Annotated in this window: 50 protein-coding genes and 2 pseudogenes (1 of these 52 running past the window's edge); 12 read left to right on the forward strand and 40 right to left on the reverse strand. The window is 63.7% G+C overall.

What is annotated here, in order from left to right; all coding sequences use genetic code 11:
- The 12 genes from BM075_RS21510 to BM075_RS21565 all read right to left on the reverse strand — a co-directional run.
- The coding region (locus tag BM075_RS21510) for a transposase (RefSeq protein ID WP_177208448.1) at positions 1-191 on the reverse strand (191 nt) is incomplete at its 3' end.
- Positions 192-486: 295 nt separating this feature from the next.
- Positions 487-969: a hypothetical protein gene (locus tag BM075_RS21515; RefSeq protein WP_093362768.1), complete on the reverse strand. Its 483-nt coding sequence runs from the start codon at positions 967-969 to the stop codon at positions 487-489.
- Positions 970-1,503: 534 nt separating this feature from the next.
- Positions 1,504-1,899, reverse strand: a complete 396-nt coding sequence (locus BM075_RS21520; RefSeq protein WP_093362769.1) for a VOC family protein — start codon at positions 1,897-1,899, stop codon at positions 1,504-1,506.
- 117 nt (positions 1,900-2,016) lie between these two features.
- Positions 2,017-3,060 (reverse strand): NAD(P)-dependent alcohol dehydrogenase, encoded by a 1,044-nt coding sequence (locus BM075_RS21525; RefSeq protein ID WP_093362770.1) that lies wholly within the window; start codon positions 3,058-3,060, stop codon positions 2,017-2,019.
- A gap of 59 nt (positions 3,061-3,119) precedes the next feature.
- Positions 3,120-4,751: a molecular chaperone GroEL gene (groEL, locus tag BM075_RS21530; protein ID WP_093362771.1), complete on the reverse strand. Its 1,632-nt coding sequence runs from the start codon at positions 4,749-4,751 to the stop codon at positions 3,120-3,122.
- A 66-nt stretch (positions 4,752-4,817) separates the two neighbouring features.
- On the reverse strand, positions 4,818-5,621 hold the full coding sequence (locus BM075_RS21535) for an iron-sulfur cluster assembly protein (RefSeq protein ID WP_093362772.1): 804 nt from the start codon (positions 5,619-5,621) through the stop codon (positions 4,818-4,820).
- A gap of 4 nt (positions 5,622-5,625) precedes the next feature.
- The gene (locus BM075_RS21540) at positions 5,626-6,648 is read right to left on the reverse strand and encodes an amidohydrolase family protein (RefSeq protein WP_093362773.1); all 1,023 of its coding nucleotides are present in this window, start codon (positions 6,646-6,648) and stop codon (positions 5,626-5,628) included.
- An 83-nt stretch (positions 6,649-6,731) separates the two neighbouring features.
- On the reverse strand, positions 6,732-7,103 hold the full coding sequence (locus BM075_RS21545) for an MmoB/DmpM family protein (protein WP_093362774.1): 372 nt from the start codon (positions 7,101-7,103) through the stop codon (positions 6,732-6,734).
- 16 nt (positions 7,104-7,119) lie between these two features.
- A complete protein-coding gene (locus BM075_RS21550; protein WP_093362775.1) occupies positions 7,120-8,184 on the reverse strand; it encodes an aromatic/alkene monooxygenase hydroxylase subunit beta in 1,065 nt (354 codons plus the stop codon).
- A 48-nt stretch (positions 8,185-8,232) separates the two neighbouring features.
- Complete coding sequence (locus tag BM075_RS21555; protein ID WP_093362776.1) at positions 8,233-9,291, reverse strand: NADH:ubiquinone reductase (Na(+)-transporting) subunit F; 1,059 nt, start codon at positions 9,289-9,291, stop codon at positions 8,233-8,235.
- An 80-nt stretch (positions 9,292-9,371) separates the two neighbouring features.
- The gene (locus BM075_RS21560; protein ID WP_093362777.1) at positions 9,372-11,036 is read right to left on the reverse strand and encodes an aromatic/alkene/methane monooxygenase hydroxylase/oxygenase subunit alpha; all 1,665 of its coding nucleotides are present in this window, start codon (positions 11,034-11,036) and stop codon (positions 9,372-9,374) included.
- 595 nt (positions 11,037-11,631) lie between these two features.
- Positions 11,632-12,933, reverse strand: coding sequence for an RNA polymerase factor sigma-54 (locus BM075_RS21565; protein WP_093362778.1), 1,302 nt, complete (start codon positions 12,931-12,933; stop codon positions 11,632-11,634).
- 95 nt (positions 12,934-13,028) lie between these two features.
- On the opposite strand from BM075_RS21565, the gene BM075_RS21570 reads away from it, so the two are divergent.
- Positions 13,029-13,997, forward strand: coding sequence for a hypothetical protein (locus tag BM075_RS21570; RefSeq protein ID WP_093362779.1), 969 nt, complete (start codon positions 13,029-13,031; stop codon positions 13,995-13,997).
- On the opposite strand, the gene BM075_RS21575 is transcribed toward BM075_RS21570, so the two are convergent.
- The 3 genes from BM075_RS21575 to BM075_RS21585 are packed head-to-tail and all read right to left on the reverse strand — an operon-like array spanning position 13,994 to position 15,622.
- Positions 13,994-14,173, reverse strand: coding sequence for a hypothetical protein (locus BM075_RS21575; protein WP_093362780.1), 180 nt, complete (start codon positions 14,171-14,173; stop codon positions 13,994-13,996). The two genes, BM075_RS21570 and BM075_RS21575, sit on opposite strands and share 4 nt — an antisense overlap.
- Positions 14,174-14,198: 25 nt before the next feature.
- Positions 14,199-15,332, reverse strand: coding sequence for a WD40 repeat domain-containing protein (locus BM075_RS21580; RefSeq protein WP_093362781.1), 1,134 nt, complete (start codon positions 15,330-15,332; stop codon positions 14,199-14,201).
- Positions 15,329-15,622 carry a hypothetical protein gene (locus BM075_RS21585; RefSeq protein ID WP_093362782.1) on the reverse strand — a complete coding sequence of 98 codons (294 nt, stop codon included), beginning with the start codon at positions 15,620-15,622 and terminating at the stop codon, positions 15,329-15,331. The genes BM075_RS21580 and BM075_RS21585 overlap by 4 nt, the downstream gene beginning before the upstream one ends.
- Positions 15,623-15,672: 50 nt before the next feature.
- Between BM075_RS21585 and BM075_RS21590 the strand changes: the two genes are divergently transcribed.
- The gene (locus tag BM075_RS21590; RefSeq protein ID WP_093362783.1) at positions 15,673-15,945 is read left to right on the forward strand and encodes a hypothetical protein; all 273 of its coding nucleotides are present in this window, start codon (positions 15,673-15,675) and stop codon (positions 15,943-15,945) included.
- A 349-nt stretch (positions 15,946-16,294) separates the two neighbouring features.
- Positions 16,295-17,131, forward strand: a complete 837-nt coding sequence (locus BM075_RS21595; RefSeq protein WP_093362784.1) for a GNAT family N-acetyltransferase — start codon at positions 16,295-16,297, stop codon at positions 17,129-17,131.
- A gap of 419 nt (positions 17,132-17,550) precedes the next feature.
- Here the strand turns inward: BM075_RS21595 and BM075_RS21600 are convergent, their stop codons facing one another.
- Both BM075_RS21600 and BM075_RS21605 read right to left on the reverse strand, forming a co-directional pair.
- Complete coding sequence (locus tag BM075_RS21600) at positions 17,551-18,492, reverse strand: YihY/virulence factor BrkB family protein (RefSeq protein WP_093362785.1); 942 nt, start codon at positions 18,490-18,492, stop codon at positions 17,551-17,553.
- A 97-nt stretch (positions 18,493-18,589) separates the two neighbouring features.
- Positions 18,590-18,850 (reverse strand): annotated as a pseudogene (locus tag BM075_RS21605) (ATP-binding cassette domain-containing protein); the annotation flags it as partial.
- Positions 18,851-18,922: 72 nt separating this feature from the next.
- Between BM075_RS21605 and BM075_RS21610 the strand changes: the two are divergent.
- The 7 genes and pseudogenes from BM075_RS21610 to BM075_RS21640 form a co-directional block, all read left to right on the forward strand.
- Positions 18,923-19,339 (forward strand): annotated as a pseudogene (locus tag BM075_RS21610) (IS5 family transposase); the annotation flags it as partial.
- Positions 19,340-19,583: 244 nt separating this feature from the next.
- Complete coding sequence (locus tag BM075_RS21615) at positions 19,584-20,471, forward strand: BrxR family helix-turn-helix transcriptional regulator (RefSeq protein ID WP_093362786.1); 888 nt, start codon at positions 19,584-19,586, stop codon at positions 20,469-20,471.
- A complete protein-coding gene (locus tag BM075_RS21620) occupies positions 20,468-25,648 on the forward strand; it encodes a DEAD/DEAH box helicase (protein ID WP_093362787.1) in 5,181 nt (1,726 codons plus the stop codon). Before BM075_RS21615 ends, BM075_RS21620 begins: the two co-directional genes overlap by 4 nt.
- 56 nt (positions 25,649-25,704) lie before the next feature.
- Positions 25,705-28,416, forward strand: a complete 2,712-nt coding sequence (locus BM075_RS21625; protein ID WP_245758945.1) for a DEAD/DEAH box helicase — start codon at positions 25,705-25,707, stop codon at positions 28,414-28,416.
- 26 nt (positions 28,417-28,442) lie between these two features.
- On the forward strand, positions 28,443-32,894 hold the full coding sequence (locus tag BM075_RS21630; RefSeq protein WP_245758947.1) for an Eco57I restriction-modification methylase domain-containing protein: 4,452 nt from the start codon (positions 28,443-28,445) through the stop codon (positions 32,892-32,894).
- On the forward strand, positions 32,878-34,854 hold the full coding sequence (locus tag BM075_RS21635; RefSeq protein WP_093362790.1) for a coiled-coil domain-containing protein: 1,977 nt from the start codon (positions 32,878-32,880) through the stop codon (positions 34,852-34,854). Before BM075_RS21630 ends, BM075_RS21635 begins: the two co-directional genes overlap by 17 nt.
- Positions 34,855-34,867: 13 nt before the next feature.
- Positions 34,868-35,632: an HNH endonuclease gene (locus BM075_RS21640; RefSeq protein ID WP_093362791.1), complete on the forward strand. Its 765-nt coding sequence runs from the start codon at positions 34,868-34,870 to the stop codon at positions 35,630-35,632.
- A 9-nt stretch (positions 35,633-35,641) separates the two neighbouring features.
- On the opposite strand, the gene darG is transcribed toward BM075_RS21640, so the two are convergent.
- The 16 genes from darG to BM075_RS21720 all read right to left on the reverse strand — a co-directional run bounded on the left by darG (position 35,642) and on the right by BM075_RS21720 (position 50,627).
- Positions 35,642-36,676, reverse strand: a complete 1,035-nt coding sequence (gene darG, locus BM075_RS21645) for a type II toxin-antitoxin system antitoxin DNA ADP-ribosyl glycohydrolase DarG (protein WP_093362817.1) — start codon at positions 36,674-36,676, stop codon at positions 35,642-35,644.
- A 13-nt stretch (positions 36,677-36,689) separates the two neighbouring features.
- Entirely contained in the window at positions 36,690-37,325 is a 636-nt protein-coding gene (gene darT / locus BM075_RS21650) for a type II toxin-antitoxin system toxin DNA ADP-ribosyl transferase DarT (protein WP_093362792.1), read from the reverse strand.
- A 21-nt stretch (positions 37,326-37,346) separates the two neighbouring features.
- A complete protein-coding gene (locus BM075_RS21655) occupies positions 37,347-37,565 on the reverse strand; it encodes a helix-turn-helix domain-containing protein (protein WP_093362793.1) in 219 nt (72 codons plus the stop codon).
- Positions 37,566-37,860: 295 nt separating this feature from the next.
- The gene (locus BM075_RS21665) at positions 37,861-38,118 is read right to left on the reverse strand and encodes a hypothetical protein (protein ID WP_093362795.1); all 258 of its coding nucleotides are present in this window, start codon (positions 38,116-38,118) and stop codon (positions 37,861-37,863) included.
- Positions 38,115-38,789 carry a YcbK family protein gene (locus BM075_RS21670; protein WP_093362796.1) on the reverse strand — a complete coding sequence of 225 codons (675 nt, stop codon included), beginning with the start codon at positions 38,787-38,789 and terminating at the stop codon, positions 38,115-38,117. The genes BM075_RS21665 and BM075_RS21670 overlap by 4 nt, the downstream gene beginning before the upstream one ends.
- A gap of 74 nt (positions 38,790-38,863) precedes the next feature.
- Positions 38,864-39,151, reverse strand: a complete 288-nt coding sequence (locus BM075_RS21675; protein ID WP_093362797.1) for a DUF6127 family protein — start codon at positions 39,149-39,151, stop codon at positions 38,864-38,866.
- 19 nt (positions 39,152-39,170) lie between these two features.
- A complete protein-coding gene (locus tag BM075_RS21680) occupies positions 39,171-40,247 on the reverse strand; it encodes a DUF2793 domain-containing protein (RefSeq protein ID WP_093362798.1) in 1,077 nt (358 codons plus the stop codon).
- A gap of 10 nt (positions 40,248-40,257) precedes the next feature.
- Positions 40,258-44,223 carry a baseplate multidomain protein megatron gene (locus tag BM075_RS21685; RefSeq protein WP_093362799.1) on the reverse strand — a complete coding sequence of 1,322 codons (3,966 nt, stop codon included), beginning with the start codon at positions 44,221-44,223 and terminating at the stop codon, positions 40,258-40,260.
- Between the two features lie 9 nt (positions 44,224-44,232).
- The gene (locus BM075_RS21690; RefSeq protein ID WP_093362800.1) at positions 44,233-44,667 is read right to left on the reverse strand and encodes an NlpC/P60 family protein; all 435 of its coding nucleotides are present in this window, start codon (positions 44,665-44,667) and stop codon (positions 44,233-44,235) included.
- On the reverse strand, positions 44,664-45,548 hold the full coding sequence (locus BM075_RS21695; RefSeq protein ID WP_093362801.1) for a DUF2163 domain-containing protein: 885 nt from the start codon (positions 45,546-45,548) through the stop codon (positions 44,664-44,666). The genes BM075_RS21690 and BM075_RS21695 overlap by 4 nt, the downstream gene beginning before the upstream one ends.
- Positions 45,545-46,171, reverse strand: coding sequence for a DUF2460 domain-containing protein (locus BM075_RS21700; RefSeq protein WP_093362802.1), 627 nt, complete (start codon positions 46,169-46,171; stop codon positions 45,545-45,547). Before BM075_RS21700 ends, BM075_RS21695 begins: the two co-directional genes overlap by 4 nt.
- Positions 46,171-48,588, reverse strand: coding sequence for a phage tail tape measure C-terminal domain-containing protein (locus tag BM075_RS21705; RefSeq protein ID WP_093362803.1), 2,418 nt, complete (start codon positions 48,586-48,588; stop codon positions 46,171-46,173). Before BM075_RS21705 ends, BM075_RS21700 begins: the two co-directional genes overlap by 1 nt.
- Complete coding sequence (locus tag BM075_RS24535; RefSeq protein ID WP_177208243.1) at positions 48,581-48,739, reverse strand: DUF7697 family protein; 159 nt, start codon at positions 48,737-48,739, stop codon at positions 48,581-48,583. The genes BM075_RS21705 and BM075_RS24535 overlap by 8 nt, the downstream gene beginning before the upstream one ends.
- A gap of 68 nt (positions 48,740-48,807) precedes the next feature.
- A complete protein-coding gene (locus BM075_RS21710) occupies positions 48,808-49,245 on the reverse strand; it encodes a hypothetical protein (protein WP_093362804.1) in 438 nt (145 codons plus the stop codon).
- Entirely contained in the window at positions 49,245-50,183 is a 939-nt protein-coding gene (locus BM075_RS21715) for a phage tail tube protein (protein ID WP_093362805.1), read from the reverse strand. Before BM075_RS21715 ends, BM075_RS21710 begins: the two co-directional genes overlap by 1 nt.
- 24 nt (positions 50,184-50,207) lie before the next feature.
- Positions 50,208-50,627, reverse strand: coding sequence for an acyl-CoA transferase (locus BM075_RS21720; protein WP_093362806.1), 420 nt, complete (start codon positions 50,625-50,627; stop codon positions 50,208-50,210).
- A 78-nt stretch (positions 50,628-50,705) separates the two neighbouring features.
- On the opposite strand from BM075_RS21720, the gene BM075_RS21725 reads away from it, so the two are divergent.
- A complete protein-coding gene (locus BM075_RS21725; RefSeq protein WP_093362807.1) occupies positions 50,706-50,945 on the forward strand; it encodes a hypothetical protein in 240 nt (79 codons plus the stop codon).
- A gap of 84 nt (positions 50,946-51,029) precedes the next feature.
- Complete coding sequence (locus BM075_RS21730; RefSeq protein WP_093362808.1) at positions 51,030-51,656, forward strand: hypothetical protein; 627 nt, start codon at positions 51,030-51,032, stop codon at positions 51,654-51,656.
- 6 nt (positions 51,657-51,662) lie between these two features.
- On the opposite strand, the gene BM075_RS21735 is transcribed toward BM075_RS21730, so the two are convergent.
- The 7 genes from BM075_RS21735 to BM075_RS21765 all read right to left on the reverse strand — a co-directional run.
- Positions 51,663-52,298, reverse strand: coding sequence for a DUF6441 family protein (locus BM075_RS21735; RefSeq protein ID WP_093362809.1), 636 nt, complete (start codon positions 52,296-52,298; stop codon positions 51,663-51,665).
- Positions 52,299-52,303: 5 nt separating this feature from the next.
- Complete coding sequence (locus BM075_RS21740) at positions 52,304-52,615, reverse strand: head-tail joining protein (RefSeq protein ID WP_093362810.1); 312 nt, start codon at positions 52,613-52,615, stop codon at positions 52,304-52,306.
- On the reverse strand, positions 52,615-52,950 hold the full coding sequence (locus BM075_RS21745) for a DUF2190 family protein (RefSeq protein WP_093362811.1): 336 nt from the start codon (positions 52,948-52,950) through the stop codon (positions 52,615-52,617). Before BM075_RS21745 ends, BM075_RS21740 begins: the two co-directional genes overlap by 1 nt.
- 77 nt (positions 52,951-53,027) lie before the next feature.
- A complete protein-coding gene (locus tag BM075_RS21750; RefSeq protein ID WP_093362812.1) occupies positions 53,028-55,091 on the reverse strand; it encodes a prohead protease/major capsid protein fusion protein in 2,064 nt (687 codons plus the stop codon).
- 13 nt (positions 55,092-55,104) lie between these two features.
- The gene (locus BM075_RS21755; protein WP_245758946.1) at positions 55,105-56,655 is read right to left on the reverse strand and encodes a phage portal protein; all 1,551 of its coding nucleotides are present in this window, start codon (positions 56,653-56,655) and stop codon (positions 55,105-55,107) included.
- On the reverse strand, positions 56,655-56,861 hold the full coding sequence (locus BM075_RS21760; protein WP_093362814.1) for a phage head-tail joining protein: 207 nt from the start codon (positions 56,859-56,861) through the stop codon (positions 56,655-56,657). The genes BM075_RS21755 and BM075_RS21760 overlap by 1 nt, the downstream gene beginning before the upstream one ends.
- On the reverse strand, positions 56,861-57,428 hold the end of the coding sequence (locus BM075_RS21765; RefSeq protein WP_093362815.1) for a phage terminase large subunit family protein. Its footprint extends 1,427 nt past the window's final position; 568 of the gene's 1,995 nt are visible here — the last part of the coding sequence; the start codon falls outside the window, past its right edge; the stop codon is at positions 56,861-56,863. Before BM075_RS21765 ends, BM075_RS21760 begins: the two co-directional genes overlap by 1 nt.

Raw genomic sequence — 57,428 nt, forward strand, 5'->3', positions numbered from 1 at the left:
CAGTCGCGGTCCCGGTAACCGTTTCGCTGAACCTCCCGCAGGGGAGAGCGAGCGCCCTTCGCGGCACCGGTTCGCGCCTCGACCTCCACTTCCATGATCCGCTCGGCCGCGAAGGCCAGCATCTCGCGCACGAGATCGCCATCGGCCTGCTTCTCAACCAGCTCAATCAGCGTCATTCTGTCATCGGTCATCGTCATCTCCGTTCTTGGTTCAAGGTCTTGCAACCCGAACCTTCTCGAAGATCGGCGGTGGCCGCCAGCGTCACACCCGGCCGCGCGCTGCGCTACGCCGGGGGCTCCGCGCGCGGCCTCCTACACCAAGCGTTGGGACACTACCCGCCTTGCGGGTAAGCGCTTCCGAATAGTTTCCGTCGCCCTTAAGCGATGACAGACTTACTTTGCCGGACGAATAGTAGCTGCGACGAGGCATAACCTGTAAGCACCCTTTCGATTCGATGCAGGCGCCAGATATGTGTCGTGGCAAATGTCATTTCAGACCGAGACAGGCCTCTAAAGCACTGGCCAGATCCTTCTCCGAAAACTCCGACGTGATCTCGACGTCCTCGAGATGCGCGATCGCCGCCTTGGTCTCTTCGTCGATCGGAGACAGGAACCCGTTTTCCTTCGTCGCGAGCGCGAAGGACCGTCTCATGAAGTTGCCACGAACTTCTCCAAGCATTTGGAGCTGGCGTCCGTTGTTGCCGTCAGTGAGCACGACACGATTGTTGACGCTCACTCTGACGTAGGGGGCTGGTGTATCGCTCGGGGCCTTGGATTTCATGTCGTGAAAAATGAGCCCCTTTGGGCTCGGTTCCTCACGTCGTCGCGCCTGCTCCTGGCGCATCTTTGTGAAACCGCCGTTGCTGATCTGATCGGCAAGTTTCCGAATTACGGGCGCATTCTGCGAAATCAATCGCTTTGCCTGCGTGTCCTCTTCCCGTGGTCCGTCGCGCTTAGAGAATATGTCCATATTCTCTTCCTCCCTGATGGGTGACCCTAGCAGTTCGAGAATCGCATTGCTACGGCAAGTTGGCACAAGCGACGCGGTTTTCTTACCTAACGGCAACTCGTGCGGTTCAGTGGTGCCGAAGGCCGCTTGACTGGCTCGGTAAACGGAGACCTCGGCGAGCGATTCGGTCCTTCGCGCAGCCAAATCATCCTCAGACGGCACCGGATCGAGCGTTTTGGGCGACTCTTCGTCGTCGAATCAATAATGCACGGGCTCCGTTACCGGCAAAGACAGGTGCAACGTCCGTCGACTCGACAGGCGGGGCCACAAGTCGTGGCTCCCTCGGTTCGCCAGATTTATGGCGTGCAGCATCACCGAGCGGATCTCCGCTACCTGAATGCTACTTTCGTCCATGTCTGTCCTCCTTCATCAATCTGCCCTCCTTCTTCAAGACGTCTGCATCGGCGTGCCTTCCCGCGCCCGGCAGGAATGCGCATGTGCCATCGTCACAGCTTTGCGCCGTTCCGCCACACGCATGGACGAAAGCCCGCACGACTACACGAAGCGGCCCGCCCGTTGCAGGACCTCGATCTGGTATCCGTCCGGATCCTTCACGAAAAAGAACCGTGCAAAGGTAGAACCGTCTCGCTCGAATTCGACGATATCGCGTGGCGAGAAGCCCGCTGCGCCGAGGCGCGCGTGCTCGGCGTCCAGATCCTCTACCGAGAAAGCCAGATGCCCGTAGCCGTCCCCAAGGTCATACGGTTCGGTTCGGTCCTTGTTGATCGTGAGCTCCAGTTCGAACGGCGTCTCGTCGCCCCGCAGGTAAACCAGCGTGAAGCTCTTGAAGTCGAACCGTTCGATGTGGGTCAAGCCGAACGCCTCCCGATAGAAGGCGACCGAACGATCCTCGTCCAGTACGCGGATCATGGAGTGAATTGCTTTGGCCATGGCGTTGCTCGCTGCTAGTCGGAAGGCAAGATCCTGCGGTCGGCGCCACTGTCGCCGACCGCAGGGGACGGACCGGTCAGGTGGGGAGAGGCACCGACCGGCTGGGGAGACTTGGATCTAGGGCACGATGACGCCCCGCCCGGTGAACTTGCGGTTTTTGAAGTCGTCGATCGCCTGGTTGATGTTCGCGAGCTTGTATTCGGTCTGGTGCATCTTCACCTTGCCGTCCGCATTCATCTCCATCAGTTCGACCAGTTCCACGTAGTCGCCGACAAGGCTGCCACCGATCTTGATTTCCCTTGCGACGAGGTCGAGCGTCGGGACTTCGACGGTGCCGCCGTAGCCAACCATGATGAGCTCTCCCCCCTGACGCAGCAGCTGCCAGCACGTATTCTCCGTGCCGTGCTCGCCAACGAAGTCGATTGCCACATGGGCGCCGCCGCCGGTGATATCCTGAACTTCCGCGATGAGGTTCGGGCCTCCGTCCAGAACGAAATCGGCGCCCAGTTCTTTTGCCAGAACCTGTGCCGCCGGCTCACGGTCGACCGCGATCACCCTGGCCCCGCTCGTGTGCTTGAGCACCTGCAGCGCGATATGACCCAGCCCGCCGATCCCGAGTAGCAATACGTAGCCACCGGGATTGAGACGCTTGGCTGCCTTCTTCGCGGCTCGGTAGGCCGTGATCCCGGCGTCCGCCATCGGCGCCACTTCCAGCGGGGTGATGCCCGTGTTCAACTTGATCACCGAACTCTCGTTGGTCTTGAAGTACTCGGCAAACCCGCCGTCGAGCCCAAGTCCGGGAAAGAGGCCGTGGTCGCAGTACATGTCGTGGCCGTACCGGCAATTGAGGCACACGCCGCAACTCCGATGCGGGTGGCAGATCACGGCGTCCCCGGGCTTGACGGATGTGACGGCGCTTCCAACGTCCTCGACCCAGCCGGCGTTCTCATGACCCATGATGTAGGGAAGGAGCGTCCCTTCGGTATCCATGATGTTCTTCCAGACACCCTCGATGATGTGCAAGTCGGTGCGGCACAAGCCGGCCGCACCGACCTTGACGATCACCTCATGGGGGGCAGTGATCGTGGGAGGACGGACGTCCTCAATCTTCAAATCCACGTTCATTGCGGGATCGTATTCGTACAATCTGGCAGCCTTCATCGGCGTATCTCCTGTGTGCAGACGTCGGCCGCGGCGCCGGGGCGCGCGACCGAATTGGATTACGGGCGGCCGAGAAGCTCGGCACCACCTCCGAGCGCGGGGCCCTCGGTGGGATCGGCTTCGCCTTCCTCAAGATCGCCGACGAGGGTTTCGGTGGTCAGGATCAGCGTTGCGACCGACGCCGCATTCACCAACGCGCTCGCGGGCACGCGGGCGGGATCGATGATCCCTGCGTCGAACATGTCGCCGAAGCTGCCGGTCGCAGCGTCGTAGCCTTGGCCAGCGGCGGCACCGGCCACTTTTTCGACGACTGTCTCTGCGTCAGCGCCAGCGTTTGCGGCGATCCGCCAGACCGGCTGGGTCAGAACGGACCGCACTAGCGCGATGCCTTTGCCGACGTCGCCGATCGCGGTCAGGTTATCGAGCACCGGCGCGACCTGTGCCAACGCCGTACCTCCGCCAGCGACGACGCCGTCTTCGGCGGCGGCCCGAACCGCGCAGAGCGCGTCTTCGATCAACTGGATCTTCCGTTTCTGCTCGACCGGAGTGAACCCTCCGGCATAGATGATCGCGCTGCCGCCGGACAACTTGGACAGGCGCTCGCGCAACTTGTCCTGTTCGATGTTGGGCGGAGCGACATCGTGCATGCGCTGCACCTGGTTGCGGCGGGCGACGACAGCCTCCTTGTCGCCCTCTCCACGCAACACGCTAGTGATCGAGGAGGTCGCGCGCACCATCTCGGCCCCGCCCAACTGGGCGCGGGTCACGTTCTCGATCTTTTTGCCAAGGTCCCGCGCGAGGACTTCGCCGCCGGTGATGATCGCCAGATCGTCCATCATGGCGGCCCGCCAATGACCGTACTCCGGCGGGTGCACGATCAGAAACTTGCCGGCACCACCATCGTTCAGCAGGCGGACGACGACCTCCGGCGCGATCTCCTCCGCGATGATCAGAAGCGGCCGCCGCTCCCCTTCGGCAATCGAAATGGCCTGATCGAGGATCGCCGGCTGCAGGATTTTCTGATCGGTCATCAGGATAAGGGGATTGCGAAGCACCGCCTCCATGTGCTCCCGGTCCGTCACCATGTGGTGCGAGATATATCCCCGCTCGAAGGACATGCCTTCCATCACTTCCATGGTGGTGTCGATCGTCACGCCGAAATCGGCCGAGATCACACCGTCGCGGCCCACGCGACGGAATGCTTCCGCCACCAGGTCGCCCAGCTCCGGATCGGTCGCCGAGACGCGCGCGACAGCGCTGAGGTATTCCGGATTCGCCTCGCACTCGCGCGAGCTCGCGTCAATCTCCGCGACGACCCGCGCGACGGCCATATCGATGCCCTTGCACAGATCGACCGGGCGCACGCCACTGTCGGTCAACGCGACGCCCTTCTGGATCATCGCATTGGCCAGCACGATCGCCGTCGTCGTGCCGTCTCCGGCAACCTCGTTGGTCTGCATGGAGACCTCACGCACGACTTGTGCGCCCATATTCTCGAAGCGGTCGGTGAGCTCTATCTCGGATGCGATGGACACGCCGTCCCGCGTGACCAGCGGCGTTCCGACTGGACGGTCGACCATCGCGTTCAGCCCCTTCGGCCCCAGTGTCGGCTCGACGGCCGCCGCCAATCGCGCGACGCCACGCGCCAATGCCTTGCGAGCGAATTTCCCGTGTACCAGTAGTTTGGCCATGTCTTCCTCCTCCACCGCGCGGCAAGCCGCGGGTGCCAATTTTCAGGCTTTCTTTGCGTTTTCGGGCTATCCCGCGCTGGCACCCCTGCCCTTTGTCGGCACGCGTCCCGCGATGAAGTCCACCAGTGTCGGCCCCTCCGGCCCGATCTCGACCTCCTTGTAGCGGGACGATGCCAGCCCTTTGCAAAGCGCGCCGTTGAATTCCATGTTGATCCGGATACCCCGGAGTCGTGCCAGATGCGCCTTCAGGTCCATCGGACCGATCGATTGCCCCTCCCAAGTCGGGAAGGCCGGATCGTCCGGGCCTTGGGCGAGCCCGCGGGACATGAGCAACGCACGATATCGCGGTTTCTGCCGTTCCTCCTCCCCACCCGCGAATGCGATGCGGTCGAAGGTGCCGAGCGTCATCGTGACGATGTCCTCAGCGGGCAAGCCGCGCTCCTGCAGTGCGAGGAGCATGACTTCCTGACGGCGATCGAACGCCTTCGCGTCGAACTTGGCCGTGACTTCGCCGAGGTCAGCGCCGTCGCAGTACAGTGCGAAGACCTCGCTGAAGGCCCGTCCGCTGTTGACCCCTTCGTTCACTTCGTCGCCAAAGCAGTGGTCGCGCAGCGAAACGGTGACCCCGCGCACCCACGGGAGGGAAGCGACCTCCCTGCGAATGCCGAAGGCCATCAGGAACGCGAAGTTCGGCGAGCACCAGTAGGTAGGAAGCCGAAACTCGACCTCCACCTTGTTCGAGCTGCTGACCTTTACGGTCTCGACGAAGCCCATGTCGGTAATGGGCTCGTCGAGCTCCGGATCGGTCACCAGTTCAAGGCGTTCCCAGACCTCGGTCTCCAGATCCGCCATGATGATGTCCAGAAACATCCTCTTACTCCGCCGCAATCTGGACCGGCGCACCCGCGAGCGTCTTTTTCTTCGCGTCGACGTCGATGTCATAGATGCGGGCCGCATTGAGACCGAGGATCTTCTCCTTGATTTCGTCGGTCAGCTGCACGCCGCGTTCCTGGGCGATGTCGTCGGGAATCTGGAAATTCCAGAACTTCTCGACCAGCCATTGCGGCGTCCAGATCGCATAGTCCGAGCCGAAAAGCAGCTTGTCTTCGCCAACCCAGAACAGAAGCTCTGCAATCACCTCGGCGAAGTACCGGGGACGTGCGTGAATGAAGGGCAACGCGACGGCCAGCCCACCGTAGACATTCGTCTCCTGCACCGCGATCCAGCAGAAATCATCCAGCCGCGGAAGTCCGCAGTGTTCGATGATCCAGTTCAGGTTCTGGAAATCGGTGGCGGCGTAATCCACGTCGTGGACATCAAAGGCATCTTTGTTCAGCGGGATGATCGTCGGCCCCTTGTGAACGTGGATGTTCTTGATCCCCAGCTTTTCGCAAAGTTCGAAGCAGCGATAGGCGTCGGGGTCGTTCAGGGCCCAACCCTTGGACTCCCCGTTCCACTCGGCCGTGTACATCTTCACGCCTTTGATATCGAACTCTTCCTTCATGTAGTGGATGTACTCGAGCGCCTTTTCACCATCGCGCGGGTCAAAGGCGCCGTTCACGATGAAGCGTTCAGGGTGCCGTGACGCCATGGAGGTGCTGCGCTCGATGGACGAGAAACCGTCCTTGTAGAAGTCGCGAAGGTAGGTCGACTGAATGATCGCCATGTCGTCGGGACCGTCCACGAAAAGGTCGCGATAGATATCGTCCTCGGTGTACTTCTCGAACCTCGCCTTCTCCCAGAGTTGCTCGGGCGGGCTGAGGTTGGTGTGATAGGCGTAGAAGCAATCGATGAACTGCTTGCCGTGGATGTTTTTCTGGTTCTCGGGGCTGCCGTCCCAGAAGTGGGTGTGGCCATCGAGCACGAAGATCTCTTTTCCGTTGGGTGCCTTGTACATTGCTGTCCTCCCTGGCATGTGCTGTCTGCAGGTCTCCGGGGCCGGGCGATGCCGCCCCCGGATCCGGGTCGGGTCGCTTCCGCTCAGATGTATTCCATCACGTCGTCCATGTTCCCGAAGAGGATCACGGTGTTGTCGTCGACGCGGACCATCCGTCCGTAGTGCGTGGAGGTGTTGACCTCGAAGATCTCGGCGGTCATTTCGCGGCCCAGAAATTCGCTGATTTCATCCATCTTGAAGACGAGTTTGCCATGGCCGTCGATCCGGATGGTGGCCGGATTGTGGGTGACCACGACGTTCGGGTCCTGCTCTTCCATGAACTCGGCGATGGCGCGCGCCTCGACGGAATCGTTCATGGTGACACCGCATTCGTCAGAGATCGTCTGATCGAACTTGATGTCCTTCATCGATTTGAAGATGTTCTTGTTGCCAGCGCTGCGTGATACCACAGACATTGCGTGTTCTCCTTGTTTAGCGGCTGAGCCCGAGCTCTCCCAGAATCTGGGAGAAGCGCTCGTGCGAGACGGTCTTGACGTGTTCGAAGGAAACCGGCTTCGAATGCGGTTGCGACCAGACTGGCTGCAGCGCCGCGGCGGCAGCGTCGGCCAATGCGGAATGCTTCTTCGTCCAGCTTTCGAAGATCGCCTTGTTTTCCTTGGCGTGGGTCTCGTCGTTGATGAGCAGGTAGATGAGGTCGATCGTGTTCGCGAGATTGCGCTCGTAATCGGCCTCGGCCGCGGAGATGACGGGCGGCGTAACGAAGTCGTTGTTCGCTGCGGCGGCCTGCATCAGGAAGCCGGACCGGAACAACTCGCCAACCAACGGCTCGAAGATGATGTTGATGGCGAAGTACTGCTCCAGATAATCCTCGGCGCCCATGATCGTCTCGATCGCTTCGCGGGTCGGCTGCCAGATCGGATCCTCGAGCCAGGCCTTCTTGCCGAGCTCGTCATCCCACCCGTCGATGTCCATGCCTATTTCGGCCAGGTAAAGGGTGATGTCCTGGGCCAGCCGCATCTTGTAGGAGGAATTGGTCAGCGTCGCGTTGTTGATCATCTGCGTGTAGCCGTAGCGCTGCGCCTGCATCAGCGAGGTGCCAAGGCCGAATTCCGCGTGCTTCCAAGCGCCAAGGTGCTTTTGCAGGATCGTCGTCCAGACCTTGTCGAAGGCCGCAGGCGCACCGGCCTTGCGGGCATTGGTAATGACGCTCTGCACCATCGTTTCTATCTTCGACTGGCGCTGATAGTGCGTCCGCTCCCATTCCTGGTCGGGGGCACGGAACGCATGCCAGTTGCTCGACTTGATCGCGGTGTTGTCCTTCTGGTACGCGCCACCGCCCTTGCCGCCTTCGAACTCGATGATCCAGTTCTGGATCAGGTAGCGCTCGGGATCTGGTTGCACGTCGACGGTGACGTCCTCGTAGTGGGTCGCCCGCTTGCCGCGCGGTTCGAAGTAGTTGTATTTGCGGCTTTTCGAGCCGACGAATTGCGCGGCACCGGCTGCGCCGGATCCGACTGAGCTTGATGTTGCTACCATGGTAGCCTCCCTGGAGTTTTGTTCACGTCACTAGCGTTCGGGCCGGTCTCAGTGACCCGAAGAACCGGAAGTCGGCGTGAACTTGTCGTAGAAAATGCGGTCGGTATCGAAGTCGTGCATGAAGAGAACTGGCGTCAGCGCGTCGATCATCGGTGGCGGACCGCAGGCATAGACATCGCCGTCGCCGTCGATCCCGAGTTCCTTCAGCCGCGTGTCGACATATTCGTGAACGAAGCCACGGGCGCCGTCCCAGTCATTTCCCTCTTCCTCGTGGCTGAGGACGGGGATGAACTCCACGTTGGGATGCGCTTCGGTAATCGCACCGATTTCGTCGAGCTTGAAAAGGTCGTCCCGGGTGCGCGCACCATAGAAAAAGTAGATGGGGCGATCCTCTCCACTCACCACCTGGTCATTGAGGATCGACCAGACAGGCGACATGCCGGACCCCGCACCGACCAGGATCACGGGTCCGTCTCGGTTTTCCCGTCGGAAGCACATTCCGTAGGGTCCTTCGATCCGGACGTCGGCCCCGGCTTTGATACCTCCGTCGTCAAGTTCGTTGGAAAAGCGGCCGTCGGGATATTTCTTGATGATGAACCCGAGTTTTTGGGTTTCGCTCGGCGGATTTGCCATGGAGAACGAGCGTGTAATCTCCTCCCCCGTTTCCGTTTTGACCGTGATGTCGACATATTGACCCGCCCAGAATTTCAAAGGCGCGTCCAGTTCGATTTGGACACCGCGAATATCGTGGGTCAGTTTCTGAAAATCGACGATCTTGCCGGAAAACTGTTTCACCGGGATAGATTTCGACAACACTTCTTCGTCGTAGTTGAGAAGCTCGATCTCCACGTCGCTGTAGGCAACAGCCCGGCACATCAAGATGTGGCCGCTGTCCCTTTCCATGTCGTTCAGCGCGAAAGTGGAGTAGTTCAATAATTCCGTTTCACCGTCGAGCCGGACGCATTTGCAGGCCGAACACTGTCCCTCCTTGCATCCGTGGGGCAAGGCGATCCCCTGTCGGAATGCGGCGTTCAAAATGGTTTCGTCTTCCTCGACTTCGAACTCCACGCCTACCGGTTCCAGTCGGACGTTGTATGTGTCCGTCATCGTGTCCTCCCTTTTCACGCGGCGCGAGACTCGCGCGCCTGAGTGCAAGGGCGGCCTGGGCCGCCCTTGCAGGCCTGCGGTCAGTTGCAGGGATTGATGGTGAAGCCCGCGCGGTACTCCGCGATGTGAGCTTCGCGTTCGCTCTCGGACATGGCGCGGAGCGCGTTGAGCGGCGACGCGAGGGTATTGCCGCGCACGTGCTCGAGCTTCCACATGTCCTTGTCGTCGAAGCGCAGGTGCGGTTGCGGCACCAGGGTCTCGCCGTCATCGCGAACGAAGTTGAGATCCTTGATGGCGTCCGCCAGATCCCAGCCGTCGTAGACGGATTCCCACTCACGCTTGCCGGAGAACTTGCCCATCGCCGGGGTCGGGCGTCCCTGGTACTCGTCAGAGAAGGCCTCCACTGCCGTCCAGCGATCGAGTTCGTGAGCAAACGTGTGAAGTTGCCCGTCGATCTCGTCGACCACCATGTCTTCCCGGATAAGGCAGGGCACGAGGCACGACCAGCAGCGGTGCGGATAGACGTAACCGACGTCCTCGTTGAAAGTGATCACCTTTTCGCCGGGCTTCGAGAGCTTGCCATACCATTTCCAGAAATCGCCGAACTCGGCGTACCATCCAGGGTACTTGTGCTCGAACCACTCGAAGTCCTTCTCGGTCTGGGCTTCGATGCGCCAGAAGTTGACGGGCCAGCCGACGGAGAAGAACTGGGCGACCTTGTGGACGTAGTTCTTTTCGGTGATCCGCTTCCAGGCTTCCTGCACGTCGTCGTGGTGGATCTTCACCCCGTACTTCTCGAGCGGCAGCATGTAGGTCCGATAGTAGTCTTCGAAGATCCAGCGGTGCCACATCTCCGCGTAGGATTCCTTTTCCTTGTCGCGGTTGGTGGTGCCGTATTCGATGAACGTCCCGATGGCCGCGTCCACAATGGCGTGGTTCTGCCAGAAGGCGTACCGCAGGTCGCGCTCGAGCAGAAGGTGATTGTCCGGCTCTTTCAGGGCGGCCATCAACAGCGAGTGACCGTTGCCGATGTGCCGGCTCTCGTCCGACTGCACCGACAGGAACACCGTGGGCAGCGCGTAGTCGCCGTTGCGGGCGGCTTCGGACGGCATGGCCACGAAGAGCGTGTTGGTGAACGCGGTTTCCGCAACCACCGTCAGGTACATGCAGGCGGCGGTCATAGTGTCGCCAGTGATGAACCCTTCACCGAACTGGCGGCCGATGGTGGTGGCATAGCACTTGCCAAAGGCTTCTTCGGTGATGTCGAAGCCCGCCGGGTCGATGTAGTTCTCCATGTACCACTTCTTCAGGTTCATCTGAATCGTGGAGTGGCGGAATTCGTCCACCATCTGCATGGTGAAGCCGGTGCGCAGATCTTCGCCCGGGGACAGGCGGGCAACCATCGCCATGGAACGTGCCGCCGAGATTTCCGGGAATGGGATGATCGCTAGGAACAGCTTCATCCACTCGATCCAGCGCGGCTCCACGTTGCGGAACATGTCGCCCCGCAGCGCAGCGTCCAGCGCCCCGTAAACGCGGTTGTCCTTCTCCTCCTCCATTGGGAAATAGGACCGCAGAACCTGTTTCATCGGGTCGCGCGGCGCCTTGGTGATCTTGTAGTCGGTCGGGAAGGTCGATGCTTCCTGCACGTAGGTGGGGTTCCAGCCAAGATCAGAGATCTTCTTGGTTGCCTCCCCTACCGAAATGCCACGCTGCGACGTGATCTTGTTTAGCGTCAAAGTCATGCCATGAGCCTCCTTGGAGCTCCGCGACCGATGACCCGGTCGCTTTTTGGCGGCTTTCGCCGTTTGGTTCTGGCGCCCTGCGTCCTCGGACATCAGGGCGACGGTTCGGGCAAAGGTTGAAAAGATCGGCGTCTCCGCATCGACCGTCGCTTCAGCTTGAAGTCACACGGTCGCTGTTCTCGTCTCCCTGTCCTTCGTTCTTGGGGCAGACTCCTGGTGGAGCCGCTTGCGTCTTGTGCCTTTCTTTCTGCAAGGGCCGTTCCAGAACCGCCGGAGATGGGAAAATTTGGTGCCGAGGCGCCTAACTACTTGCAACCAAAAGAGATATTATTGATGCATTTTTAGTCGGTTCTAAAACACCGAGTGCGCGGGGTCCGGTAAGAAAAGACCGGTGTTACAAAACCTTACAGTTGGCTTTACGCTTTCCGCAGGCTGGCATTTACAGTGTAAAGCCCTGTGAACATGCGACGTGCTCAAATTTGGTCCGTCGCGATTGATCAGGGTGTTTGGTGCCCATTATTCACCAGCCGCCAAGACGCGCGGCATGTTGCTCGCAGGCCGGAAAGAGCGAGGCACTGCACGCTCAGTTGGTGAATTATCTCTTCGCGGTTACGGGGTGTGTGTGCCGCATCACGCCCGCATCATCGAGGCGCTGGCGTCTCTTCGAGACAGCCGGAATGCCGATCTCCTGACGGTACTTGGCGACCACACGCCGCGAAACGAAAATCCCTTCCGCAATCAGGAGGGTGACCAGGCGCCCGTCGCACACGGGCCTGTCATGTGTCTCGGCGGAGACCAGCGCCTTGATCCGGGCCTGCACCTTGGGTTTGGAGTGCTCGCTGCCGGCAGACGCTGAACTTGAACAGAGCGACCGCGCCGGGACGATTCCGCCGGGCCCCTCGATCAGCAACCCATTGAGAACGCGGCTCACCGTGCTGAGGTGGAACCCGGTCTCCTCGGCAATCTCCGACAGGCTCAGCACGCATTGCGCCTCGGCGCCCTTGAGGAAAAAGTCCTTTTGGCGCTCGACCAGACAGCCCACCACTTGCTCCAATGCCGATCGACGCAGGTCCAGCATGCGCTTTAGCGACCGCGCTCGCGATAGCGCCTCCCGCGTCTCCGGTCCGCTCTGCGTCCGGGGCACGTCTGCTATGGCAATGTCCGGCACAGCCGCGGACCGGAACCCGATCTCGACGCCGGTTTGGGATACGCGGACGGTAACGTCCGGCTCCCGCTCCAACGCGGGATCGTTGCAGAACTGGCATCCCGGCTTAGGATCGAGCCGACGGATCTGGGACAGGTATCTGCCGATGTCCTGTTTGCTCAGACCTGTCGCGGCCGACATGGCGTCGACTCCACCGGACTCCAGCACATTCAGATGACCCAGCACGCGGACCATCGGTTCCGTGAGGAGATCGCGATCCTCCAGTTGCAAGCGAAGGCAATCCGTCAGATCCCGCGCGAACAACCCCGCGGGCGTCACCCGCCCCTGAACCAGCTTCAAGGCGGCCTCTATCACCTCTTCGGTGACGCCGAGGGACTCGGCGATCTCGGCCACGGACCGATCCAGCCAGCCGGACGGCTCGAGATGGTCGATCAAGCCAAGAACGAGCCGTTCCACCGGACCGCCCCGAGATAGGAGTCCCGCAAGTTCGCGCAGCACGTGGTCGTAGAGGCCGGTGCAGGGTTGCGCGGCCGTTGCCTCGATCACCTCCGCCGGCGCCGCCATGTTCGCGCTGGTCCACATGTGCCGGTCCACGGTGACAAAGGGGTTTGTCGCGGCGATGCCCTTCAGGTGGTTTTCCAGATCATCGACAGACATCTGCAGGATTTCCACGACCTGCCCCAGCCCAAAGATCTGAGCCTGACTGTTCCGAACCTGAAGTCCGAGGCTCATGAAACCATGTATCCAGCCTCAGGTGCACAATCCGACTGCACCGGCCTGTCCGGACGGCCTATCCAGCGTGTTTCCACCACGCTACCATCCACGCCATGAGTGATCGCGATCCCCTCCACCGCAGCATCCCGCCCAATGCCGCGCCCGAGTTCTACTACCCGGGCCTGTCGCCGCAATTGCTCGCGCGTGTGAAGCAATTGTGGTCGGCGCAGGCGCTCGACTTCGACCGCCACTGGCACCACGCCATTCGCGAGCTGTCGAGTTTTTGCGCGGTGCCACGCGTGGACATCGCGGCGACCAGCGCGGAGGTTGATCTCGTCTTCCTGTTCGATCAGTGCCTGATCTGGACGCGCGCGCTGCATTCCGCTGCGCGCCTTGGGCTCGATCATACCGTGGAGGGGCTGACCGCTGACCAATGGCACGGCCTGGCCGCGCTTTCGGCGCGGCTGACCGAACAGCTCAGTGCGCTGCGGCTGCTGGCGCTCAACGATCTGCCGATGCCGGCGATGCAGATCGCCCGGTCCATCTCCGAGGACGTCGACATGGCGCTGGTTCTGCTGATGCGGCCCAAGCTGGCCCGGCGGTTCGCGGAGTGCCGCGACGTCGAGGAGGCCAGTGATTTCTGGCGGCGTCACATTGCCGGCGGGCGCGCTTACCGAACCATCTCGGAAACGCTCTATTCCGTGGGGGTCGATCATTCGGCGGACACCGACTACGCCAAATGGCGCAAGCAGGTGCTGACGATCCTCGGCGCCGCGGTCCATAGCAATGCGCTGAGTGTTGATGTGCCCGAGCGCCGCGTCGGGGCGGTTCTGCTGAATGACGACAGCCTGCATTTCGCAACCTTTCGACTGCATGAGCTTTGCGCCTATTCCTTGCTGGTGAAACCGGATCTGCCAGAGGTTCTGCAAGGTGCGGTCGCCTCGGCGGCGGGCAAGCCCGGGACCAGCGGCCAGCTTGCCGAGTTGGCCGGTCCCCTAAGTTCGATCCTGATCAGTCAAATCGCGAGCCTCGCCACTCCGGCCTCACCGGTCGAGCCGCATCGGACGGCGGCACACGTCTAGTGCATCGGGTCCTTTTCGCCGCCGATCCGGTTCTCGGCGACCCATTGCGCGGCCAGAATAAGGGCGCCGGTCGCAAAGTCCTTGCCGTGTTCCTCCACCATCGACTCGGCGATCTTGGCGAGCGATGCGAAGAAACGGTCTTTGCTCTGGTCTTCGGCGGTCAAGGCTTGGGTCATGGGTGTTCCCTCCCGTGAATTGGTATCACTTGAACATGTTCTTCGGAAAAGTGGCGATCGAGACGGTGCCATCGGCCTGACCGATGGCGAGATGGGCTCCGTCATCGGACCAGGCCATCGAGGTGACCGGCTTGCCGCCCCCTTCGCGGAGCATCAATTCGTCGCGTCGTCCGATCTGACAGATTGTCACCAGTCCATTCGCATAGGCAACGGCACAGAGATCGCGTTTGGGGTGAGCCGCCACATGATCCACGATGGTCAGCCCTGGCTTGCCGCTTTCCACCGGGGTGCCCTCGTGGTCGCCGAACGGCAGGTCCGGCAAGCGCCAGCCGACAACCCGAAACGCCCCGGACGAAATCAGCGCCTGAGCCGACGCACTGATAGCGACGTCAGAGACTGGCGCCGGATAGTCGACGATCCGGTCGCTTTGGCCTGCGGGAACGTCGACCAGAAGGACGCATTTGTTGCCGCACCCGGCTGCCAGCCAGCGATTGTCCTGGGACCAGCTCAACGTGTTGACCTCGCCGTCGCATTCGATCTGCGCGAGGCGTTCGAGGCTATCGGCCGCGAGAATGCTGAGATGCCCCGGCCCCCAGCACGCCAGCATCTGGCCGTCAGCGGAGACGGCCATCCTGCGCACCTCATGACCCAGACCTGCGGTATGGCTTGCGTCTGACGCATCCGCCGGAACAAGCGTCACGCGCTCGCCCAACGCAAAAACGATCTGGTTCTGAGTGGGCAGTGTCGTGAACGCCGTGACGGGACCTTCCGCAGCTGTCTGGCGCAGTGTCAGGCCGCGCGCTGTCGCCTTCCAGATCTCCGAACCTGTGCGGTGCAGAAACGCGAACCCTTGGTCTCCCAGCCGGCACATCGGTGCGTCCTGATCGGCGATTGTCCCCTCCGCGAGGATCGGTGTGGGCAGTGCCTTTTCGCGAGCCCGGATCATCGTGCGCCCGGTCTCCAGCTCCATCCGCATCCGTTTATCGGGCGGTTCAGAATCCTCGGTCGGCACAAAGGCCAGCGTCCGATCCGCCAACAGAGCGGCCACGGCCGATCCATTGGCGTTGAAGAGGACCTGCCGCACCTCGGCGCCGAGTGTCCAGGACCGTGCAATCAGGTCAAAGAGAGAAACGGCCTGGGGTGGTTTGTGTTGGGTCATGCGTCGTCTCCTCTGGTCACGGAGGTCAATTCTGCGTCCAGCGACGAAAGGCGCGCTTCGAGGCGCTGGACCTCCTCCATGCACCTCTCGAGTGCTTGGTAGGTCTCGCGACGTTTTGCGTCGCTTTCTTCATCCGACGTCCCGTCCTCTTCCGCCTTCATGTCGAGCACCATGAGTCCGCTCGCGATCTGGCTCAGGCGAAGATGCTCCACATTCGCGGCTGCGATGTCCTGGGTCGTCCTAAGCCGTTCCATCAGGATGTCTTCCACCCCGCGCGATTGACCTGTCATGCGCCGCCCCTGTAGATCGGAGCCGTTCCAAGAACTGAAAGGACAGGACGATGATCGACCCCGCCGACATCCGTTTCTTCCAGGCGCTCCAACAGGCCTGCGCTTCGTCTGACGAGGTCGACCCGGACTGCAAGGATGCGATCGCGCGTGCGGTCGAATCCGGGAACCCCGAGAGCATGCGTGACGCGCGTCAGAGCTTCGACGCTCTTGACCCGGCCGTGAAGGACAAGATCCTTCAGAAGGCCCACCGGGCGATGGCCACGGACCTCTCCGCGATTTGGGATATGCTCCCAAACGCACCGGGACGCCAGCGCCCGAATTGACGTCGCACCGCAGGCGCGAGGCGACCACTTTTTCATCGTATTGAACAACGGCCCTCCCCCGTGTGATCGCCCGGTGCTTCGGGTGGCAAGCAGGGTATCGAAGGCGCCCCATGTCGCAACGAATTCCGACGTTTTAAGCCGGATTCCCGGTTTCCGTCCCGGCGCGTGGATCGAACCGTAAAGTTGCATTACAGTGCTATGTTTTAGACTGTAACGTTCTGCATCGGTCGCCGTTTCGCTGCAATGCAGCGTCGGGTAAAAGCACCTTGGACGCCGAATCAGCAGGGTTGATTCCGTCTGGCGATCTGGCCCACCCTTGCCGCGATCCGACGCAAGGTGAGCTGCGCCAATGGACACGTTCCCATCCATCCTGAACGCTGGATCTGTCATCCTGCGCCCTGTCGAACGGCGCGATCTGGAACAGGTTGTCCGCCACCTCGCGGACCCTAGGGTGTACCCGTGGCTCGCAGCCGTGCCCCACCCTTTCACCCCCGAAGATGCCGACGCGTTCTATGGATACAGCCAAAACCCGACCGAGCGCGTGCGCGTCCTGGAACGAGACGGAGACGTACTGGGGTGCCTCTGCCTGGGAACCGCCGTCTGGTACTGGCTCGACCCCGCCCATTGGGGGCAGGGCCTGATGAAGACGGCCATGGACTGCGCCCTTGCCGCCTACTTTACGTCCCTTGTGCCGCCGCTCGTCGCCACCTCCAGGGAGGACAACCCGGCCTCACTTTCCCTCCTCGCCCGCCTTGGCTTTTCCCGGGCCCCCACCGGCCGCCGCATGTTCTTTCATGGAACCGAGAGCGCCCACCCGTGCCGCGACTACGTGATGACACCGGAGCAGTGGCACTTCCTCCACCCACCACGCCTCGCTTCCAACGGCGTTACCCTCCATCCGGCCCGCCAAAAAGACGCGGAACTCCTGTCGCGAATGTTACCCCGGTCCGGCGGTCCGTCTTCGGAAATCTGGCCAGGTTCCGATCCATTCGACCTGTCGCGATTCATCGAGACGCACCGCCACCGCGGCAATCACACAGGACTTTTTGTAATTCAGGACGACGATCGCCGCCCAGTCGGCGTGGTGCTGCGCCGGGCTGGTGAGGGGCCGAACACGCTATTCTTGACTCCGGAGGATGCGCGCCGTCATGGAGATTCAGTCGGAAAACTGACTTGGTCAGGTTGATATGGCCACTGGCACCCATCTAGCCTGGTTCCAGATGCTATCGCGAGGTAGCCAGACGCCCTAAGGGACATGGTGGTCTTGGTCTTTGGCGGCTCCCTCGGTGACGAGTTAAAGTCGGCAAACTCCACCCTGACCGTACATTCCGATGACCACCCCGCTTAAACCGACAAGCGGCGCCAAATGTCCACCATCACCGCGGACACTAACCTTCCGCATCTCCGACACAGGACCAAACCTAAGCCATCAACAGCGAACCGTTTTATGGCTTACTTCAATCCCGCGCTAGTGATGCCAGTCCTCGACGTTCCGAAGCGGAAGCGGGAACCGGACATCCTGAATTCCGCCAGTCGGATAATTTCGGGCATGGAAAAAACGTATTTTGTGGGCCGGTGCTGATCGTTCGTCATTGTGAGTAGCACCTACGCGGCGCTTCGCAGGGCGCGCGAAAGACGACGAATGCGGATCGCGCGGTTTAGCTCACCGCCGAAGATCAAAACCAGCGCGGCCAGATACAGGAAGTAGAGCGCTGCAATTATGCCCGCGAGGCCCCCATAATAACTTGAGTACGTGGCAAAATTCGCGAGGTAGAAGGAGAAGGCCGCAGTCAGCGTGATCCATGCACCGACCGTGAACAGCACGCCAGGATAGATCGACGAGAATCGCGTACGCCGAGCTGGCAGGAAAACGTGCGCCAAGAACAGCGAAGAGACGAGAATGAGGGCAGCCGTCGGGTAACGGACGAAGCGCACTGTCACTGAGGCCGGATCGAAGCCGGGAAACAGCACGTGCAACCACGACCCGGCGCGCGGAGCCAGTACGAGAAGATATCCGACCAGTACCAGCACCAGACTGGCGATCACGACCATCAGGGCCATCAATGGATAGAGGACATACCACGCGCGGGTCTCGCGGACCCCGTAGGCCCGGTTGAGACCCACCCGCACGCCATCCACACCGCCGAGCGCGAACCAAATGGTCAACAGGATACCAGCGGACAGCACTCCGCCGCGCTGGACCGTCATCACTTGCTCCACCTCCGATACGATCGGCTCGATGAGCGCTGACGGGACGATGGCGATAAGAAACGAGTTCAGATCATCGGCCATGCTCTGACTTCCAACGAAGGCAGTTAGAGACGACGTAAAGATGAGGAATGGGAAGACCGCCAAAACCACCCGGAAGGCAACGTTTCCGGCAAGCCCAAAGGCATCGTCGCTCCAGAGCCGCAGCCCAGCCTCCCGGAGAATTGCCCACACTGCGCGCCAACCTGTGCCGCGCAGCAGCCCTTCCGGGTTGTCGGTGACGATGCCGTGGGTAATGACGGCGTCGCGCCCCGCTTCGGTCGGCGTACGTTCAGCCATTCGGCATCCCTCGCTTCAAGCCAGACATTTAGCCCTCTTGGTATCAGCGGGCCAAGGCACCTTCCGCCAAAGCACGTCTGGATGCCAGCCTTGGATCAACGTGGCCCGCCAGCGTCATCCCCTCCGTTTGGTCGTGGGTCACGTCGATAGTCCTAGTGCCAAGCATCGCGTGAAGGCGCTTGATCTGGCTCCGCATCTCGACACGAAGCTTGGCATCCGAATTCGACAGCTGTTCGTCGAACAGGAAAACCGAGGGTCCACGCACGATTGCCCGCCCCATGGCTGCCCGCTGCCTCTGTCCACCGGAGAGTTGCGCCGGCCGACGGCCCAACAGCGGCTCGATCTGCAGGACGCGGGCGCGCCCTTGGGTCAGGACCCAATTATTTCCGCTTGGTCGCGTCATTCACCGACTGAAAACCGAGCGGTGAACATGTCTGATCTCTTCTGGCTGTCGGACGCGCAGATGGCGTGTCTGGAGCGTTACTTCCCGAAGTCCCGCGGCAAGCCGCGCGTCGATGACTGATGTGTGCTCAGCGGAATTATCTTTAGAAATTGCGATGGGTTGCGTTAGCGTGACGCGCCTTCGGAATATGGCCCGAACAAGACACTCTGCAACCGTTGGAGACGGTGGGGCGACAAGGGTATCTTCGCGCGGATCATGGCTGGTCTGGCCGCCGAGCACGGCGAGGAAAAGACGGTCATGATCGATGCGACCTATCTGAAGGCACACCGGACCGCGACCAGCTTGGCCGGGAAAAAAGTGGGGCGTGGCCGCCTGATTGGCAGGACCAAGGGCGGCATGAATACCAAGCTGCACGCTATCTGCGACAGCCTGGGTCGGCCGCTGAACATAGTAAGTGCTCAGGCCACCCCGCATGTATAATACAATAAGAAAATCCGGCCGCAGCCGGATCGGGAGAACGCTTTCGCGAGGGCAAGTGGCGGAGGGAGTGTAACGAATACCGAACTCTCTCCGTTCTTGGCGGGTACAATTTTTATTGCTGGCACCTTTCCGCTTCGATAGCGTGTGAGCAGCCCAGAAATTGGGCGCGCACAGTTCGCGTGCGCGCAGGACTGGGCGGAGGCGAAACGTGGACAGGGACAAGGCTGAACTTCGCTGGGGCATCGAGCAGCGGCTCGAGTTCATCGAGTTCCGCCTGTTCTGGGAGGGGCACGTCAATCGCATCGACGTGATGCAGCAGTTCGGCGTCTCGGTGAACCAGGCATCCTCGGACCTGAACCGCTACATCGCGCTGGCGCCGGACAACATGGTCTACGACAAGAGCGCGCGCACCTATGTCCGCGGGCCGGACTTCGATTGCAAGTTCCGCCCGCCAGACGCCGCGCACTACCTCGCCCAGCTTCGACTGGTTGCCGACGATGTGCTAGAGCGCGAAGAGTGCTGGATCCCTGACCTACCGTCCTACGCCTCCGCACCAACGCCTGTGCGCGGCGTCGATCCGGTGACGCTCCGCTCGGTTGTCGGCGCCATACGTCGGTCCGAGGCGATCGAGGTGAAGTACCAGTCCCTGTCGACCCCGGAGCCGCGCTGGCGCTGGATCGCTCCGCACGCCATCGGGTTCGACGGGTTCCGCTGGCATACGCGGGCGTTCTGTCTGACAGACGATTGCTTCAAGGACTTCCTGCTCTCACGGATCCTCGACATCCGCGGATCGCGGGAGAGCGCCACATCGGCCGACGACGACAGCGATTGGCATTCCGAGCTCACCCTGGAGGTCGGCCCGCACCCTGATCTCTCGGAGACGCAGGCCAAGGTCATCGCGCTCGACTATGGGATGCGAGGCGGCAAGGCGAAGATCAAGGTGAGGCGCGCGCTCCTCTACTACGCGCTCAGGCGGCTTGGGCTCGACACCGACCCGGCCGCGCGGCGCCCACAGGATCAGCAGATTGTTCTTCTGAACCGTCAAGCAGTCCTTGGGATGAACGGTGCCGCCAGCAGTGCTCAGGAGCCTTCATGAGAGCATTTGAGTTCGATCACCACGTGATCAGTTCATACGAGCGTTTTTCCCGCTCTTTCAGCAGTATTCGCTCCGAAGATCTTCGGGCAGCGATTGATGCACAGTATGATGCCGGTCGGTTCTGGCCCGATGCTCTCCTTTCCTTGAACCCCAGGTATCTTTCGGGTCCCAGCGTGGATGACCTGGTCGCTTCAGGTGATCTGGACGAGGGAACTGGAAAGGTCTTCCGGTTCGGCGAGAAACCTCTCCGACTCCATCGACACCAGGCGGAGTCGATCGCCAAGGCGAAATCCGGAAAGAGCTTTGTCGTCACGACAGGAACCGGCTCCGGCAAATCGTTGTGCTTCTTCGTGCCAGTTGTCGACGCCATCATTCGGTCCCTGCGTGCCGGCAAGCCTCGAACAACGCGCGCTATCATCGTCTATCCGATGAATGCTCTGGCAAACAGCCAGATGAAGGAAATCGACAAATTCATCGGACAGTCAGGGCTTCCTGACGCCCTGAAGCCTGTTGTCAAACGCTACACGGGGCAAGAAAGCCAAGAGGAACGTCAACGGATCGCGGCCAATCCGCCAGATATCCTGCTCACGAACTACATGATGGCGGAGCTCCTGCTGACCCGCCAAGACGACCTGGACGCCCAGGTGGTCAAGAACGCGACCGGTCTTGAATTCGTCATCCTCGACGAGCTGCACACCTATAGAGGGCGCCAAGGCGCGGATGTGGCGGTGCTCGTTCGGCGACTGCGCGACCGTTGCTCCCCTGACAAGGCTCCGATCTGCATAGGCACATCGGCGACGATGGCTTCAGAAGGCAACGAGGAAAGCCGAGCGGTCGCCGTGGCCAAAGTCGCGACAAGGCTCTTCGGCTCCGAGATCGGCCCGGATGCCGTAATAGATGAGTCCCTGCAACGGGCTACTGACGACACTATCACTCTTGCGCAAGCGACCGCCGCACTGGCTGATGTGGTGCGAAAGCCTCTCCCGGCAGGCTTGGACGACGAGCAGCTCAGGAAGCATCCGCTCGCGGTATGGGCGGAGCTTGCGCTCGGACTCGATGACGGGCTGGAGCTGAAACGAAAGAAGCCCATCCCCTTCGAGGACGCCGTCAAACGGTTGGCCGAAGACACTGGTGTCGACGCAGAGCATTGTCGGAAACAGCTCGAAGGTTTTCTGACGCTGGTAAGCCTCCCCGAATATCAGCGCGGTGGGACCGGGGACGGAGCGTTCCTCGCATTCAAATTGCACAGGTTCATTTCCGGCGCGGGTGAGGTCTTCACCACGCTTACGGACAAGCCACGCACCGTCCTGTTCGAGGGTCAGCTCGAGGATCCCGATGCTCCGGGCAACCGGCTTTACCCAACACGCTTCTGCAGAAACTGCGGACACGAATACCACGTCGTCACCAAGAACGAGGATGACGGCCACATCAGGTTTCTCCCCCGCAATATCGACGATACGCCGCTGGAAGCCGAAGACGACGATGATGTGGCGGGATATCTCTGCCCGGCGCCAGACAACGATCCTGATTTCGCCTTCGATGGCGACTTGAACGGCTACCCGGAGAGCTGGCTCGAAGAGCGCAATGGCATCGAACGGCTGCGGTCCTATCGCAAGAAGCGCGCGCCCATCTCCTATGTCGTGACGCCAGACGGCCGGCATGGCGCTGGTGGGAGAGAGTTCTGGTTCATCCCCGGAAAGTTTGCATTCTGCCTCTGCTGCAAGGACGAGCCCAACCAGGGGATGCGTGAGCGCAGTAAGCTCGCGGGCCTCTCTGGCGAAGGGAGGAGCTCCGCGACGACCCTTCTCGTGTCCAGCGCTCTCGAGTGGATGAACAAGCCGACGAGCGGCGTTCCAAAGACCAAGCGGAAACTGCTTGGGTTCACGGACAATCGGCAAGACGCGGCGCTTCAATCCGGCCACTTCAACGACTTTCTGTTCGTGAGCCTTCTGCGTGGGGCCATTCTGCGGGCCATAATTGCAGCAGGGCCCGAGGGCCTGACCGAGGATGAGTTTGGTCTAAGCGTCGTCAAGGCGCTCGGCTTCACGTCTGCAAACAAAGAGGCACGTGCCCACTGGATGCTCGATCCATCGGCTGGCGCCGTCATTCGGGAAGACGCTCAACGTGCGCTTGCAAAGGTCCTGGCTCACCGAGTTTGGACTGACCTCCGCAGGGGTTGGCGCTACACGAACCCCAGCCTCTCCGTTCTGAAGCTTCTAGATGTTGAGTTCGTCGGCGTCGCCGACATGGCATCAGACCGGGAAAGGCTGATGACAGTCCTGCCCGAACTCGGCGATCAATCCGAAGAGCAGAGAGCCATCCTGCTAGAGACCGTGCTGGGCGCAATGCTCGAAGGCCTTGCTGTCAACACGGAAGCCTTGGACCTGACTGTCCTGGACGGCGTCGCGCAGAAATCACGGTCGCTGTTGCGCGCTCCGTGGGCGATAGATGCCAAGGAGAACCCGCGCGGGCGGTCGTCGCTGCTTCTGCGCGCACCAGGCAAGAACGCCGTGGGCCTTCGTGAGGAACAGACACTCCTTCGCGCCGGTCACAACTCCCGCATTGCGCGGCTCATCAACAAAAAGAGCGTGCTGGGCACGAAGCTCGGGCGGGACGATTACCTCGCGTTCTTCTCGCGCCTGCTTGAGCTATTCGCCGATGAGGGCTTGATTGTCCCGGTCGAGCTCGACGCTGATCTCGTAGGCTGGCGGCTGACGCCCTCTGCCGTCCGCCTTGTCCCCGGGCCCGCGCTCTCCGACGAGAGCGAACGGGGAAACCGATACTTCCACGATCTGTACGCATCGATTGCGGACGATCTGGCATCGGGTCACAGCGCCTATTGGGGGCTGGAGGGGCGCGAGCACACCGCGCAGGTTTCCCAAAGACAGCGTGAATGGCGCGAATGGCGGTTCAGGTATGAAGACGACGACCTCGAAAACCTCAATACCTCGGAGTATCGGACCGAAATCAAGACCACCGGGGAATCCGACCAGTTCCTTCCAGCGCTGTTCTGCTCGCCGACCATGGAGCTTGGGGTCGACATCTCGGCGCTCAATGCCGTCTATCTAAGGAACGTCCCGCCGACGCCCGCCAACTACGCGCAGCGTGCTGGCCGCTCGGGCCGGTCTGGCCAGGCTGCGGTTGTGGTGACGTACTGCGCATCGGGCTCTCCACACGACCAGTACTTCTTCGAGCGTCGCAATGACATGGTGGCGGGTGTCGTGCGCCCGCCTGCGCTGGACATCACGAACGAAGAACTGGTGCGTTCGCACCTGCATGCGGTCTGGCTTGCTGAGAGCCGACTGGCACTCAAACCCGACATCCCGGATATCCTCGACCTCGGTGGCGATCGCTATCCGCTGAAGCAAGAGATCCTGACCACCATTTCCAAGGCCGATCTCGTCTCTCGTGCGCGCGGACCAATGCAGCGGGTGCTCGATCAGATTTTGGCCGCTGATCAAGGAACGCTGCCTGTCTGGATGGGGGATCCGGAAGAGTTCGTTCTTCATGTGGCAATGAACGCTCCCAAGGAGTTCGATCGAGCGTTTGACCGTTGGCGCGAGCTCTACAATTCTGCTCGCACTCAGTTGGCCGAAGCCAACGCCCGATCAGAGATAACAGGGCTCTCGGCTGTCGACCGCCGCAAGATCAAGGCCGCACAGATGCAGGCCAGCGACCAGATTGCGATCCTCGAACAAGGAAAGGCATCGAACGGATCAGACTTCTATTCGTACCGCTACCTCGCGACGGAGGGCTTCCTACCCGGCTACAATTTCCCGCGCCTGCCGCTCTATGCATTCGTGCCTGGCGAGGGAAAAACCGGCTCGTTCCTCTCTCGCGCGCGCTTTCTTGCGATATCGGAATTTGGACCGCGCAGTCTGATCTACCACGAAGGTCGCGCCTACCGGGTGATGAAGGCAAAGCTCCCTCCAGAGGTTCGCGAAGGCGACGGATCGGAACTCGCGACCAAGGACATCTACATTTGCGCAAACTGCGGAGCCTGCCACGAAGGAGAGGTAGAGCGCTGCCATGGCTGCGACGCACACATGGCCGGAGAGGTGCCCATCAAGCGCACGCTCCGCATCGACAATGTGGAAGCCGCCCCCACTGAACGCATCACCGCGAACGATGAAGAGCGCGTGCGACAGGGCTTCGACATCCAGACCGTATTTTCGTGGCCGAAGAAGGACGATCAGTTGCAGGTCACGAACGCGGAATTCAAATGCGGCGAGACTTCTCTGCTCGCACTGCAATACGCCAACAGCGCCGAGATTAGTCGTCTGAACAAGGGTCTGAAGCGCCGAAAGGACCAGACGGTTTTCGGCTTCAATATCGATCCCCGTACAGGCTACTGGGCAAAATCTGAGGACGAGGATGCGGAGACCGACGCTCCGCCCGATGTAGTCAAGCCAGTCCGGATCGTGCCGATCGTAAGGGACCGCAAGAACGCGCTTCTGTTCCGCTTCAAGAAGCCGGAAAACTTTGACCCAAGCACGATCACCACCGTTCAACATGCGCTCTTGCGGGGGATCGAGGTCGTCTACCAGCTTGAAGAAGGCGAGATCCTGAGTGAGCCGCTTCCTGCTCGCGATAACCGCCGCGCCATTCTTGCCTACGAAGCCACGGAGGGAGGGGCCGGTGTTCTTACGCGCCTGATGGATAATCCAGAAGCGATCAGCGAGGTCGCTCGGACAGCACTTGGGCTCATGCACTTCGAAAACATCGACGCGGCGGTCGCAAGCGGAGACGCAAGCCTGCTGACCGAGAAGGCAGACGATGCCTGCGTCAGAGGGTGCTACCGCTGCCTGTTGTCGTACTTCAACCAGCCGGACCATGAGCAGATTGACCGCGGCAGCGAGGAGGTTACCCAGCTATTGGTTGACCTTGCGCGCGGTCGCACGGTCCTTGAGCGGCGGGCCGCGCCAGACGGCGCGTCGTCACCGTGGCTGAAGGCGTTTGAGGCTGCTGGTCTCCCGCAGGTCGACACCATTGGCCTCAGCTTTGCCGGTGCGGAAGCGGAATTCGTATGGCGCGGGCACTTTGTCGCCGCAACGAGCCAGGCGGTTTCCGCAGACATGGCCAATGAAGCAGCCAACAAAGGCTGGGAATTGATCGCTCTTCCAGCATCGGCCGAGGCTGGCGTCCCCAAACAGTTGCTTGATCTATTGAAAGGGTAATCCTTGTGCTGAGTTTCTCACCTGGCGATTTGGTTCGGGCCCGAGGTCGCGAATGGGTGGCGCTCCCAGCGCCACGCGCAGGGATTCTTGCGCTTCGACCGCTGTCGGGAAACGAGAACGACATCGTTGTCCTGGACCCCACACTGGAAATCGCATCGGTCGAAGCAGCACGGTTCGATCTCCCAGAAGATGCGCGCACTACCGTGCAAGCCAAGGCTGCGCTCTTGGCGGACGCACTGCGGCTCACACTTCGTCGCGGCGCCGGGCCTTTCCGATCTGCCGCGCAACTCGCCTTTGAACCACGGACGTATCAGCTTGTGCCGCTTCTCATGGCGCTCAGGCTCCAAGTGCCACGTCTGCTGATCGCGGACGATGTCGGTATTGGCAAGACCATCGAAGCGGGCTTGATACTGCGGGAGTTCATGGACCGTGGCGAAGTCGATGCATTCTCGGTTCTTTGCCCACCCCACCTCGTGGATCAGTGGATCATCGAGCTCAAGGATCGGTTCGGAATCGACGCAGTCGCCGTGACTTCCGGCACAGCGGCACGCCTCGAGCGAAATCTGCCGCTCGCTCAGACCCTTTTCGACGCTTACCCCCACACAGTTGTCAGCCTCGATTACATCAAGGCCGAGAAGCGACGGGAGGGGTTCGCGCGGGCCTGTCCCGACTTCGTGATCGTTGATGAAGCCCACGCTTGTGTGGGCACCCACAAAGGCAAACAGCAGCGTTTCGAGTTGCTACAGGGACTCGCGAAGGACGCGGAGCGCCGGTTCATCATGCTCACGGCCACACCGCATTCGGGCGACGAGGAAGCATTTGCTAGACTGCTCTCACTGATCGACCAGGACTTCGCCACGCTGGACTTCGACAGCGCGAGATACCGAGAGCGCCTCGCGAGGCACTTTGTCCAGCGTCGTCGCGTGGACCTCGTCGAGGGCGATTGGCACGAGGACCGATCATTCCCGAAACACGAAACCACAGAGCACGCCTATCGGCTCTCGCCCGAGCACCTGGCGTTCCAGGAAGCCGTTCTGGACTATTGCCTCGAGGTGGTCTCGAAAGCGGGAGAGCAAAAGAGGGATCAGCGCCTGGCGTTCTGGGGCACCCTCGCTCTCATGCGCTGCGTCGGTTCCTCGCCCGCGGCGGCGTTGAGTGCGCTGAGAAATCGTGCCGCCAACGAAGCAGAGCGTCTCGAACCGCAGATCTATGACGAAGACGGCGACGACGAAGATGCCGTGGACATCGAACCGAGCACGGCATTCTCAGATGATCCCGCACTCCGTGCGCTCATCGATCAGGCCGGCGATCTTGTTGAAGCGAAAGATCCAAAACTCGATGCCCTCGTCGGTGCGCTCCAACCGCTGATCAAGAGTGGCGCCAACCCGGTCGTCTTCTGCCGGTACTTGGCCACCGCCGAACACGTGAAGTCAGGCCTGCGGAGAGCGTTCCCAAAGCTAATCATCGAGTCGGTAACTGGAGAGCTGACCCCGGACGAACGCCGCGATCGTGTTGCCGAGATGGCGCCGGAAGATGCGGAAGAAGGTGCGCAGAGAATCCTGGTGGCGACCGATTGCCTCTCGGAAGGCATCAACCTGCAGCAGCTTTTTGACACGGTCGTACACTACGATCTCTCTTGGAATCCGACCCGACATCAGCAGCGTGAAGGACGGGTGGACCGCTTCGGCCAGCCGGCCGAGCTGGTTCGCTCGATCATGATGTTCTCGCCGGACAGCGCCATCGATGGTGCCGTCCTCGATGTGATCCTGCGAAAAGCGGAGGAAATCAGGAAGGCAACAGGGGTGACGGTTCCTCTGCCTGACGAGCGCGGGCCGGTCACAGACGCCCTGATGTCCGCAATGATGCTCCGCCGTGGTGGGCACAAGCAGCTCACGCTCGACCTTCGCCTCGAGGATGGCACGAAGGTCATGGAAGCGCGTTGGCGCGATGCCAGCGAGAACGAGAAGAAATCGCGTGCCAGGTTCGCCCAGAACGCGATGAAACCCGCTGAGGTCGCGCCGGAGTGGGACAAGGTCAGAAGCCTGCTCGGCTCGCCCGAGGACACGAAGCTTTTCGTCGAGCGCGCGATGTCACGGTTCGGTGTGCCGCTTGAGAGAAAGCGGAACGTCTATGTCGCTCACGTTCACGCGCTCCAGCAGACCCTGAAGGAGAAGCTTGAACAGCGCGGCCTCGAGAAATCCGTCAGGCTCGCCACCGCAGAGCCTGCTCCCTCTGGAACGTCCCTCCTAACGAGAACCCATCCGCTGACGGCGTCGCTCGCCGAAAGCCTTGTCGAGGCGTCGTTGGATCAGGAGGCACTTCCAGATCTTGGCATTGGCCGCGTCGGTGCATGGCCGACAACAGCGGTGTCGGCGATGACACGCGTCGCCCTCGTGCGCGTCCGGTACAAGCTCACGATCCACGCCAGAAAGGAGCGGCTCCTTCTGGCCGAAGAAGCAGCGCTGGTTGCCCTCCAGGGCAGAGGCGTTGTGGCGACCGGCGAAGACGTCCGCAACATGCTCAGCACGCCGGCCACAGCCGACCTCGCGGCGATCGCACGAGATCGGATGATCAATGCCGCCAAGGCGGACCTGCCCGGTTTGCTCACTGGACCCTTGGCGGACTTCGTCAAGAAGAGGGCTGCGGAACTCGTCGAGGATCACGCTCGTCTGCGTGCCGCGGCCGGATCCATCTCGCGCGTCAGCGTCGAAGCGGTCCTTCCGCCCGACGTGATCGGCTTGTTCGTCCTCATGCCGGGCGAGGTGTGATCATGGCGCGCAAACCGATTTCCGACATGTCCGCATGGCCCTCGCTCAGCCTCGAGGGCAACCTGATCGCGCCCGCGATGATCGCCAGGATTGACCAGCGGGACGCACCGGAACAGGCGCCGGAGGACTACGCTGTCCGCAAGGGCCTCACGATCCGCGAGGAAATTTCGACGGCATTCCGGGTCGGCCAATCTCATTTCGATGCCTTCGCGAAGCTCGAGGCTCCTTCCCAGGACGCCACCCGGCGTTTCATCGTCGGCCTCTTCAAGGAGACTTTCGGGTTCCACGACCTGGCGCCAGCCGCTGCACCGCTTGCCATGATCGCCAGCGGACGGGTTCCAGTGGTCGTGGTGCCGCCGAGCGAGACGCTGGACCGCCGCAGCCCGACCCTTTCCGTCGATCGCTCCCGCTCGCCCGCCTTCGCGCTTCAGGACTACCTCAACGACTCCGAAGAAGCGCTATGGGGCATCGTCACCAACGGCACCCACCTTCGCCTCATGCGGGACAACGCGTCCCTGACGCGCCCCGCCTACATCGAAGCCGACCTCGCCCAGATCTTCTCGACCGAGGACATCGCGTCCTTTGCCGCGCTCTGGCTCATCATCCACCGGTCACGCTTCGGCGCCGCTGACACCCCGGCCACCGACTGCCCGCTCGAGCGGTGGCGCGAGGCTGGCTCGCGTGAGGGCGAGGCCGCGCGCGACCGCCTGGCCGAGCAGGTCCAGATCGCGCTCAAGGTGCTGGGTTCAGGCTTCCTCGAGGCCAACCCTGACCTCGCGGCGAAACTGAAATCTGGCGAGGTGAACCTCACCGTCTGGTTCAACGAGCTCCTCCGCCTCGTCTACCGGCTGATCTTCCTGATGGTTGCCGAGGACCGGAACCTCCTCCACCCGGCGAAGTCGAAGGCCGAGGCTCGGGCGCTCTACGCCGAGGGCTACAGCCTCGCGGCGCTGCGCAAGCAGTGCTACCGCGCCGCCACCTGGGACAAGCACCACGACCGCTACGAGGGCATCAAGATCGTCTTCCGCGCGCTCGCCCACGGGGAGGAGGCGCTCGCCCTCCCGGCGCTCGGCGGCCTCTTCGCCGAGGACAGACTGCCCCACCTCGAAACCGCCCGCCTGCGCAACCGCGCCTTCATGGAGGCGCTCTACCGACTCTCCTGGCTTGCCGACAAGACCGGCATGGTCCCGGTCAACTGGCGCGCGATGGAGACCGAGGAACTGGGCTCGGTCTACGAATCCCTCCTCGAACTCCAGCCGCAGCTGGGCGACGACGGCAAGACGCTCGTCTTTGCGTCAGAGGCGGCCGAGCAGAAGGGTAACCAGCGCAAGACCACCGGCTCCTACTACACGCCTGACAGTCTGGTTCAGGCGCTGCTCGACACCGCGCTCGACCCCGTGCTCGACAAGACTGAGGCCGAGGCTGACGATCCCGCCAAGGCGCTGCTAAAACTCTCGGTCATCGACCCCGCCTGCGGCTCGGGCCACTTCCTGCTGGCCGCCGCCCGCCGCATCGCCACGCGGCTCGCCCGCATCCGGGCCGAGGGCACGCCCTCGCTCGCCGATTTCCGCCATGCGCTGCGCGATGTCGCGCGTTGCTGCATCCACGGGGTGGACCGAAACCCGATGGCGGTAGAGCTGACCAAGGTCGCGCTCTGGATCGAGACGGTGGACCCCGGCCTTCCGCTTGGTTTTTTCGACGCGCAGATTCGCTGTGGCGACGCACTTCTGGGGGTGTTCGACCTGAAGGTGCTGGAGGACGGCATCCCCGACGCCGCCTACAAGCCGCTCACAGGTGACGACAAGGACATCGCAAGCATCTACAGGAAGATCAACGCCGCGGCGAAATCTGGACAGGGCGGGTTCGACTTCGGGACCGGGCTCAACAAACTACCAGAGACCAAGCCGTTCGCTGTCGACTTTTCAGGCTTCCGCGATTTGCCCGAAGACACGTTGGACGAAATCGGCGCCAAAGCTGCGCGCTTCAAGGAGCTCCGCAAGAAGCAGGACTTTGTCCGTGCAAAGGCGGCGTGCGACCTTTTCATTGCAGCATTCCTGCTACCCAAGACTGGCAACGCCCCAACAGGTCCGTTCGAGCGAACCGTCCCGACGACCGAAGAGATCTGGATGGCGCTCAACCAAGGTAAAATCCGGAATGCAATGCTCGATGCTCCAAAAGCTGCTCGTGAGGCTCGGGCCTTTCACTGGCCCCTAGAGTTTCCCGATATCATGCAGCGTGGAGGCTTCGACGTCGTCCTTGGTAACCCGCCATGGGAGCGCGTCAAACTTCAGGAGCAAGAGTTCTTTGCCCTTCGCGACGCCGAAATCGCCACGGCGAAGAATGCCGCGGCCCGCAAGCGACTCATCGACCAGCTGGACGAGAGGAATCCGCGCCTTGCGAAGGAATGGCAGGATGCGTTGCGGACGGCCGCGACCGAAAGCCATTTCATGCGGGAATCCGGCCGCTTCCCTCGCGGCGGTGTCGGCGACGTGAACACCTATGCAGTATTCACCGATCATTTCTGGCAGCTCACGAAGGCCTCCGGGTACGCGGGCCTCATTATCCCCACCGGGCTTGTCAGCGGTTTTACTTACCGCGCTTTTCTCGGAGAGCTTCTAAGTACAAAGTCTCTCGTTGCGTTCTATGGTTTCGAGAACGAGGATCTGATCTTCCCGCATATCACCAACAAGGTGAAGTTTGGTCTGCTTACGATGGCTGGACGTGCTGTCGGCATTGAGAAGCCGTGGTTCACGGCGCATATCCGCCAGCCGTCGGAGATCGCCGATCCGGAAAAGCGCTACTCGCTTACTGTCGATGAGATCAGGGCCATCAATCCGAACACCCTGAACCTCCCGGCCTTCCGTTGGTCGCGCGACGCCAAAGTCACGGCGGCGATCCACATGGCGGCGCCGATCCTTATTGAGAAGGATGGGAATACAGTCACGGCGAACCCCTGGAAAGCGTCCATGGCAACGCTATTCCATATGTCCGGCGCATCAGAGCACTTCCTTGATCACGCAGAAATAAATCCGAGAATTGCCGAACGCGATGGTGCGTTGGCCGTTCTACGCGATGGTCGACGAGTATATCCTCTCTATGAGGGGAAAATGTACTGGCACTTCGATCACCGCTACGGAACCTACGAAGCCCAAACTGAAAAGCAGGCAAATAAAGGTGTTCTGCCTCGCGTGACGAAGCAGCAGCATAATGACCCAGAATACAGGGTCGAACCTAGATACTGGGTTGATGCGAAGCTGACCGACATCGCCTTGGCCGAAGAAGCCGCGCGACCATGGTTCTTCTCGTGGAGGGATGTTGGGATTTCGGAAAGAACTTTGATCGGCACGGTTATTCCCAAGACGGCGACTGGCGATAAGGCGCCAGTCCTATTTGCAGACCAATCACCGCTTCTCTTCTCAGCGCTATCAGCGACTCTCGGCTCTCTTGTCGTCGACTATGCTGTTCGCCAGCGTGCGATGAACATCAAATTCTTCGTATTGGAACAGGCACCGGTCTTGGTACCGAGCTTTTTTGACCATGAATTGCCATGGCTCGGTTTGACGCCCGCTAACTGGTTGTCCCCGCGTATCCTTGAGCTCTGTTATACAAATGTGGAACTTACGGCATTCGCGCGAGACCTAGGGTTTGAGGGTGCTCCATTCACATGGTCCGAAGATCGACGCCCGACTCTACAAGCAGAAATCGACGCAGCCATGCTGCACTTTTACGGGTTGAACCGCGAACAATCGGAATGGGTGCTCAACTCCTTCACAGTGCTCCGGAAGTACGAGGAGCGTGACCACAACGAGTTCCGCACCAAACGGCTGGTTCTGACGGCCTACGACGCTATGGCAGCGGCCAAGGCATCAGGCACTGCATACCGGACGCCTCTGTCCCCACCGCCTGCAGATATCAGCCTCTGCCATGGCGCGGAGGTCTCCAAGTTCGCTCAGGTCCAGCGACCGCTTGAGGTTACGCCGCTTGAGCAACTTCCGGACGCCGCATGGGCGCGCGCGGCGCCGTCACGACAGCATGATCCGTCGGCCGCACTCGCCGCAATTCTGAAGTCGCTGAATGGCCCGACGCCGATCCGCACCATTCGTCTGACCGCCGCGATCATGCTGGAGCCCCACCTCTTGACGCCGATCCTTTCACCTGAGGATCAGACCCAATGGCGGCGGCTGGTGGGCCAAGAGGCAGAGCCCCGCTCTGGAAATGTCGTCGGCTTCTCGGGGCGAACCACGCCGGGATGGAATGCCGCCATCACCAACCATCGAGGCAACGGTCGACTGCTAGAAGACATCGCGGCGAGAACGTGGACTCCAGGCACAGGTCTGGAAGCTTTTGACATTTCGGGCTGGCCAGAAGGGCGCGCAAGGTTTGTGCTCGACGCGCTGCGAAACCTGGACATCGATGCAACCGTGAACGCTGCTCCTGCCGAAGTCCGAGACTGGATCGCAAATGCCGCAGCAGGATGATCTCTTCCCGGTTCCGCCACTAAGCGTTGAAGTTCCGAAAAGCCTAACGGAGCCGAGGCTCTGGGTACGACGGCTCAAGATCTGGAAGGAGCCGGGCGGCGAGGTCATTCGGGACATCGAGTTACGGCCAGGGCTCAACATCATCTGGTCGCCAGACGGAGATGACGATCCCGATGGGGGTGGCCGGGCCATCGGCCATGGCAGCGGAAAGACGCTGTTCTGCCGTTTGCTGCGCTATTGCCTCGGCGAAGTCCGCTTCGCAGACGAGGTCCAGCGCGATGCCATTTCCAGCGCTTTTCTGAATGGCGTCGTCGGGGCTGAGGTGATGCTTGACGGAGTGTGCTGGGCGGTAGCGAGGCCACTCGGCATCGGTCGCAAGCACTTCGCTGTTGAAGCCGGCAGCCTCGACGTCGTTGCGAAGATGGAGGGAACGGCTACGGGCATAGAGCCGCTGATCGACGCCATCGAAGCCGCGATCCTCGGCGATGGCACCTCTCGGTTGGCTAGGCTCTCAGCTGGTCAGCGGGCTTGGCCGATCGCCCTCGCGTGGGCGGCACGCGATCAGGAATGCCGTTTCGACGACGTCCTGGATTGGCGTTCATCGGCATCAGGATCGGATGCGCCGCAGCCGGCAAGTGGTGATGCGAAAGGACCTCGATTGCTCGCGATGCGGGCGTTCTTGAACGCAATCACGGATGAAGAGCAGGCCGCACGCCGCGGAGAGCAGGATCTGGCAAGCCAACTTGATCAAGCAAAACGGCAACGGTCGTTTCTCGAATGGGATCAAGCGCGGCGCGTGGAGCGCCTCGTTCGCGATCTCGGTCTTAGCGATACATCCCTGCCTGATATGCCGCTTCTCCTGGACTCCTTGAAGTCGGCCGCGAAGGAGAGACTTGCCGCCGTGACAAGACTGCCATCGGGGGTTGGCGCTGAACTTGATGAGGCCAGGCGTACTTCACAAGATGCGCGTACTGCACTGCGCAATATTGAACTGAGGGCCGCTGAACTCGACGTGAGATTGCCTCTAGAAGAAAAGCTACTCGCACAGATGAGCAGTGAAATTCCGGGACTCTCTGCAGCCGCTCAGTCCGCGCTTAGTCAGGTCTGTCCCATCTGCGAGGTGCCAATCGACACAGCGCTCGCGGAAGGCTGCAAGCTGTCTCACAGACTACCCGACCAAGCACAGTGTCGTGCCCGGCTGGAGGCGAAACGAGAGGAAATACATACTCAGAAAAACGAGATTGCGGGCATTAAGGATGAAATTGGCGCCCTGAAGCCCGCAATCTCTCTAGCGAGCCAAAATGCTCGACAGGCAGAGGATCGGGTGGATCGCCTCGAAAAGGCTGCTGACGCTCGAAACACAAGCTGGCGAATTGCCACTCGAGGTGTTGAGGATGTTCAGCGAACGGCAGAAATCGTCGATGAGGTCGCGCGTGCGGAAGCTGCTATAAGAAAACTGGAAGACGCGTTGCAGGGCACCCGCGAACAGCTTCGAGGCTTCGAGGACAAGCAGGCAAAGGCAATCGGCGCTGTATCCCAGAAGTTCTCAGCGATCATTCGGCGTTTGCTCGGTGACGATGCCAAGGGCTTTGTGCGTCTGACTGGTAAAGGTCTTGAGATTGCTGTTGAAGCCGGGGGCGATAGGCGAACAGCTGCCATTCAGTCTTTAAAAGTGCTCGCCTTCGATCTGGCTTGTCTCTGTTTAAGCGTTGAGGGCCGCACGCGGATCCCCGCCTTTCTGATCCACGACAGTCCGCGCGAGGCCGATTTGGGACAAACGATCTATGATGAGCATTTTCGGCTTTTACGAGAACTCGAGGAAGAACTGGCGGGTGGGACCTTCCAGTATCTGATTACAACGACAACAAGGCCACCTCATGACGTCAACAGAGGGCCTTGGCGACGTGCGGTATTGCGCGGTGCGCCTGGCCGCGAACGATTGTTGGCCTGTGACCTATGAGGATCAATGTGCAATGATCCTAGCGCCGCAGCCCTTCGTCATCCGCCAGGAATGCGACAAGGTCGCGTTTCAGAATGGCTTTCGCCGCAAGTTGGACGAAAATGAGGGATGGGCCAGCTTTAGCTCGACCACGGTGCCCGGCACGATCCATCTCGCTGCAGGCGGCGCACGGGGCCCGTGGTTTCTCGCCTTGGATCACACGGGCGTCATTGAAGAGCTTGATATGCCCGCCGTGGACATGCCGGGTCCAGGTCATGCCCGCTACGCATTCGAGACGCTCGGCCAAGTCTACATCGTGTTACCGCGGATCTACCAACTGGCGGCGAGCCTGCCTGATGCGCCGCTTCGGGAGTTCGAGACGAAGATCAAGGACCTTCCGAAAACGACGGAGGCCGAACGCCTCGTCGTTCAGCGCATCGGCCAGGACATCTTCCGCGTGGGCCTGATCGAGTATTGGCAGGGGCGATGCCCGATGACCGGCATTACCGATACAGCGCTGCTGCGCGCCTCGCACATTATTCCATGGAAAGATTGCGCGAGCGATGCAGAACGCCTCGACGTCCATAACGGCCTCCTGCTCTCGGCCTTATGGGATGCTGCCTTTGATCGCGGGCTTGTAACGTTCGATGACGAGGGCCAGCCGCAATTTTCACCCTTCCTGAGCGACAGCGCTCGCGCCGAATTTCGCTGGCAGGAACCGATCCTGTTGACCGACAAGCATCGGAGGCAACTGACCTGGCACCGCACCAACGTCTTCGTTAGACAAGGAGGAGCTTAAGAGACTGGTTCAGGCGCTTGCGAGCCACCCCTTGTTCTGCAAGTTCTGGAGAGCGATACCAATCTGGCGCGGGGAGAAACGCTTCTTGCGTTCGTTCCACGCATAAACCTTTTCGATTGCATCCTCTGCGCTAACAGCCTTTTCCCGCGTCGTCACCCAGTGCACGGTTGCGAGAAGTTCTAGGCCAAATGGTGTCTCGAACCCCTCTACAAGCTCCGCCACACGATCGAAGCGCGCGGCTGTATCTTCGTTATCCGACAAGAAGGACTCCGCGTCCTTCACCGCGCCGGGAACCAGTTCAAGCTGCTTTTCGGGCGCATCGCCACCATCGGCGTATCCCGACACGAGATGCCCCTCGACCGCGCGAAGGACGTGCCGCAGATTCTCGGCGTAAGGGCCATACGGCGCCTTCGCATACTTGAGGCGGAGTGGCTCGCCTGCTTCCTGCATGAAATACATCAGTTTATGCACTTCAAGTAGCGTCACGAACGGGTCCATTAGCCCGCCAAGATAGCGATTCATTAGAACCACCAGCGCTGCTCGTCCGGGGCTCATCGTTGGAACTTCCCGCGACTTCGTTATGACCGGCGCACTATTTGGCTCAAAGACAATGATCTCCAAGTCCGGCAGGTCGCGCAGCGTGGCTTCGATCCGGGGACGAACGTCCTCCCAGTTCAGGCCACCTAGACCGCTCCCAAGCGGCGGAATGGCGATCGATCTGATGCCACGTTGCCGAACCTCTTCGGCAAGGGCGACAAGCCCGGAATCGATATCCTCCATCCGACTTTTCCCGCGCCAATGCCGCTTCGTCGGGAAATTGATGATGTACTTGGGGTTTGTCAGTGTATGGCTCTCGAAGACGAACATCTTGCCCGGCTGAACTTCATCGCGCTTACAGGCCGCTTCGTAAGCCTTGAAATTCGCCGGAAATGCATTCTTGAACTGGAGTGCGATGCCACGGCCCATGATTCCGACGCAGTTCACCGTGTTGACGATCGCCTCTGCGTCCGCCTGCAAAATGTCACCTGTCACATATCTGATCATGATCATCCTCCCCTTAGTAGTACCATTCTCTTTTTACTTTTACTTGCGGTCTATGCTGACTCGTCCCGAACGCTGCCATTGCACGAGCACCAACTTGTTCGGAATGTACACCGATCCCGCGAACAAGCTCCCAAGGAAAGCTCTCATGCATGAGAAACTCTGCCATTTTGTGATCGCGACAAGAAACCCAGTTTCTTGCATTGATCGCATCCCAGTTCACTTGATCGAGCTTTGAGAGATCGTTGTAGAAGTCAGCGGCGCGGTTTGCGGCATTTATATCAGTAAATGCCCAGTGGCGATTATTCGCTGTTGCCCAATCTACGACTTCAAGCATATCCGCGACGAGATGAACGACTGGACCCTGCCCATCCTTGTACGCCACGTTCGGGTGGTTTCGCCGTGAAATCACATAGAGCATCACAGAACGCGGACAGAGATAGAACGGAACATAGTCGCCCACGCAAGTGCCGGGATTGCATTGTACGGGTAGAACAAGGCGGTCAGCCTTGATCTCATTGTTTCCGATCACCGCCGCGCCCTGCCGCTTGACCATCACAGAGTCAGGCCACAGGCAACCGTCCCCGACAATCGACGCCAGGTTGTCGACATGGACTATGTGGTAAATCCTTGGCCGGTCAGGTGTCGGCATGATTAGGCATCCATTCTCACATCATTCACCTTCCCTCGTTAATTTCGCGGCAACGGCTGGTGCATCTTCCGCTGCCATCCCGTCCATGACCCAGCGATCAACATCGCTCAGCTTGAACTTCCAAAGCCGCCCAACTCGCTGAGCGGGCAAGCTCTTGGATTCGATCCAACGGTAGACCGTGTCCTTCGCGACCCCCAGGTGGGCGGCCACTTGATCAACGGAAACCCATGGTTCAGTCATCCCGCCGCCGTCCTCTTCGGCCCGTGCTTGTCGCCTTGAATCGACAAGAGTCGACGAAACCCGTATAGCACGCTCCTGTGTTCCTCTAAAGTTCTTTCGCGGAAGGCAGCACATCCAGTCTGTCATTATGCCGATTCAACGGCACGCCCGAACCTGATCTCTCACGACGCTGTAGTCAGCGAGCATTTCGGCGATAGCCGACCCCTCCGGCAGCAGACCGAGCTCGTATGCTGCGCGCGTCCGGAAGTCGCGGCTGTACTCGACGATAGTCGGACACGTCCCTTGCCCGCTACCGTCAGAACCGTCCGTCGCGCAGCCGCTCAGCAAGCTCGTTGCGATCGCGAGGACGGTGAGCCGCCGCTTCCAGCATCTGGCGTTGCACGTCATTGGCCTTCTCCGTGGTTTCAAGGCGCTCGGCCAGGCGTCCCGCTCGCTCCCCGGAGCGGCGCAGGGCCAGCAGGAACAGCAGGATCGCGAGGGCTGTGACGCCGTAGCGGAGCGCCGTACGCGCCAATGCCGATCCGGCGAGCGTGGCGAGGAGCGCGCCGATCATCGCCGCCCCCGTCGCCAGTCATCGAGCCGGGCGTAAATCGTGACCGCGATGCCGCCGAGCGCCACGGCGATGAACACCCACCGCAGGGTGTCGAGATACGGGACCAGCGGCAGGATGGCGGTCTGGGTCTCGGCGAGGACGCTCTGCGCCACCTCGACCCCCGCGACACCCACCGTCGCCACGCCAGCCGCGCCGCCGCCCTTCATGGTGCGGCTTTCGGCCAGCACCTCGCGGGCGGGCGGCGACTCTGCTGCGAATGCGGTCGCTCGGACCGGGAACCGCTCGCCCCACTGGCGTGCGGGGCCGAGGTCCACATGGATGAATCCCGAGCGCGGATAGAAGCCAAAGCCGAGGAACCCGACCTCGCGCGCCGCGGCCTCGAAGGTCATGGGGTCGTGGTTCGCCATGGCGATGTCGAAGGCGGCGCCGTCCATGTGCTTCGACCTCGTGGCGCCACCCACGGCGCGGTTGTGCTCCAGGCTCCGATAGGCGGAGCGGACGATCAGCGGCTTGCCCAGCCGATCGCGGAGTGCCTGCAGCTTGTCGAGCGCGGGTTCGTTGACCAGCAGCTTGCCAGTGCCCCGGCAGGCGATCTCGGCGGGCGAGAAGTTGGGCCAGCGCCAGGTGCTCTCGGGCACATCACGCCAATGGCGGTGGAAGGTCGTCGTCATGGGGGTCCTCCGAAAACGAAAAACCCGCCTCGAGGGCGGGTCATTGCGGGCTGATGAAAGGGGATGGTGAGGGGCTACGGGCTGCCGCCGAAGATCTTCAGCTTGATGGCGATGCCCGCGAGCAGCGCCAGCATCACGGCGGTGGTGATCATGCGGACGGCGGTCTGCATGGCGGTGCGGCGGACCAGCCGGATGCAGTCGACGAGCGAACGCAGATCGCGGATGTCGAGCGCGGCCTCGTCGCCGTCGAGGCCGACATCGGCCAGCGCGCGCTTCGCGCCTTCCTCGGCCGCCCGGGTCAGGATCGCTTCGAACTCGGCGTCGGGGATGCGGACGAAGCCGTCGGATCGGGGTGGTGTCATCGGATCCTCCTTCCGCCGCTCAGCCGATCTTGCAGCCCCAGAATGACGTCTGTTCGGCGGCGAAGTAGCCGTCCGCGACCCGGAAATACCCCTGCAGCTCGACGGTATCACCCGCAGTGAGCGGAACCATCGTCTGCAGCCAGATCGCGGTGGCGAGCGAGACATGGGTGGCGGAAATTTCGCCGAGGGAGCCGCGGATTTCGGTCGTCCCGTTCAGCACGAGCCGCCCGCGCATGCGGGCGGTGGTACTGGCGTTGACCTTGTACATGAGCGTCGCGCCGAAGAGGTAAGTGCCGTCGACAGGCGCCACGAAGTGATTGTTCGCCGCGTCGAAGGCCCCCTGATCGTTGTAGTGGGTGTTGTTCATGCCGATCTTCGTCCAGGTGCCGACGCCGACGTAGTTGTCGTAGTTCGTGTACGCCTTGAACCGCGGCAGCCGGGGCTGGTCGACGATGCCGGTGGCGTTGTCGACGCTGAGCCCGTCGAAGAAGGTGCTGCCGTCGGCGGAGACCGCGAGCCGGAAGCGGTCCGAGCCAAAGAGGCCGACCAGCGCCTTGGTCACGAAGCCGGTCTGGAGCGTCAGACCGAGATCGTCGCCCGCAGCCTCCTTGTTCATGGTGTAGAAGAGATCGCCAGTGCCGCCCTCGGCCACGGTCTTCGCCGTCCAGAGCGCGGCGTTCAGCTTGGCCGAGAACGGGTTCGACGCATCCGCCGTCGTGCCGACCCCGAGCAGCGCCATGTTCTGCAGCGCCGTGGGTGTTGTGCCGACCCAGCCCGCGCCGTCATAGACCAGCAGCAGGCCCTCATCCTCGACCCATGCACGCCAACCTGCGCGAGGTGGCAGGCGCAGCCAAGCGCCGTCGGTCCAGAGCGCAACGTTCAAGTCCCAGCCCGCCCAGTCGCCGGTGGCGCCCGAGCCAACGATGTAGCGGTCGCCGTTGGCGGGACTGCCCGGCGGCGCAGTCACGCCCCGGTCGAGCACCGAGAGCTGGACGAGCCCGTCGAGAATCCGCAGCGCCTCGTTGTGGGTGACGTGCTTCTGGGCCTGCGCCGCGAGGATGTAGGGCAGCAGCAGATGGGTTGTGGCATCGGACATGGGATGGCCTTCAGAATAGTAGCGTGACGGTCTTGGGCGCGCCCCGCCCCACGAGGGCGGAGAGCTGGAAGAGGCGGACGTCGAGCGTGTCGCCGGGGCCGAGCGGCGCGCCCCAGTCGGCGGTCTGCTGGGCGGCCGTGTAGACCGCGCTCGTGGTATTCACGCTCAGCACCCGCTTCATGGCTGCACCGTCGAGGATCTCGACTTCGTAGGCTTCCAGTTCCTCGGCCAGCGGCACCTCGAGCCCGCCCCAGCTGTCGGCCGCGAGCGCGCGGGACCGGCGCGTCCAACGGATCGTCAGATCTCCGGGACTGCGCGGCGTGCGCCATGGCTGCTCGACATGGGCGACGGAGAACGGCCGCAGCCCGACGCCATCTGGGGTGAAGGACTGCGCGACATAGGTCTCGTCGCTGACCGGACGGCACGCAGGGCCGACGCGCCAGTTCCATGGGATCCCAAGGTCGGCCTCGGCGATCGGCAGGGACGCGAGGTTGTCGTCGAGTACCACGACCCTCGCGCCAGCGGGCGCCGGGTTGCCCACTGCGCCTTCGGTCCCACGTTGGCCGCGGAGGAGACGGGTCAGGCGATAGCGGCCGGGGGCGATCAGTTCGGCTGCGCCCGCCTGCACGATCTCCCAGACGCCGGGCGCACTCTCGATGGCCAGCGCGTTCGCCCCGCCGAACAAGGTCAGGTCTGTCACGCTCTCCAGCGTGCCGGTCAGCAGATCGACCACCAGCACGTTGCCGAGGTCGAAGCGCGAGGTCGGGCCCGCGTAGAAGTCGGAGACCAGCGCCCCGACCCGGGCACGACTGCCGAACGTCGTCAGCAGCTCGAAGCCATCGGTCGACGGGCTGCGGAACACCGCCATCTCTCCGGGCCACGGCACGGCATGCGCCGCTGCGAAGGGGCGATGCGCGGGCTGGTCCTCGGTCAGCTGCGGCAGGTCCATCAGCACCGCATCCGGCGCGCCGAACACGACCGCCCGCGTCAGCGACGCCGCGCGGGGATCACCGGACGGCAGATCATAGGTCGCGCGGTCCTGGCGGACGGCCTCGATGCCACGCGCCTCGGCGTCGGCGATGGAGACGAGCCGCAAATAGACCAGCCGCCCGTCATGCGCGAGCCGGATCGCGTCGGCCGGATCGAGCGCGAGGCGCGAGGGCGGAAGACGGAACGCCGCCGTCTCGCGCCCCACCCACGCCTCCATCAGCGCACGGCGGCAGCGGCGCTCGGCCTCCTCGGGCGGGACCGCCATGGGGAAGGACTCCGAGGCGATCCGTGTCGTGTCCACGGTGATGCGTCGCGCCTCGACGAGGGCCGCGTCGTAGTCCTCGTCCGCCCGCGCGACCTGCCACTTCAGCGCCTGCGGCAGTTCCGTCTCCTGGCCGCGCGTCAACTCGAGAATGTCCCCTTCACGACCGGCGACCAGATCGTCGGGCGCAAGGGTCGCGACGGAGGCCCGGCCGCGTAGACGGAAGCGGATCACGCCCTCGGTCTCAACGGCGTCCAAGCCGAAATGCCGCGACAGCGTGGTGATCGAGGCGCGCGGGCTTTCCAGCGCCGTGATGGCGTAGCCCTCGACGGCGCCCCAGAGGCCGGAGACGTCGATCCGGTCCTCGGGCAGCCCGGCGCTCAGGCAGAGGTGCCGGACGAGCGCGGCCAGCGACACCGCGCCGAGCCGCCCGGTCAGCCAGTGCCCCAGCCGCCAGTTCGCCCCGTCCGTCCAGACGTCGGTCAGCGCTGGAAAGAACGGATGGGGCCGCGCGTCCCAGGTCCAGGCGGCGCATTCGGGCACATGCACCATCCGGCCACCGTAGACCGACGAGAGTGGGTTGTTCGCCGGGGTGCCCCACCAGAGATATGTCGCCTCAAGATAGGCCCGCTGGATGGCGTCATCCCGCCAGCCCCGCGAGAAATGCGGCGTAAAGCTCTCCGACGACTTCGGGTCGAAGAAGACGTTAGGCTGGTTCGTGCCCCGGTCGATGGCGGGACATCCGAGTTCTGTGAACCAGATCGGCTTGGACTGCAGCACCCATGCGGTTGGTGTCCCGCTTTCCACCCCGCCCGGACGGTCGTAGTGCGCGTTCGACCACCAGCTGCGCAGATCCTTGTAGCGGAAGACCCACGGCTTTCCGGCGGCACCGTCGGTGATCGGGGTGCGGACCTGCGCGGAGCGGTCCGCCGCGCTGGCATAGAACCAGTCGAAACCTTCCCCGCCCGCGATGTTCGCCTGCAGGTAGGCGCGGTCATAGATCGCGGGCCAGCCCTCGACCGCGTCGGCATGCTCGAAGCCGTCCCGCCAGTCGGAGAGCGGCATGTAGTTGTCGATCCCGACGAAATCGATCTCGGGATCGGCCCAGAGCGGATCGAGGTGAAAGAACACGTCGCCGCTGCCGTCGCCCGGCTGGTGCCCGAAATACTCGCTCCAGTCTGCCGCATAGCCGATCTTCGTCCCGGACCCGAGGATTGAGCGCACATCGGCGAGGAGATCCCGATAGGCCTGCACGGCCGGATAGCTGCTGGCGCCCGACCGGATGGTGGTCAGCCCCGGCATCTCGGTGCCGATCAGGAAGGCATCGACCCCGCCCGCCGCGGCGCAAAGATGGGCGTAGTGCAGCACCATGCGGCGCAGGCCCCAGTCGCCGGATGGCCCGGTCCAGGAAGCCGACTGACCCGAGACGCTGAAACTGGCTGGCGTGGCCGCGCCAAACAGCGCCGCGACCTGCGTGGCCGCCGTGGTGGTCTTGTCGACCGATCCCGCGAAGCCCGCAGCCGGAGAACAGGTAATCCGCCCCCGCCACGGGAAAGCGGGCTGGCCCGTTCCGGCGGCGTTGTCGGAATACGGGTTCGGCAGGCTGTTGCCGGGCGGCACGTCCATCAGGATGAACGGATAGAAGGTCACCCTCAACCCGCGCGTCTTCATTTCCTGAATGGCCTGCACAACGGCGAAGTCGGACGGCGTGCCGCCATAGACGGGGCGGTCCTCTGCATCCCGGCTGACGAGGAAGGCGTTGGCGCGGCTGACGCCGTTCACCGACCAGCTGACCGGCGTGGTCGATTTGGCCGCCACCTCGACGCCCGGCCGCACCTTGCAGGCGCCCGCGCGCAGATCGTCCCCGAACCACGCCACCACAAGGCTGACGCTCTCGACTGCCGGGGCCATGGCCTGAAGCCGGTCCAGCGCCTCCACCATGTCGGTGGCGTCGGCCAGCGCGTTCAGGTTCTCCGCCTGCGTCACCCCGCCATCGGTCTTGCGGATGGCTTGAGTCGCATAGGTGAACTCGCCCGAGGCGGGGATCATGGTGACGGTCTTGGTCAGCCCCTCTGCGGTGTCGGGATCGGCGAGTGGGCGGAACACCTCGAAAGACAGCTGCGGCAGCCGGTTGCCATAGTTGGAGAGCGCCAGTTCCTCGAAAACGACATAGGCGGTGCCGCGATAGGCGGGCGTGCTGGCCGCGCCCATCCTCGCGGCGATGAACGGGTCAGAAACTTGAGCTTCGTCGCCCGGATACCAGCGCCAGGTGACGCCGGAGAGGTCCATCGGCTTGCCGTCGGCCCAGATGCGCCCGATCCCGGTGATCGGGCCTTCGCAGAGCGCGACGGCGAAGCTCGCGAAATAGAGATACTCGGTCGTCTTGACCTTGCCGCCCCCGCCGCCCTTGCCGCCGCCTTGGGTGGTGGTCTTCGTCTCCTCGCGAAAATCCGTCGCCCAGGTGATGTTGCCGCCCAGCCGCATCCGGCCATAGAGCCGCGGGATGACCGCCCCTTCGGTGGCCGAGGTGATGCGCAGCGTGTCGAGCCGCGCGCCCTCGATGCGCTGGGTAGGCGCCAGCGACGAGATGATCCAGCTGTCGACGACCGAGCCGATGGTCGAGCCGATGAAGCCGCCGATGGTCGCGGCGCTGACGCCGAGGATGGCGCCGCCGATGCTGCCGCCAATGGCGGCGCCAGCGGCACCGAGAACGAGGGTGGCCATGTCGGAGTCTCAGCGTTGCGGGAACAGGAAGGCGAAGGCGATGCGCCGCCGCCAGGATGGAGAGAGCGGTTCCTCGATCACGCCGAGCCGCTCGTAGGCGTGGAGGAAGGTATCGGTACCAGTCAGGATCCCGACATGCTTGGCGATGGCGCGCGGCTTCATGCGGAAGAGCACCAGCGCGCCGGGACCGGCCTCGGCGGGCGACACCTCGGTCATCATGGCGCGCGCACCCTCGGCCAGCACCTCGCGCGGCCCGGTCTCACCCCAGTCGCGGCTGTAAGGCGGGATCGGGAACGGCTCGGGGCCGACGACCTCGCGCCAGACGCCCCGGGCCAGCCCGAGGCAATCGCAGCCGACGCCGCGCAGGCTCGCCTGGTCGTGGTAGGGCGTGCCGAGCCAGGAGCGCGCTGCGGCGATCACCCTGTCCGGATCGGCGGGCTTCACAGCACGCCCCCGTCATGCCCGCCGTCCTTCGTGGCGTAGCGCAGGACCGCGTCCTGGCCGGGGATGTGCGGAAAGCCGCGGAAGTTGGCGGTGTTGGCGAACTTGGCCCCGCAGGTCTCCATCCGCTTGTCGCAGCCAGCGCGGATGGTGAAGGCATCGTCCTCGGCGATCGCCCGCACCGGCGCCTCGAGCAGGGTCAGCACAGCGATGCCGTCTGTCACGTCATGGCCCAGCACCTCGGTGCGCCGCCCCGCATTCGCGCCGCTCGTCCAGTCCAGCGTGCCAAAGGTGAACCAGCCCGCCTCGAAGTCGCCGAGACCGGAGGCGGTGAACGCCCGGTCGCGCAGAAGATCGATCACGGTGCCCGCGCCCTTGAAGGCGGGGTCTTCCAGATCGACGCCGCAGCGCGCATCGCCGAGCGCGGCATCGCAGGTCGCCTGGAAGGTCCGCCCGACCGTCTGGCCGAGCACATGGGCGAGCGAACGGACCTCGGCGACGAAGGAGAGCCGCCCGCGCCGGATCTGGCCGATAGCGCCGCGCCGCATCAGCACGCGCTGGCTCGTGTCCGCCCAGTTCACGCGCCAGACCTCGACCTCGGCATTGTCCCAGCGGCCGTCGAGGATGTCGGTCTCGGTGATGCGGTCCGAGGTCAGCACGCCCTCGGCATCCTGCGCATCGACCGACAGGTCCGAGCCCGACCGCACCTCGGACGCCGTGAGCCCGCTCTCAGGTTCGAAGTCGGTCCCGTCGAAGCTCAGCGTCCGGTCGTGGTCGGTGAAGCCGAAGATGACGCCATCGGCCCGGGCGATCCGCCAGCACCAGGCGAGCGTCGTGGTGCCCTCGTCGAGATGGGATTGCAGGGCAGGATCCAAGTTCTTCATCGGCGCAGTTCCAGAAGCGGGATGGAGGTGATCGAGCCGAGCCGCTCGAGATCGAGCGTCACGTCGAGCACGTCGGTGTCGAAGCGGACCGGCACGTCGAACTCGAAGCCCGCGGTGATGGCGACGCCAGCACCCGGCGCAGCGCTGAAGGTGACGACGCCGGTGGCGGTGTCGACCGACCAGCCGGAGAGCTGCTCGACGCCCGCCAGCGCGACGCGCACGCTGCCCGCCACCGGCTTGGCGATGGCGCGCGTCCAGGATTGCGCCCCGGATGCGTAGCGCTTCACCAGCTGGAACGCAGTGGCGGTGCCGTCGCCGGTGCCGATCGACTGATCGGTGGGCGACGGCGTGGCTGACGGCAGGCAGGACTTGTGATCGCCCCAGTCCTTGAAGCGGAAACCGTGCAGGCGACCGTTTCGCGCCTCGAAGAAGGCGACGACCGCCGCCAGATCGTCGGCGCGGCGGATGCCATAGGCGACGTCGTAGCGGCGGCGCGAGTTGGCCCAGCTGGCGTTGCGCTCCTCGTCGCCCGAGGCGAGTTCGACGATCTGGGTGCGCCGCTCGGGCCCGCCCCGTGCGCCCCGGCTGATGTTGTCGGGAAACCGGACCTCGTGAAACGCCATCACATGCCCCTCCGCCCGAGCGACACGGCGCGAGCGATGTCCGCCGCGACCTGCGTGCGGGACTGCCGGAAGCTCTCGGCATCGCGGGCCATGATGGTGATGTTGACCCCGCCACCCGTGCCGTAGGCCTGCGCCTCGCGCCGCGACAGCACGCGCTCGCCCCGCTGCAGGATCGCGGGCACCTCGTCATGGCGTAGGCCCGCCATGCCGCCGGAATGCATCCGGGGCGCAGCGGCAAAAGCCATGGCCGGGACCATCCGCGAGTGTCCGGCCGATCCGACCATCCCGCCCGCATGCAGGACGTTGGCGAAAATGCCGCCCGCCCCAGAGAACACGCCGGAGAGCGCATTGGCGATCGGCCCGAGGATGAACCGTCGCGCCGCAAGCTGGGCGAGATCGGCCAGCAGCGAGGTGACGAGATCGCGGAAGTTCAGCTTGCCGGTCTTCACGAACTGGCCAACGGCGTTCTCGGCCGACTGGAAGGCCCCGACCAGGCTCTGGCCGATATCGCCGCCGATCTCGCGCGCCTTGCTGGCGTAGTCCGACAGCGCCGCCGTGACCGCCTGCCAGCCGGCGACGGCCGCCTCGGTCGCGGGCTCCTCTGCAGCGGCAGCAGCCCCGGCCGCCGCGCCTGCACCTGTCGCCGCTCGTCCGGCATCGCCGAGCGCCGTCTCCAGCCGTTCGGCCGCACCGGTGGCCTCAGTCAGCGCATCCGCGCTCGCCTCGTCGGTGCCGCGCACGGCATCGCGCAGCGCCTGCCAGCTTTCGAGCGGCGCGCGGGCCCCTTCCGCAAGATCGCGCGCGGCTCCGCGATACAGGTTCGCGGACTCGAGCGCCCTGTTCGCCGCGTCGGTCAGGCCGAGATCGGGCGCGGTCAGCGGGTTGTCCTCGAAGGCCCGGTCGAAGGCTGCCTGCGCCGCTGTCGTGGCAGCGCTGGCCGCGCCCTCGAAGCGGTTCTCGATCTCGCCGAGATCGAGGTCCGGCACCAGCGAGATGCGACGCTCCGAGCCCAGCGCTTCCAGCCCCTGGTTGATGCCGCCGATGAAGCCGTTGATGCGCGAGACCACGCCGTTCAGCATCGCCTCGACACCGTCGACAAGGCTGTTGGCCGCCTGGAACGCCAGATCGCCGATGGCGGCCGGCAGCAGACCCCAGATCGCCTTGATCGCCTCGTAGGCCCCCTCGAACGTGTTCGCGGCCGTGTTGCCGAAACCGACCACGCTCTCGATGGCGCTCTGCATGCCCGAGGCGGCGTCCGCCTTCAGGTCGAAGAACATCGCCGTGGCGGCGGCACCCGCCGCAGCGGCGCCCATCTTGATGCGTTCCCAGACCTCGACCGCGACGTCTTTCAGCAGCGACATCGCCTCGCCGAAGCCGCCCGCGCCGGAGACGAGACGGGTGAACTGGTAGACGAGTTCACCTGCACCAACGATCAGCGCCCCGATGCCGGTGCGGATCAGCGCCCCGCGCAGGACGACCAGCGCCGTGGCAAGGCCGCGGACCGAGAGCGCGGCAGCGGCCATCCCGGCGACCCAGCGTCCCGCGAGGAACGCCGCGAAGGTGGCGGCATAGGTGGTCAGGCGGCCGATGTTGTCGAAGAGACCGCGGATCGCGATGCCGAGCGGGCCAGAGCGGCTGGCGACCGCCGCCATGGCGTTGGCGACCGCTTCCAGCGCAGGCGCCGCTGCGACGGCAAGCTGGTTCGACAGCCCGCGCCAGATCAGCCCAAGCCGGGAGATCGCGTCGTTCGTCCGCTCGATCTGGTCGGCATCCTGCTCGGAGACGACGACGCCGAAGGCGCGCACGTCCTCGGTCGCCTGGCGCAGCGTCGCCGTGTCGATCCGGCTCATGGCGATGGAGCCTTCCTCGCCGAAGAGCTGGCCCGCGACGGCCGCGCGCTCGGCCGCAGGCACGAAGCTCTCGATGGCGGCGTTGATGGCGCCGACGCGCTGATCCAGCGGCAGCGCAATCAGGTCGGTGGCCGAAAGCCCCAGCCGATCGAGCGCCTGCGCCGCGGGACCGGTCCCGGCGGCCGCCTGGCTCAGACGGCGCGTCAGATCCTTCGTCGCCTGCTCGATTCCGGACATCGACACGCCAGCCAGCTCGCCCGCGCGCTCCAGCGTCTGGATCGAGGCGACGGTGGTGCCGAGCGACTGCGCGAGCTTGGCCTGCGCATCGACGGTCTGGAGGCCAGAGCGGATCATCGCCACGCCAGCGGCGGCGGCCGCTGCCACGGCGGCTGCGGCGGCCACACGAACCCGTCGAGAGAAAGCCGCAAGCCGGGTGTTTGCCGCTTCCATCTCGCGGCTGAGCCGGCCGAAGCCTCGCGACCCGGCCTCACCGACACCTTCCAGCTCGGCGCGCACCTGTCGGCCGCCAACCGCAGCAAGGCGGACAGAAACGCGCTTTTCAGCCACTGGAATGATCCATTTGTTCGTTGATCTTCGCCACCATCACCGCCTCGATGACGGGCAGCAGTTCGGCCATGGCGATCGGCGGCACGCCGAGGGCATCACCGAGCGCGAGCGCTGCCGACATGTCCCAGCCGATCACGGCGCCGGGCAGCACGCGCAGCTGGCCGCCGAGACGGCCGACCAGGTCCCAGACCTGCCAGCCCTCCGGCGTTTCCGGACGGTTCAGCCGCGCCGGGCAGTCCGGGCAGGCTTGCGTACAGGCTTCGCAGTATCGCTCGCCCCCGCCGAAGGACCATTCGGCGAGAGCGCGGAGGCGTTTTTTTCCTGTTCCAGCAGTAGGCCCTTAGAGACGTAGGTCAGCTGGAATGCCTCGAAGATCGGCCAGACATCGAGCAGCGCGTCGATTGCCTCCGGGCTAGGATCGATCGGCTTGCCGTCCGCATCGCCGATGCCCTCCCAGGCGAGCACGGCGCGGCGCGCGAGCGCCTTGGCGAAGGCGACGGCGCGCTCCTCGTCGGTGGCCTCGTCAGGCACAGCTTCCACGACCGGATCGCTGCGCGTCGCCACCATCAGCGCGGTCGTCAGTGGGCGAAGTTGCACGCGAACGCCAGGGGCAAGGTCATGCCAGCGCGGGGCGTTGGTCAGATCGAGCGTGAGCATCAATACGTCTCCACGTCGTTCACAAGAGTGGCGGTGCACATCCGACCGACGACGCTGTCGCGGGCGGCCTGCCAGTCGAAGGTGGCCTGCACGCCCTGCGGCCCGGAAATCTCGATGCGCGGGCGCGGCAGGTAGACTGCATGCACTGTGAAGGTGAAGCTTTCGCCGGACGGCAGGACGTAGGCGAATTCCATCTCGCAGGCCTCGCCATTGATCGCCTGCGTCACCAGCGTCTGGTCGGCGAAGCGCACCTCGATCCGGCCAGTGAGCGCCGCGATGGACGGATCCGCGCCGTCGATACGGCCGTCCGAGCGGATCGTCTCGATCCGGTCGAGGTTGTTGGCGTAGGTGATCTCGGCCGAGACCACGTTGCCGAGCGCCGTTCCGTTGCGCGTGATCGCCCCGTTGAAATGCCCGAACCGCTTCAGCTCCAGTGCAGCCGGCGTGCCGGCGCTGGTTGTCGTGCCGACCGTCTCGCCTTGCGCCACCAGCCGGGCCGTGGCCGTCAGCAGGCCGGAGCGCTGCATTTGCCAGGTGATCTGGTCGAGAACGCAGCCCGAGTACATCGCATAGCGCGGCACTTCCGGCATGCCGGTCTCGATCGACATGCTGGGCAGCGTCCAGGAGCCCGACTGGAACTCGTGCGTCCAGGGGCCGGTGCCTGTCGTCGTCGGTGACCCGAAGGCCGCCTTCAGCCATAAGCCGAGGGCCTCGGCGTCGAGCGGCACGACGATATCGCCGTCGGCCGTCACCGCGTCCTTGATCGGCGCCAGCGGATCGCGGCCGTAGCCGAGAAGCTCGGAGTTGAGAAGCGGCTGCTCGGCGCCGAGCGTGGTGCTGGCAAACGGCATCTTGGTGAAGCCGCCCACAGGGGGCGTTCCATAGGTCGTCTCGAACGCAAGCGCCATCAGCGCCCGCGCCCCCTGGGCTCGTGCCATGGTGTTCTCCTCGGGTTGTCGGGATCAGCCGACCGGATCGGCCGTGGAATAGTGCAGCACCACCGGGATCACGGCGGCCTTCAGGCTGGCCGCGCCCTCGACCGGCAGATCCACCGGGCGCGGAGCTTCCGCCTCGACCCAGTCGCAGAGCCCGCCCAGCGTACGGTTGGCCGCGATTGCCGTCGCGATGCTGGCGCACAGCGTGTCGAAGACGGCATCACGGTCGGCGCCCTGCACGACCGCCTCGAGCTCGGCGCGATGCTGGTAGTGATAATTCAACGGCGACAGGGTCACCTCCGGCTCCCCCGGCTCGCCGTCGCGGAGGATCAGGAGGCCGGCAGTTGGCACACGCTCGGGCAGCACCTCGCCGCGAAGCGCGGTGGCGGGCAGCGCCGAGAGCCGCGCGTGCAGCGCGGCGAGGATGGTTTCGCGAGGAGTGGGCATGGCGATCGAGTTTTCTGTTGTTGAACAGGCTGTTGCGTGCGAGACAGACGCGTAATGGTTGCAGTTGGAGGCAAAAGAGTGTCGGGCAAACAGTTCTTTGAACGCATCAAGGGGCCAATGAATAACTACGAAGACTGGTACTCATATCGCAATGAGAATGGTCAGGTCATCATTACCCACACATGGAGTCACGTTTCTCCCAGCTTGTCTGCCAATCATGGCAGCAAAGAATACACCGTTGAAGAATTCCAAGAGAGTGAAGATGTGCATTCTGGCGCCAAGATCGCCCTTGATAAGGCGCTGAAAGCGGAAAAATAGACTTCGGCGAAGCCTCTAAACTCTCGCCGCCCACGCTTCATATGCGTGCAATCTGTACAACAGACCACCCCAGGAGAATGAGCTTTGTTTGGATTCGGGAAATCGAAAAAGGACTATAAGAAGATCTGCCAAGATCCCGCAGCAGTCGCTAAGTTGCTCTACACAGACCGATCCAAAACTGCTGAGATACTGGGCGATAGCGATTTCATCGGCGCATGGCTCGATAGCGAAAACCAGCGCGAGATCACCATGATCATCAGGAAGCAAGCCATCGCCGGCGACGTCCCCTCCTTAAAGCAGATGGTATGGCTTCTTGGGAATATGCATCAAGAAATTTCCCAAGCCGAAATCCCTAAGGAGAAAAAATTAGAGGCGCTTATCGGCCTTCTCTCAGAAAGGATAAATTACTGCGACAAGCTCATTTCAAAGGGGGTGCCGCAGCACTACTACGCAATGATTTCATTGCACCACTTGTACAGGGCTCTTCATGAGCTCAGCAAGCCTGGCACGCTGGAGAAGACGCGCGACACTCTCAACGAGATGGTCAAACACGCACATGCTGTCGTGGAGATGGGCAAGGACCATCCTACATTTGACGGAGATTCTGGTTTCATTGAGGATGCGAAAAATATCCTCCGTGAAGGCGATGATTTTCGGAAGCTTCTAAACGCTATGGGAGACGACATTTCGAAGCTCGACGGACAACGCTAAGCCTCATCATCCGATCTTCCCCTCCACCCAGTTCGCCACGATCAGACCCGGCACGCTGTCGAGCGCTCGCTCGGCGTCGCGGTCCAGATCGAGCCGCTTGGGCAGTTTGACCTGCGGGACCAGCAGGAAGATCGGCGCGGTGACCTGGTTGCGCCCGGTCCTTGAGCGTGACGCAACCACCTGACCACGGGTGTTGATCCGGGCCCTTTCGGCCACCAGCAGGCTCGGACCGCGGCGCCGGAAGACGAAGCGCAGGCGCAGGCCGCGGCGGCGTTCCCATTCGCCGGGGGTGAGCTTGGCACCTCGGAGGCCGCGGCCGGCGGCTTCGGTCGGGATCGCCAGCCAGAACCCGTCTTTTGAGCGGATCAGCGGACCGGTGTCATGCGCGCCGACGATGACCGGGGCCTTGGACCAGACGAGCGCCGCGGCGTTCAGGCTCTCGCCGACCTTGGGGTAGGTCTGGCTCCGGATCGAGTTCGCCAGCCGTCGCCCGAGCCCTGCGCCGGTGATCTGGCCGCGCCAGGCGGTCTTGAGCCCGGTGCCGGCCTCGCGCATGGCAGCGGTGACAGCCTTCTCGCCGGCCTTCACCTCGGCGGCCATGGCGGCAACGAGATCGGGCGTGATGTCGAGCTTCAGCTTCATCGCGGTCAGGCCGGGCGCAGATCCACGGTCCAGACGAGCCGCTCGCGGTCGCGGATGGGCTCGCCCTGGATGAGGAAGGCCTCGCCGTCGATCTCGATCCGGTCGCCGGGCCGCGGGGTCGCCACCTCGGCGAGGCGCAGGTCCAGCCGGGTGGTCTCGGACCAGATGCGCGCATCGCCGATGCCGGTGACGTCGTCCGGCCGCCGCAGGATGGCACGGACCAGTGACGGCGCGCCGCCCTCGGCCGTATAGACGACCTCGCGCGACAGATGCGCGTCCGCGAAGAGCGCGTCGAGAACGGCGGCGAAGGCGGTCATCAGAAGCTGCCGTTCAGCCGCACCCGGCCGATGGTGTCGCCGGCCCCGCCGGCCACGGCCTGGACTGCCACGCCGATGAGGGTGTTGTCGGTCGCGACCGTGGTGCAGCGCTTGTTCGTGTCGTCCCAATAGATCTTGGCGCCGACGGTCCAGGCCTGCGAGCCGACCTTGGTGATGTCGAAGACACCAACGAGCGCGGTCTCGACAGGCTCGCCGAGGGCGGCGTCTCCGGCGGCGACGCCGAAGATGGAGCCGACGAGCAGGCCATTGCCGGAGGCGACGGCATAGGGCGCGGTCAGGGTTATGGTGTTGCCGGGCTGGACGTAGTTTTTCATGCGGAGGATCCTCGTGGAAAGACGAAGGGCGGCCCGTCAGGACCGCCCGCGTGTCAGGGTTCAGCATGGGGTGCGGGTTACGCGCCCGGGTTCTTGTAGAGGCCGCGCCAGTCGATGGCCTTGGCGCCGAAGTCGAGGCGGCACTTGATCTCGACGCCGTCCACGTCGAAGCCGTTGCGGGTCTCGATGTAGGCGCCCTGCTGGCCCTCGAGATAGGCGTACTCGATGGTGTCGATCTGGTTCGGAGAGGCCGCCAGGTACCAGGCCGTCTCGCTCGCCGCGTCGAGCCGCGGCTCGGCGATGGGCGAGAGCGTGCGGATCGATTGCGGGACCACGTTGCCGCTCTGGGCGGGCACGAGGTTCTGGGCGACCAGCTGCTCGGCCTTGAGTTCCAACGCCGCCGGGACGATCAGGAAGGCGGGCCGGATGTTCAGCACCGTCTTCTTGTCGAGCCCGGTCTGCTTGCGCATCGCCGCCCGCGCGAGCCCCACGCTGTCCACCCCGAGCGCCGCACCGGCGCCGGCGAGGTTCTTGTGGGTCGAATGGAAGAGCGCGGTGCCGTCCGCCATCGCGGGGTTCGACGTCACGATGTCCCAGACCACGTCGGACTCGAGCTGGGCGATGGAGTTGCCGTACATCGCCGGGATGCGCGTGAAGGCGTCGAGATCGTCGTTGATCAGCACCTGCCGGGTAATGGCGACAACGCGGCCGTAGGTCTCGATGCGGTAGCTCTCCTTGCTCTCGCCGAGCGTGCCGCGCTTGAACTCGCCGCTCTCGCCGACCTTCAGGAGCTGCGGCGCCTCGCCGAGCTGGACGCGGTGCATCGCCTTAAAGTCGGTCGCGAGAACCTGCCGGCAGAAGAGCGGGAAGGTCCGCGGATAGGCCTCGTAGGCCTGGCGCAGCGTCTTGTTGGTGACGGCGGCGAGGATCTCGGGGAAGTCCGAGGTCGAGTGCAGCGCGCGCGTCGCGACCTCGTCGCGCGACAGGCCCCGGGTGCTGGCGCCCGCCGTTTCGAGGCTTTCGCGGGCGAGTTCCATCAGCGTCATGCCGCGGTATTCGCGCGCAGCGTCCTCCAGCGGGAACAGCGTCGGGCTGTAGCGGTGCAGGAGCGCATTCGAGATCGCCGCGCGCCGCGTGACCGTGGCGTCGCGCCCGCCGAGCGGGATCGAGACATGGGGGAAGGTCCGGGTCTCGTCGGCCTTGGCCGCCACCTGGTCGAGGATCAGCCGGCGGGCCTCGTCGATGGAGACGCCGCGCTTGATGAGGTCGTCGGCGAAGCCGCGCTCGAGATGGAGCTTGTCGGCGAGGCCGTGGATCGTGGAGACGCGCTCCCGCTCCTGCGCGCGGGCCTCGCTGACCAGCGCGTCGGTGTCGACGCTGCGGCTGCGACCCTCAGGCGCCGGATCGGGCGCGGGTTTCGTGGCCTTGGGTTTCGTGTCGGCGGCGCGGGTCTGCGTGTCGGCAGCGCCGGTCTTGTCGTCGGTCATGCTCGTCTCCTCGGGCGCTGCCGTGGTCTTGCTCTGCTCGGCCGTCTCGGCCGGGGTCTGGGTCCTGTCGGTCATCGGGGATGCTCCTTCGCTGGTGGGGGCGTCCCGGCGGTGGAGGACGCAGTCGTGATGTTCGCTGTTGGAACGAAAGCCGGCGGCGGGATCGGCGCCGACCGGCACGGCCGAGATCTCGAACGGGGTCCAGTCGACCGCCCGCCAGAGCTCCCGCTGGCCGTCCGGCTTCGAGATCTCGAAGCGGTGGACCTGGTAGCCGATGGAGACCGCGCGGATGTGCCCGGCCTCGATGTCGCGCCAGATGTCGCCCACCGCGTCGCGTTCCGAGAGCCGGATGCGCGCGATGCCTTGGCCGTTCTCGATCCGCGCCGAGCCCGGCACGACCGAGCCGATCACCGCGTCGAGATCGTGCGCCTCGTGCACCTTCAGGAACGGCGCGCCCGCGTTCAGCCGGTCGAGCCGCACATGCTCGGGCGCCATGCTGAGCTCCTCGTCATGCGGCTCGCCGAAGAGCGCGGCGCGCCGCACCCGGGCGCCGGTCGACCAGATCACCTCGACGCTGCGGGTCTCCGGGTCGATGCTGTTCGGCGCAAGCTCCGCCGACCGGCGGAAGGCCGGCAGTTCGATCGTCTGCTCCATGGATGGATCCTCGTCAGGCCGCTTCCGCGTCCGGGTCTGTTTCTTCGCCTACCGCTTCGCTGCTTGAGGCGGTGTCATTCGGATCGGTCGCGGGGTCGGCTGGCGCATTGGCTTGCGCGCTGCCGGTCTTGGTGACCCGGCGCGGGTCGCTGTCGAGCACGAGGCCCAGCTCGTCGAGCCTGGCGTTCGTGGCCGCGATCTCGGCCAGCACGGCGTCGGGGTTGCGGCCCTGCCGGGCGATGGCCTCGGCCAGCGTCATCGTGCCGGAGCGGATGGCTAGCAGATCGGCCATCGCGTCCTTCTGCGGATCGACCGCCTCGAACTTGGGCGGCGACCATTCCACCGGCACGTCCGGCGTCGGGATGCGCCCGGCCGCCCATGCGGCCTCCGTGAACCACCGCCAGACAGGCGCGCAGAACATCGGGATGAAGAGCTGCCACTGCACGGCGTCGATCATCCGGCGGAACTCGACGAGCCCGGCCCGGATCGACGAGTAGTTCACCTGGCTGAGATCCCCGGTCAGCAATTCGTAGGGCACCCGGAAGCCGGCCGAGATCGTGTGCAGGCTCGCCCGCTTGTACTCGCCGTAGCCGCCCGTGGCCGCGGGCTGGTTGAAGCGGATGTCCTTGCCGCCGCGGGCATAGGCGATGAGACCCGGCTCGAACTGCTCCACCCGGTTGCCGTCGGCGTCGACCACAGCGGGCGCGATGCCCTGCTGGGCCTCCTCGTCGCCGAAGACGATGGCGGTGACGCAGGCCTCGGTCTTCTTGCGCACGATCTCGGCCACCTCGTAATCGTCGAGATCGCGAAGCGCTCGGATCACCGGCGCGCCCCAGGGAACGCCGCGCGCCTGCGTGCGCTGCTTCTCGTAGACATGGGCGATCTCGGTCGCGGGGACCGCGCGGCTGGTGAGCCCGCCCGTCAGGTTGAGGCTCGGGCCGCCGGGATGCGCGCCGAAGAGCCAGTAGGCCCGGCGCCGCCCGAGCGCGTCGAACTCGATGCCCTGCACCGCCTGGCCCGCGCCGAGCGCGCCGTTGCGGGTGGCGTCGAGGAAGTCGGCCTCGAGCAGTTGCAGCTGGACCGGCGGCATGACGCCATCGCCGGGTCGGCGCGGGCGACGGCGGACCAGGACCTCGCCGGCCTCGACCATCTCGCGACAGGCGAGCGTCTGCAGCCCGTAGAAGTCGAGCTGGCCGTCCGCGTCGCAGCCCCGCGCCCAGATCTCGAACAGCCGGTCCACCTCGCGGTCGAGGGCGGCGTCGCCGCTGGCGGCGCGCGGCATGATCCCTGCGCCGACGATGTTGTTCACGAGCACCGACACCGCCTTGGCCGCGTGCGGGTTGTTGCGCACAAGATCCCGCATCCGGTCGCGCAGGAGCGCGCCGGCGCGGCCGATCTCGGCGTCGGCCGAGGATCCCGGAGCGTGCCAGCCATCGGTGCGCCGCCCGCGGGCCGCGCCCTCGTAGGAACGGGCGAGCCCCTCGAAAGCCTGCCGCGCCAGCACGCGCCGGGTGGCCGCTCGAGGGGCGACCGAGGCGATGGCCCTGTCGAGCCACGAGACCATCAGCGATCCCCGCGCGAGAAGCCGGCGAAGCCCGCGATGGGCCGGGCTGTGGCGCCGGCGATCTGGCGCTCGATGGTGCGGATGCGCCCGAGCAGGTCGTCGGCCGAGCCGTAGTCGACGGTCTTGCCGTCATAGCTGACCCGGGTGGTGCCGCTCGCATAGGCGCGCCGGAGAGCCGCGAGCTCCGCTTCCGTCCAGTCCGCCATCAAAACCATCCTTCCCGCCGCCCGAGCCAGTCGGAGCGGCGCTTGCCTTGCGGGCCCGCGTCGGGCCGCCCGATCAGGCCGGCCGGGCTGTCCATCCCGCTCGGCACGCCGAGTTGCGCCTCAAGATCGGCCCATGTCGCCTCGGGCCAGCGATCCGCGCCGGCGATCCAGGCGGCGGCGCGGGCATAGACCCGGCAGTCCAGCGCCTCGTTGCGCTCGCGGAGCTTCTGCCATTCGAGCTTCGCGAAGCCGCGGCGGTTGCGCACCGTCACCAGCTGCTCCGCCGTCAACTGCCGGATCCACTCCGTGTCGGCCCAGCCGGGCAGATGCACCGTGCCGGGCGGGAACGCGGCGCCTTCATTCAGCTCTTCCGAAGTCGGCCGGGCCAGCCGCAGGAAGCGGTAGGTCTCGGCCTTGAAGGTCGAGGTGGCCACGGTCCAGAGCCGCGCGCCCCGGCGCAGGCGTTTCCCGCCCGCGGTGGCGTCGACGAAGGTCGGCCCCGACACCGGGCTCACCCGGTTGAAGCCCTCGAGCCCCTTCACCGGCGCCACCTGCACGAAGCCGACC

It is taken from the genome of Tropicimonas isoalkanivorans, assembly GCF_900112335.1.
Taxonomy (GTDB): Bacteria; Pseudomonadota; Alphaproteobacteria; order Rhodobacterales; family Rhodobacteraceae; genus Tropicimonas; species Tropicimonas isoalkanivorans.

Excerpts from the sequence above, each read along its gene's own strand:
- BM075_RS21700 (WP_093362802.1), bottom strand. The coding sequence starts at position 46,171 with ATGGCGTTTCACGAGGTCCGGTTTCCCGACAACATCAGCCGGGGCGCA.
- BM075_RS21550 (WP_093362775.1), bottom strand. The coding sequence starts at position 8,184 with ATGGTAGCAACATCAAGCTCAGTCGGATCCGGCGCAGCCGGTGCCGCG.
- BM075_RS21565 (WP_093362778.1), bottom strand. The coding sequence starts at position 12,933 with ATGAGCCTCGGACTTCAGGTTCGGAACAGTCAGGCTCAGATCTTTGGG.
- BM075_RS21640 (WP_093362791.1), top strand. The coding sequence starts at position 34,868 with ATGATCCTAGCGCCGCAGCCCTTCGTCATCCGCCAGGAATGCGACAAG.
- BM075_RS21635 (WP_093362790.1), top strand. The coding sequence starts at position 32,878 with ATGCCGCAGCAGGATGATCTCTTCCCGGTTCCGCCACTAAGCGTTGAA.
- BM075_RS21540 (WP_093362773.1), bottom strand. The coding sequence starts at position 6,648 with ATGTACAAGGCACCCAACGGAAAAGAGATCTTCGTGCTCGATGGCCAC.
- BM075_RS21680 (WP_093362798.1), bottom strand. The coding sequence starts at position 40,247 with ATGTCCGATGCCACAACCCATCTGCTGCTGCCCTACATCCTCGCGGCG.
- BM075_RS21585 (WP_093362782.1), bottom strand. The coding sequence starts at position 15,622 with ATGACAGGTCAATCGCGCGGGGTGGAAGACATCCTGATGGAACGGCTT.
- BM075_RS21570 (WP_093362779.1), top strand. The coding sequence starts at position 13,029 with ATGAGTGATCGCGATCCCCTCCACCGCAGCATCCCGCCCAATGCCGCG.
- BM075_RS21575 (WP_093362780.1), bottom strand. The coding sequence starts at position 14,173 with ATGACCCAAGCCTTGACCGCCGAAGACCAGAGCAAAGACCGTTTCTTC.
- BM075_RS21755 (WP_245758946.1), bottom strand. The coding sequence starts at position 56,655 with ATGGTCTCGTGGCTCGACAGGGCCATCGCCTCGGTCGCCCCTCGAGCG.
- BM075_RS21630 (WP_245758947.1), top strand. The coding sequence starts at position 28,443 with ATGTCCGCATGGCCCTCGCTCAGCCTCGAGGGCAACCTGATCGCGCCC.
- BM075_RS21590 (WP_093362783.1), top strand. The coding sequence starts at position 15,673 with ATGATCGACCCCGCCGACATCCGTTTCTTCCAGGCGCTCCAACAGGCC.
- BM075_RS21600 (WP_093362785.1), bottom strand. The coding sequence starts at position 18,492 with ATGGCTGAACGTACGCCGACCGAAGCGGGGCGCGACGCCGTCATTACC.
- BM075_RS21595 (WP_093362784.1), top strand. The coding sequence starts at position 16,295 with ATGGACACGTTCCCATCCATCCTGAACGCTGGATCTGTCATCCTGCGC.
- BM075_RS21545 (WP_093362774.1), bottom strand. The coding sequence starts at position 7,103 with ATGTCTGTGGTATCACGCAGCGCTGGCAACAAGAACATCTTCAAATCG.
- BM075_RS21760 (WP_093362814.1), bottom strand. The coding sequence starts at position 56,861 with ATGGCGGACTGGACGGAAGCGGAGCTCGCGGCTCTCCGGCGCGCCTAT.
- BM075_RS21620 (WP_093362787.1), top strand. The coding sequence starts at position 20,468 with ATGAGAGCATTTGAGTTCGATCACCACGTGATCAGTTCATACGAGCGT.
- BM075_RS21715 (WP_093362805.1), bottom strand. The coding sequence starts at position 50,183 with ATGGCACGAGCCCAGGGGGCGCGGGCGCTGATGGCGCTTGCGTTCGAG.
- BM075_RS21535 (WP_093362772.1), bottom strand. The coding sequence starts at position 5,621 with ATGTTTCTGGACATCATCATGGCGGATCTGGAGACCGAGGTCTGGGAA.
- BM075_RS21685 (WP_093362799.1), bottom strand. The coding sequence starts at position 44,223 with ATGGCCACCCTCGTTCTCGGTGCCGCTGGCGCCGCCATTGGCGGCAGC.
- BM075_RS21560 (WP_093362777.1), bottom strand. The coding sequence starts at position 11,036 with ATGACTTTGACGCTAAACAAGATCACGTCGCAGCGTGGCATTTCGGTA.
- BM075_RS21735 (WP_093362809.1), bottom strand. The coding sequence starts at position 52,298 with ATGAAGCTGAAGCTCGACATCACGCCCGATCTCGTTGCCGCCATGGCC.
- BM075_RS21580 (WP_093362781.1), bottom strand. The coding sequence starts at position 15,332 with ATGACCCAACACAAACCACCCCAGGCCGTTTCTCTCTTTGACCTGATT.
- BM075_RS21665 (WP_093362795.1), bottom strand. The coding sequence starts at position 38,118 with ATGATCGGCGCGCTCCTCGCCACGCTCGCCGGATCGGCATTGGCGCGT.
- BM075_RS21515 (WP_093362768.1), bottom strand. The coding sequence starts at position 969 with ATGGACATATTCTCTAAGCGCGACGGACCACGGGAAGAGGACACGCAG.
- BM075_RS21555 (WP_093362776.1), bottom strand. The coding sequence starts at position 9,291 with ATGACGGACACATACAACGTCCGACTGGAACCGGTAGGCGTGGAGTTC.
- BM075_RS21710 (WP_093362804.1), bottom strand. The coding sequence starts at position 49,245 with ATGCTCACGCTCGATCTGACCAACGCCCCGCGCTGGCATGACCTTGCC.
- darG (WP_093362817.1), bottom strand. The coding sequence starts at position 36,676 with ATGATCAGATATGTGACAGGTGACATTTTGCAGGCGGACGCAGAGGCG.
- BM075_RS21675 (WP_093362797.1), bottom strand. The coding sequence starts at position 39,151 with ATGACACCACCCCGATCCGACGGCTTCGTCCGCATCCCCGACGCCGAG.
- BM075_RS21655 (WP_093362793.1), bottom strand. The coding sequence starts at position 37,565 with ATGACTGAACCATGGGTTTCCGTTGATCAAGTGGCCGCCCACCTGGGG.
- BM075_RS21670 (WP_093362796.1), bottom strand. The coding sequence starts at position 38,789 with ATGACGACGACCTTCCACCGCCATTGGCGTGATGTGCCCGAGAGCACC.
- groEL (WP_093362771.1), bottom strand. The coding sequence starts at position 4,751 with ATGGCCAAACTACTGGTACACGGGAAATTCGCTCGCAAGGCATTGGCG.
- BM075_RS21520 (WP_093362769.1), bottom strand. The coding sequence starts at position 1,899 with ATGGCCAAAGCAATTCACTCCATGATCCGCGTACTGGACGAGGATCGT.
- BM075_RS21720 (WP_093362806.1), bottom strand. The coding sequence starts at position 50,627 with ATGCCCACTCCTCGCGAAACCATCCTCGCCGCGCTGCACGCGCGGCTC.
- BM075_RS21525 (WP_093362770.1), bottom strand. The coding sequence starts at position 3,060 with ATGAAGGCTGCCAGATTGTACGAATACGATCCCGCAATGAACGTGGAT.
- BM075_RS21750 (WP_093362812.1), bottom strand. The coding sequence starts at position 55,091 with ATGGAGCAGACGATCGAACTGCCGGCCTTCCGCCGGTCGGCGGAGCTT.
- BM075_RS21695 (WP_093362801.1), bottom strand. The coding sequence starts at position 45,548 with ATGAAGAACTTGGATCCTGCCCTGCAATCCCATCTCGACGAGGGCACC.
- BM075_RS21745 (WP_093362811.1), bottom strand. The coding sequence starts at position 52,950 with ATGAAAAACTACGTCCAGCCCGGCAACACCATAACCCTGACCGCGCCC.
- BM075_RS21740 (WP_093362810.1), bottom strand. The coding sequence starts at position 52,615 with ATGACCGCCTTCGCCGCCGTTCTCGACGCGCTCTTCGCGGACGCGCAT.
- darT (WP_093362792.1), bottom strand. The coding sequence starts at position 37,325 with ATGCCGACACCTGACCGGCCAAGGATTTACCACATAGTCCATGTCGAC.